This window comes from Deltaproteobacteria bacterium, from assembly GCA_016709225.1.
GTDB lineage: Bacteria > Myxococcota_A > Polyangia > Nannocystales > Nannocystaceae > Xiheibacterium > Xiheibacterium phototrophicum.
Genome location: JADJEE010000002.1, coordinates 2,131,123 through 2,188,793, shown reverse-complemented (window position 1 = coordinate 2,188,793; position 57,671 = coordinate 2,131,123). Strand labels below are relative to the sequence as shown.

Below are 57,671 nucleotides of genomic sequence, written 5' to 3'. Positions count from 1 at the left end.
CGGCACGCCACCGGATGGCGGTGCCGACGTGGCGATCGAACCAAAGATCGTCGAGCGCGAAGCACCGCAGGACCCCACCGAGCTGGTGCCGATCGAGCCGCCGCCGCCGCCGCCCGGGCCCTCGCCCGAGGCGCTGAAGGCCGCGAACGACGTGATCGATCGCGCCGGTGCGATGGCGTTGCACTCGCGGTTCGTCGTCGGCGTGACCGACCCGCGGCCCTTGGTCGATCACCTGCGCACGAAGCTGCCGGCCGAGGCCACGCGCGAGTGGTCGGGTGAGTGCGCGACACTGGGCGCGACCCTCTGCATCGGTGATCGCGACGCGCTCGTGGTGGTCCGCGGCACGCAGGACGCGGTGACCTTCGACGTGTTCCTCTTCCTGCTGCGGCTGCCGCCGGGGACCGCACCGCAGCGCGCGGCGATCCGCGAGGCGCTTGCAGTGGCGCCGATCACCGAGGGGCCCGCTTTCGATCTGCGCGGCGCGGCGTCGGCGTATCTCGACGCCGGCGGCTTGGTCGACTTCGTCGAGGTCGACGCCATGCGTCGCGCGTTGTCGTCGTACACCTGGGGCGACGGGCCCGATGGTGCCCGCGAGGCCTTCGAGCGCGGCGATCCGCTGCTGCAGATGGCCTCGGTACCGCTGCTCTTCCGCGGTGCGCGGCTCGATCTCGACGTGCTCGAGGGCGATGGTCTGCACGCGCAGGTGCGGTGGATCGCAGACCCGAGCTCGGGCGACGACGTCGCGGCCCTGTTGGCGGGTCCGACACCGAAGTGGCAGGTGCCGACCCATGCAGCGCTGTGCGACGGGGCGCTGGCGTGTTTCCGTACCGCGGGCGCGCCGCTGCCGTCGCGGCTAGCCGATCGCTTCGCGAAGGGGCCGTGGGATCTGAGCCCCGACGAGCTCGAGCGCAAAGTCGGTTCGCGCTACGAGGAAGCCGCGGCGCTGCACGTGCTTGCGGCCAGCTGGCCCAACCTGCTCGGCACCGTGGCGCACTGGCCGGAGCGCGAGGCCGGCAAGGGACCCGAGGCGACGATGGCTCGCAACTTCGCCGAGGTGTTCGGGCGCATCGAGGGCGCGGGCGGTAGCCTGCGCAGCCTCGCGGTGGCGCGCCGATCGGCGAAGGCCGACTTCGCGGTGTACCTGCGCACCAACGCGACCGACGCGGCGATGCCCCGCGGTGCGCTCATGCTCGCGGATCAGTCGATGAGTGAGGCGACGCTGGGCGAGCGCCTCGGGAGTGCGTGGACCTGGAAGGCGCCGACCGACGAGTTCTCGCTCATGCTCGTGTCCCGCACCGACCCCACCACCGACGCGTCGCCGAGCCAGAGTGGATGGGTCGCCATGGTCGATGGCCTCGAGCGCATGGCGTGGCTGCTCGAGCTGCCCGCCGAAGATGCCCACGGACCGTCGGCGTACCTCGAGATTCCCGACCTCGGTCGACTGCTGTCGTCCTTCGGTGAGATCGATCGCGAGCTCGAGGTCTTCCGCGGCTACACGATGGGCCGTGGGCTGCGGATGATGCTGGACTTCGACGGCGCCGAGCCGGTTCTCACCGCGAGCTTCGCCCGCGTACAATGAGCCGTCATGGGTCCGCGCGAGCCACCGGAGCCCTCGCAGGACCTCGTCAGCGGTGGTGAGACCACCTTCGTCGAGGGCCTCGGCGAAGGCGACGCGGATGCGCCGGTCGCGGGCCGCACGATCGGGCGCTACGTCGTGCTGTCGACGCTCGGCGCTGGTGCGATGGGCGTGGTGGTGTCGGCGTACGACCGCGATCTGGATCGACGCGTCGCCATCAAGCTGATGCGGCGCACCGGCGCCGACGGTCGCGAGGCCGGTGCCCAGCGACTGCTGCGCGAGGCCCAGGCGCTCGCGCGTCTCTCCCACCCCAACGTGGTGCCGGTGTTCGATGCCGGGCGGGCCGACGACGGCCGCGTCTACCTCGCGATGGAGCTGGTCGCGGGCGGGACCCTGCGCGAGTGGGTCGCCGCATCCGCTCGGCCGTGGCAAGCGATCGTCGACGTGCTCATCGGTGTTGCCGAGGGCCTCGCGGCGGCCCATCGCGCGCGTATCGTGCATCGCGACTTCAAGCCCGACAACGTCATCGTCGACGCCCGTGGGCGCGGCAAGGTGCTCGACTTCGGGCTCTCGCGCGGCGCCGCCGAGCAGGACGCGCCGCCATCGACGGCGCTGGATTCCTCCGACAGCCTGAGCGATCGACTCACGCGGACGGGCGCGGTCATGGGCACGCCGGGCTACATGGCGCCGGAGCAGCACTTCGGCGGCGCCGTCGATGCGCGGGCCGATCAGTATGCGTTCTTCGTGACGCTGTTCGAGATGCTCTACGGCGCGCGCCCGTTCGAAGGGCGGACCGTCGAAGCCATCGCCCACGCGAAGTGGCGCGGCGAGCTGCACGAGCGACCGTGGCGAGGTCCGGGCGCGGCACCGCCACCTCGCCTGCTGGCGTTGGTGCGGCGCGGGCTCGCGCGTGCGCCCGACGAGCGCTTCGCCTCGCTCGACGAGGTCGCGGAGCTGCTGCGAGCGCTGCGCGCCCGATCGCGCCCGCGGTGGCCGCTCGCCCTCGCCGCCGTGGCGCTGGTCGGCACCGGTGCGTTCGTGTTGCAGCCGCGCGCGGATCGGTGCATCGACGAGGTCGATCCACTGGATGCAGTCTGGGACGGCCCGCGCCGCAGCGCGTTGGTCGAGAGCTTCGCTGCGGCGCGTACCCGTGCGAGCGAGGGTGTCACCGCTGCCGTCACGCAGGCACTCGACGAGTACGCCGAGGCGTGGCGCGAGCTGCATGCGCGCACCTGCCGGGCGGGTGAGCTGGACTCCACTCGGGTCGACGTCATCACGTCGTGTCTACGACGCAATCGCGCGGGTCTGCTGGCGGCCGTCGATGCGTTGTCCGTGGGTGGCCGCGACGTCGTGCATCGATCGCTGGACGTGGTCGAGACGCTCGAACCAATTGCCGCCTGCGAGTCGCCGGACCCGGCCTCGGTGAGCTCGGTGCGCTCGAGGACGCCAGCGCAGCGCGAGCAGCTCGAGGCCGCGCTGGGGCAGATCGAGGGCGCACGGGTCTACGCCGACGCCGGCCAGTACGAGCACGCGCGCATGCTCGCCACCGAGGCGCTCGCGCAGGCGCAGCGCACCGGCGACGCACGGGCGATCGCCAACGCCTACCTCGTGCTGGGTCTCGTCGACACCCGCAGGGGTCGCCTGGACGCGGGCGATGCCGACTACCGCGATGCCTTCGTCACCGCCACCGCCGCGGGTGACGACCCATTGGCGATGCAGGCCGGCTTTCGTTTGACGTTTCTCCACGCCGGCGAGCGCTCCGACCTCGCATCGGCGAGCGAGTGGCTGCGTGCCTCCGAAGCGGTGATGCAGCGGCTGCCCGAGCTGCCGCCGCTGGAGCTCGCGCGATGGCACGAGGTCGCCGCGCAGGTCCGCGAGCTCGAAGGCGCCGACGGCGAGGCGGTGCTGCACCTGCAGCAGGCGCTGGCCGTGCGCATGGCCAACGAGGCCCCGGATTCGCGTGCGATCCTCCACCTGCGCAACAACCTCGGCAGCGATCTGGTGCGCCTGGGGCGGTTGAGCGAGGGCATCGAGATGCACGAGCTGACGCTCGCGAAGCGACGTGAGCGACTCGGCGAGGGGCATCCGGACGTCGCGATGTCGCTGCTCAACCTGGCGCACGCGCACCTGTATGCCGGGCAGACCCGCATGGCGCTGTCGGATCTCGCCGCCGCCGAACCCATCATCGCGGGCGCGCTCGGTCATGCCCATCCTTGGATGGTGAACCTCCGCATCACGCGGGCCAGCGCGCGGGCCTCGCTGGGCTACTTCGACCTCGCCCATCTCGACGTGCAGTTCGCCGTGGCGATGAATGGCCTGCGTTTCGGTGCGCGCGATGCCTCGGTCGGCATTGCGCTGAACGTCATGGGCGGCATCTACTTCGATGCGGGGCTCGACGAGGCCGCGCGCGAGGCCTTCGGTCGTGCGATCGAGCTCGGGGATGCGGCCGGCTCGCGCGGTGAGGTCGGTGGTGCCTACGCCCGGGCCAACCTCGCCAACATCGAGATCCGCGCGCATCACCTCGAGGTCGCCCAAGCACTGCTCGAGCGGGCCCGCGCGACCTTGATCGAGCGCTTCGGAGCCGAGCACGCCGATCTCACACTGGTGACGATCCAGCTCGCCACGGTGCGCAACGAGCTTGGACAACCACGGGAGGCGATGTCGCTGCTCGACGAGGCGGCGCGCAGGCAGGCGGCGGCGCAGGCCGGCGGCGGCGAGCCACGCCCGCAGCTGGCGTTCGAGCGGGGGCGGGCGCTGTGGCAGCTCGGCGAGCTGGCGGCCGCGCGCGAGCAGGTCGAGCACGCGCGTGCGGTCGTGGCGGACAGCGTGGAGCTGCCGGTACCCGTACTGACGCGCTACGAGACATGGTTGCGTGAGCATCCGTTGCCGGGGAGCTGAGGGATCCACATGGTGAAGCGCGCCACGATCGCACTGGCCGCGGCCATGCTGGGCTGCCCGGCCACCCCGCACACGCCGGTGCCCACGATCACGCAGCCGCAGCTCCGCGGCGTCGTGCTGGCCGATCTCACCTGGCAGCAGGCCGAGCAGGCCCTTCGACCCGAGACGGTGGTGGTGTTCGCGTTGGGGGCTGCGAGCAAGGAGCACGGCCCGCACCTGCGACTCGACAACGATCGCACGCTCGCGGCGTACTTCGAGGCGCGGCTGCTCGCGGCCGCAGACGTCGTGGTGGCGCCGATGCTCACGTATCACCACTATCCAGCGTTCGTGCAGTACCCCGGCTCGATCACGCTGCGGCCCGAGGTCGCGCGTGACCTCGTCGTCGATGCTTGCCGATCCCTGGCGCGGTTCGGACCACGCCGGTTCTACATCGCAAACACCGGCATCTCGACGCTCGGGCCGCTGCGCGAGGCCGCCGACGTCTTGGCCGACGAGGGCGTGCTGCTGCACTTCACGGACCTCGCGCGGGCGCTGGGCGAGGTCGAGGCCGCAGTCGCCGAGCAACCCCGCGGCTCCCATGCCGACGAGATCGAGACCTCGATGATCCTCTACATCGCGCCCGATCGCGTCGACATGTCCAAGGCCGTGCGGGAGGTGCCGCTGAAGCAGGGCCGCGGCTTCGACCGCGAACCCGGGGGGGCCGGCACACTGTCGCGCTCGGGCGTGTGGGGCGACGCGACCCTGGCGCGCGTCGACAAGGGACGCGTCGTGGTCGAGGCGCTCGTGGCCGCGATGCTCGACGATCTCGAGCGACTGCGCGCCAGCACGCCGCCGTCGTAGTCGGCACTGGCGATTGTCGAGCACACCGACCGGAAATGTGGGCGCGAGCGGGTGTCCATAGCTCGAACCACCGCGACCGCGATGCGCAACGGGCCTGGCTGCGCCCCTGCGCGAGTGTCTGTCGCGATCGAGGGGGAGTGCCATGGGACGAGCGACCACGCTCGGCCTCGTGTTGTGCGCGGGATGTTCGTCATCGCCGTCGGCCCACGATGCCGGAGACAACGACACGGGGGGGATCACGCTCGGCACGGGCGGCAGCGAGTCCGACGGCGGCGTCGCGCAGGACAGTGGCGGCGACCCGACGCTGGCGGTCGATCTCGGCGCCGCCGATGACGGCCTGGGCCCCAGCAGCTGCGCAGAGCAACAGCCGCCGCCGCTGCAGGTCGCGATCGATCCGAGCTGCGCCGCGGCGCCGGTGATCGGGACCTTCGATCCGATCGTGAAGTGGTCGGTGTCGTCGTGGGCGGTCGGGCCGGGATCGTCCGAGAGCGCCATGACGCCGCTGGTGCTGCAGCTCACCGACGACGACGGCGATGGCTTCATCGATCATCGCGACACTCCCGACGTACTCGCGCTCACCTATGGCGGCGGCTATCTGCGGGGCCTCTCCGGCGACGACGGCACCCCGGTGCTCGATGCGGTCGCGCAGGGCTTCGGGCGCGCCGATGGGCTGGCGGCCGCCGACATCGACAACGACGGCATCGTCGAGATCGTCGGCATCAACGGTGGCACCAGCAACGGCACCCCGATTGCGTTCGAGCACGACGGCACCGTCAAGTGGATGGGGCCGTCGCTGGCGGGTCATGTGTCGCCGAACGACTCGACGCCGGCGTTCGGTGACATGAACGGCGATGGCTGGACCGAGATCGTGATGGGTCGAGCGATCCTCGATGCCAACGGGACCCTGCTGGCCACCGGCGCGTACGGCTGGGGCTCGCACAACGGTGACGCGAGTCTGTCGTTCCCCGCCGATGTCGACGGCGACGGCATGCAGGAGGTCGTGGTCGGCAACGCGCTCTATCGCATGGATGGCACCGATGTCTGGCACATCGGCGATGGTGACGGCTACCCGGCCATCGCCGACTTCGATCTCGACGGCGTGCCGGAGATCGTGGTCGTGCGTGCGGGCCACGTCGCCATCCACGAGTCACTGGACGGCGCGTTGCGTTGGAACACCGCGCTGCCGACCTCCGCCGGCGGCCCGCCGACGGTCGCGGACTTCGACGGCGACGGACGGCCGGAGGTCGGCGTGGCCTCGTCGAGCGCCTACTCGGTGTTCGACGACGACGGGAGCCTGCTGTGGACCCGCACCACGCAAGACCTCTCGTCGGGCGTGACCGGTTCGTCGGTCTTCGACTTCGAGGGCGACGGCATCTCGGAGATCGTCTACGCCGACGAGCGGCGGCTGTGGGTGTTCTCCGGCAACGATGGCACCGTGAAGCTCGAGTTCGATGGCCACTCGAGCGGCACGCGCCTCGAGTACCCGGTGGTTGCCGACCTCGACAACGATGGACACGCCGAGATCGTCGTGGTCCACGAGCACTACCAAGCCAACTACGCCGGCGTCACCGTCGTCGCCGACGCCAACAACTCGTGGCGGCCCGCGCGGGGCCTGTGGAACCAGCACGCCTATCACATCTCGCACATCGACGACGACGGTGGCGTACCGCTGGCACCGACGGCGAGCTGGCTCGATCACAACTCGTTCCGCGCCGGCGACCTCTATCCCAACGACGGGTTGGCCCAACCCGACGTCGTGCTCGACGCCGCGACGTGCTCGAGCTGTGTCGGGACCGAGCGAACGGTATGGATCCAGCTCGGCAACGCCGGCGCAGCGGCGCTGCAGCAGGGCGCCGATCTCGAGGTGCGTGGCGTCGACGGGCAGGGCGGCGCGCTGCTCGACACGGTGCCGTTCACCGACGTGTTGGCAGCGGGCGCGACCTCGGATCTCCTCGAGGTCGTGGTCGATACGGCGGACTACGACACCATCGAGGTGCGCGTGGTGCTGCACGAGGACGAGTGCGAGGCGACCGAGCCCGTGGTGATCGCGCTCGAGGCCTGTGATCCACCGGCGGGTTGATCGCGGCACGAGCGGAGGTCTGCACGCCGCACCCGCGGCCTGCGGCCCCCAGCTGCGATGGCGTGAGCCATTTCTGCGGCGCGGTGCGACTGCTGTCGATGCCCGAGGGCATCCGCATGCAGCGATCTCGAACGACCTCGAAGGAATGGCTGCTCGCGGCGGCCCTGCTGCCGCTTTCGGCCTGTGGCAGCTGCGATGGTTCGCGTGCCCACGCCGATGGCACCGCGAGCGCCGACGGTGACAGCGGTGCCAGCGGAGACAGCTCCGCGGGTCCGTGCGCCGAGACCGGCGACGCGCCGGACGACTCCACCGGAGGCGTCGAACCGCTCGACGACGTGCTGCCAGCGCCGCGCTTGTTGCGACGGGCGAGCCTCGCGTTGCTCGGGGTGCCACCCACCGATGCACAGCTCGAGGCGATCGTCGCGCTGGACGACGAGGCCGCGCAGCTCGCCGCGGTGGATGCCTTCGTCGCCGACGCGCTCGAGGACGAGCGGTTCTACGAGATCACCTTCGAGATGGCGAAGGCGTGGCTCAACGTCCGCTTCATCGATCGCACGGCCGATGCGCCGGAGTACGGGCCGAAGCAGCAGCGGGTGCTGGCGCCCTGTGAAGACGGCACCGCACACGCGGGCGCGCTGCACTACTGGCGCAACGACTACAACCTCGACGAGGGCGCGTGCGATGCCGGTTCACCGTCACTCACGATCGAGGCGTGGTGGGCCCCCGGCGCGATGGTGACCCTCGTCGGCAACGCCGCGAACACCTCGGACACCGGCACCGGCTACTCCAACGGCAACCCCATCGAGATCGTGTGCAGCGATGGCAACCAGGCCGCGGGCAGCTGCGGGTGCGGGCCCCATGCGAGCTCGTGCTGGCTCGATCCCGGCACCTACCCCGGCTACGGTGCCTATCTCGAGGGCAACCCCGACGGACAACGCCGCCTGCTCGCAGAGGAGCCGGCGCGACTGTTCGCGCATCTGGTGTGGCACGACCGGCCTGCGACCGACCTCGTGCTCGGCACCTACTCGGTGGGCCCCACCGAGGTGCAGGTCGCGTACGTCGTGCAGGGGATCGCCGGTGGTCGCAACGAGCTCGCCGACGACACCCGCTGGTGGCGGCCCGCCGACTACGCCGGCGAGCCGGTCGACCCGCTGCACGAGGCGGGCGATCCCAAGGCGTGGCGCGAGTACCAGGTGCCGGACCGCAACCCGTTCTTCTTGGCCGATCGCAGCTATCACTACGATCCGCGAGACGACGCGGGGCCGTCGCAGGGCATCCCCGCGGCGGGCATGTTGACCTCGATCGGCTTCCTCGCCACCTATCCACGCGAACGGCTTCGGGCCGCGCGGGCGCTCGAGGTGCTTGCGTGCGAGCAGCTGTTGCCGCCCGCCGCCGGCGTCGAGTTCAACCCCTACGTCAGCGATCCGGGTCGCGAGGGCCCGTGTCAGAACTGCCATCGACGCATCGACCCGGCCGCGCTGCACTTCAAGCGCTACGCCAAGGCCGGCGCCGCGTTCGAGGGATTCGGCGCGCACTACTACATGCCTGGCGTCGGTGAACGCTGGCAGTTCGACCCGGTGTGGCGCACCGGCGACTACCCGTATCACGCCGAACCGTTCGCGCAGTGGAACAAGTGGTACGCGCCCGACACGTTGATGACGCCGGTGAGCGCGGCCGAGGCCGAGGCCGACCCCAACGTGTTGTTCCTCGACTACCTGCCGCCCGACGAGACCCTGCTCGGGCAGACCAGTGATGGCACCGTGGGCCCGCTCGGCTTCGCGAAGATGATCGTCGCGGCGGGCGCGTTCGATCGCTGCGTCGTGCGACGCCTGCACGAGCGTGTGATCGGCCGCGACATCGATCCCGCCCTCGAGTCGGGCTACCTCGAGGCGCTCACACAGGAGTTCGTCGCCGGCGATCGCGTGGTGCGAACGTTCATCCAGTCGCTGACCAAGAGCGACTCGTTCCGGAGGGGCCGCTGATGTCACGCCACACGACACTGCTGGCGATCTCGTGGATCGTGCTGGCGTCGCCCGCCATCGGCTGCGATCACGCCGGCGCGGTGCCCTCGCAGGCCCGCTGCGCAGACGGCCCCTCGCCCGACGAGCGCGAGCAGAACCTCATCATCTTCGAGGGCCTCAAGCCCGCGTGCGAGGGCTGCCATATCACTGGCGCGCGCGGGTACTTCGCGTCGATCGAGTCCTTCGAGGCGCTGGTGGCCTACGACCCCGCGGTCGTCACCGCTGGCGATCCCGACGGCAGCCCGCTGGTGAAGCTGCTCGAGGGCAAGGGTGACGGCGCGTTCACGCAGATGCCCCCGGGCGGGCCGACCTACGCCGATCTCGTGGACGCGGGGCTCTACGAGCTCGACATGGCCGACATCCGCGCGTGGGTGACCGAGCTCGGGGACCACGCGAAGGACCCGAATCCGCTGGCGAGCGCGCCACGCATCACGCGGATGTCGGCCCCCGAGATCCAACGCTCGCTCTACCAGCAGCTCGGCCTGGGCGAAGACGACTTCTTCTCGCCTGCGAGCAACTACTCGGTGCCCCACAAGACCGCGCAGGGCGACGAGAAGTATCCGATGAGCTCGGCGGAGGCGATCCCGGCGCCCTTCGAGTCGCTGCCGGTCGAGCGCTTCGCCTCGCTGGGCGGTGGCTCGGCGATGTACCAGCGCAAGGCCGACCCCACGCTGTCGCCGAGCTTCGCCGGCACGCTCGCGCAGGTCTCCCAGCGGTGGTGCGCGATGGCCATCGACAAAGCCGACAACACCGCGCTCTTCGATGGCGGCGCCACCAGCTCGACCGGAAGCGCCGACGCGGCCGCGGTGAAGGCCGTGATCACGCGGTGGTTCCTGCACTTCCATGCCGCGCCGGCCGAGCCCGCGGAGGTCGATCGCGTGTTCGACGAGCTGTTCGTGCCGCTCGAGACCGGAGCCGACAGCCGTACCGCGTGGATCGGCACGTGCTCGTACTTCATCCGTCACCCCGACTGGGTCTTCTACTGACGCCTTGCGCCGCGCGACGACACGGTTCCGCACTACCGCACCATGGAGCACCCGATGAAGACCACCCGCAGAAACCTCCTCCTGGGCTCGCTCGGCGCGCTGCAGCTGGCGTTGCTGCAGCGTTTCGGCATCCGCTCGGCCAAGGCCGGGCCGAGCCCGAACGGCCCCACCAAGCTGCTGTGCATCTGGCTGGACGGTGGCTGCAACTGGGAGCACATCTTCGCGCCGTTCAGCGGTGCGGGCATCGACAAGCTGATCCGCCCGCCCGAGGGTGGCATCCACCCCTTCGGCTACTCGAAGCAGATGGTGCGCTGCTTCGACGGCAGCCAGCCCGATCTGGGATCGACCTCGACGGTGCGGAAGATCTGCGGCCCGGTGTTCTGGAACGACGCGGACCCGGCCGACACCACCGGCAGCAACCCACTGTCCGGTGGCACGCAGACCTTTCGACCATGGGGCTACTCGTGGGTCGATCCCAAGTACCGCCTGTACGAGCGAGCGTGCGTGCTGGTCGGCGCCGATCAGGGCACCGCGTCCCATGCCAGCGGCATCGTTGCGAGCATGTGCGGGGTCGCGGGCTCGACCTTCCGCGCGCCGTCGGTGCAGGCGGTGGTGGCCAATTACATGTCGACGTACTTCCCCGACCGGCCGGTACCCAATGCGTTCCTCGGCGGCACGCCGCCGTTGTCGGGCGAGCTGCCATCGACCGCGTCGCCGTACGGGTTGTCGAGTCTTGCGATGGTCGAGTCGACCATCTCCGATCGCCGCGACGGTGCGTGGGCGGGCCTGCGCGAGCGCACCAACGTGCCCGCGCTCGACTGCAACGGGCAGCCCGCCGACGGCACCCTGCCGCTGACGCGCACCGATGACCTGGTGCTGTCGGCGATCCGCGCTCGCAAGGGCGCCTCGAGCAGCGGCAGCGATGCGCTGTACGCCCAGCTGTACGACATGAACGTCGGCGTCAGCAAGACGATCGCGCGCGACGTCCTGACCGCGCTCGACAACACCGTGGGGTTCGAGCATCTCGCCGACGACGCGCTCTACTCCGGCGGCGCGATGGCGACGGCGTGCATCGGCTCGGCGGATTCATGCGGCCCCATCCGCTCCTGCGCCGATTTCGACTTCGCGCTGCGCTTGCTCAAGTCGGACCTCGTCACCAGCCTGACCGTGCGCGCCACCAGCATCACCAACTTCAGCTTCGACGTGCACTTCTCGGGTGGCGCACGCGCGCAGACCAGCCACCTTCGCATCGCGTTCGAGGCCATCGGACAGATGTTGAACGAGATGCAGCTGACACCCGCGAGCTCCGGCAACGGCAGCCTCCTGGACGAGACGCTCGTCTACATCTACAGCGACTTCGGTCGGACATTCGCCCGCAGCGGCGAGGACGGCACCGATCACCATCCCGCCACCTGCGGCATCCTCGTGGGCGGCAGCGTGCGCGGCAATCAGATGCTCGGTGGTTACGACGAGGCTGCGGTCGGCTCGCCGTTGGGCGCGCCGGTGGGCCTCATCGAGGAGTCTGGCGAGACCAGCGTGCGACCGCCGACCTCGCAGGACATCGCGGCGACGGTCATCCGCGCGTTCGGGCTCGAGCCCGGCGCGGACTTCTTCATCCCGGGTGGCTACGGGGTCTTCGACGGCGCGCTGGATCTGTAGGCGCGAGCGTCGTCAGGTGTCGAACAGCCCCGGGATCGGCCCCGTGGAGGGCTCGACGAGATCGTCGAGCGCGATGCCCATCACCGGGGCGATCGAGCGCCAGACATCGTTGCTGTTGCGACCGCCACCGTCGAACACGATGCCGCGGTTGGTGAGGCCGACGCCGTCACCCCCGAAGAGCACGAACGGCATGTTGGTGTGGCGGTGATCGACACCCTGGGCGATCTCGCTGACGTACCACACGAGCGTGTTGTCGAGCAGCGCGCCACCGACCACGGGATCGTCGGCGTCGCGGAGGGCGGCGATGAGCTTGGCGGTCTGCTCGGAGTACCAGCGGTCGATGGTCGTCAGGCCGGCGCGGTCGTTCTGGTGCGAGAGATCGTGGTGGTTCGAGCCGTTGACCGGTGACAGATGGTTGTCCGCCGCGTTGCCGGCCCACATGAAGGTCACCGTGCGGGTGAGATCGCAGCGGAACGCGGCGACGATGATCGCGAACATCGCCTCACCAATCGCCGCGAGCGCATCGGCCGAGCCGGCGGCGTCGCCGAAGCCGTCGGGGAGCATCGGCGGTGAGCAGCTCGGCAACACGCCGTCGAGCTGCATCTCGAGCTCGCGAATCGCATCCTCGTGGGCGTCGAGATCCGGCCGTCGCTCGGCCGGTACCTGGGCGCGCACCCGCGTGAGATCGCCGCGCACGAAGTCGAGCACGCTCCGACGCCCACGCACGCGCGCGCTCGGTTGGCCGTTCGCGTCGGGGTCGAGGTCGGCGAACAGCCGATCGAAGGCGGCGGTGGGATTCGTCTCGGGGTAAAGCGGGCTCGCGGCGCCCAGGAACGACAGCGCGCGCGAGGGCTCGTCGCCGGCGGGCCCGGCATTCCAACCGCCGAGCTGCAGTGAGCCAATCGGTCGTCCCGACAGCGCGGGCGCATCCCGTGACAGTCGCTGATCGAGGGACTCCTGCGTGTTCCAGTAGCTGTCGTTGCCCGGCAGCATCGCGCCACCGCGCGGCGCACCGGTCATGAGGGTGATCGAGCCGAGACCGTGGGGGTCGCCGTCGGTCTGCACGGTCGCCTCGACGTTCACGTTGCGCAGCGCGACCGCGCGATCCCACACGCCGTCGAACGGCTGCAGGATCGTCCCGCGGGTGTCACCGACGAGCCAGTTCTCGTCGATCGATCCGTTGGGGCGCGACACCACCACCAGCCGCTTCGGGCCCGCCGGGATCTCGGCGCGGCCGATCGATTCGGCGAGCCAGTACGCGAGCACGCTCGAGCCACCGGCGACCTTCAAGAACCACCGGCGATCGCGGCGGAAGCTGCGGAGCGCGTCGAGAATCACGGTCATGGCTCACCTCCGGTGCGCTGGCGCAGGCCCGGCCACAGTGCGATGGCGCGGAGCAAGCCCGCGAGGTCTCCGCCCGAGGCATCGAACTCGGCCGCGAGCGGCTCGATGACGCAGCGGTCGGCCTGCTCGAGGCTGCGTCCGAGCGCGTAGCCGACGAACCTCTCGGTCACGCACGCGTGCACCGTCTCGCTGGCCGCGAGCTCGGCAGACAGCTGCAGCGCGTCGTCGACGTGGGCCTGCACGTCGGCCAGGTCGAGGTCCCACGCGCTGTCGATCGCCACCGGCCCCATCGAGGTCTCGATCTCGTCGCGGTAGCGGCCCACGCGATCGTAGTGCTCGAACGCGACCCCCAACGGATCGAACAGGCGGTGGCAACCGGCGCACGGACTCGTGCTCGCGCGCACCAACATGCGCTCGCGTTCGGTCTCGTACATGCCGTTGATCTCCTGGCCCTGCGCGACGTTGTCGGCGGTGGGCGGCGGTGGCGAGACGCACAGGAGATTGCGCGTGACGAGCAGGCCGCGGTGGATCACCGACGACTCGTCGGCGCTGGACTCGAGCGCCATCAGGCCCGCGCGCGTCAGCAGACCGGCGCGCTCGGTCGCCGGCAGCTCGACGGTCTGGCCCGCCGGTGTGACGGCGACGCCGTAGAGCTCGGCGAGCGCGGCGTCCTCGACGGTGGCTTCGCGCGACATCAACAGGTCGGTCAACGATCCACCCGGGCGCGACAGCACCGTGTCGACCAGCGCCTCGGATTCGACCCGCATGGCCGCGAACAGGGCCGAGTCGACGTCGTGCTTGGTCAGCTCGGAGATGCGGTGCAGGTCGAAGAAGCGGCCGTACGCGACGCGGAGCTGCTGCGCGCCGGCCGGCGTCGCCAGCAGGCGATCGACCTGACTCGCGATCTGCTCGTCGGACTCGAGCTCGCCATCACGGGCGGCTCGCCACAGCTCGTGGTCGGCAACGGTGTCGGTCAGGAACAGCGCGAGGCGTCCGGCGAATTGCTCGGCGTCGAGATCATAGCGATCGCCTTGCGTGGCCGGTGCCTCGATCTCGTAGAGGAACGACGGCGACTGCAAGATGGCCTCGATTGCCAGCCGCATGCCCGAGGCATGGTCGCCGCCGATGCTCACGCCCTCGTCGTAGACCGCGTGCAGACCCTCGAGCTCCGCGGTCGTGGCCGCGCGACGGAACGCGCGCGAAGCCAGCTCGTCGAGATTGGCGTCGGCACAGGCCGAGAGCTCGCCCTCGCAGGCGGTCCACGGCGCACCCGCGACTGTGGCCTCCGCGGCAGCGGCCTCGGCCATGACCTGGAACTTGCTCGCGACCGCACCGGTCACCGCGGACGGCTGGTCGGGCACGAAGCGTTCCGCGTCGCCGGGGATCGTCGCGAGTTCCGGACGCGCGACACCCAGGAGACTCGCGACGGCGTTGGCCACGTGGCGGTCGGGCACGCGGGCGGCAAAGCGAGGAACGGCGGCCTCGCAGCCCGGCTCTCCACCGGTGGCGCTGTCGTCGGTGCCCGCGTCGGCGCCGGCGTCGTCGGCAGTTCCCGCGGCATCGCCCGCCCCGGCCGGGTTCGCGATGCCGGCGTAGCACCCGACGCTCGCGATGGAGGTGATCGCGAGCGCGATCGCGGCTGCGCTCGGACGTGCTGTTCGTGCCATCGCGGATCCCCTGCTCCGGTATCGCACGATGCGGCGGATGCCCGCCAAAGGTTTGTTCGTCGCCGACAACACCAACCGCGCATCCTCGTGCGTGATTTGCTTCGTCAGGGCTCCCGGAATGCGAGCAGGCGATGCCGCGGCGGTGCCGTACGTTGCATCGCGTGCGTGGCCCCTCGCGCGCGTCGGTCATTCGACCGACGGCGTCGGGCGAGCCACGCCGCGCCGGCCACCGGCGTCACTCGGCGAACGCGAGCGCCTTGCGTAGACGCTCCAGCTCCTTGCGAGCGTCCGTCCACGCGCGCTTGTCGGTGAAGCCATGGCGCTTGCCGTCGTGGATGATGGTCCAGTGGTGACCGGAGAGCGTGCACCACACGAGCTCGTAGACGTTCTTCACGTGATCGTCGTGGACGTAGAAGCCACCTTCGACGGATCGATCGCGCTCGACGGTGATCATGCCGCGGTCGAACATGGTGGTGTTCACCATCCAGCGGCCGTCGACCAGTGCCTTGCTGGCGATGTCGGGCAGGTCCTGCCACAGGAAATCGGGCCAGCCCAGCTGCGCGTTGGCCCGCCGTACCGGGCACCACGCCGCGGGCTCGCCGTCGTCGCCGCGCCGCATGAGGTACTCGAGCTGGGCCTGACCGAACCGAGCGTCGATCGTGATCCGCCACTGCTCGACGCCGGCAGCGTCGTTGATGGCGACCCGCTCGACCTCGAGGCGCGTGACCATGCCGTTCCACACCGGCGCGCGTTCGTCGGTGTCGGCGCAGATCGGCTGGCCCTTGCGCAGCGCATGATCGAGCAGCGTCTGGTACATGCCGGGATCGTCGTAGCGGGCCTCTCGCGTCAGCGTCACGTTGCGCTTGGCCGCCAGCGCCACGCGGTGCTCGTCGGCGGAGATCCGCACGCGCACGCGACGGCCGCTGTGCTCGGCCCACTCGTCGCGCTTGACGATGCTACGGTCGCGCGGGTCGTAGAACACCTTCGTGATGCGCCGCTCGCCGGCGTCGGCGACCTGCGACCCCAGCAGGAACATGCCGTCTTCGGGGCCCTTCGCGCCGGCCCGCAGGTCGAGGGTGATGCGCTTGCGGACCCGCTCGATCTCACCGGTCCGATCGAGCTGGTAGAGATCGATCTCGGCCTGGATGACGCCGTCGGTGACGTCGATCTCGTTGGCATCGCCGTCGCGCGTGCGCACGAAGCGGGGATTGTCGGCGAAGTCGACCTTGGCGAGGTCGGGCAGGAAGCGACCGAACGCGCCGTCCAGGTCGCGCACCTTGGTGCCGTCGAGCTGCAGGCCGACGACCTCGAACGCGTCGCCGCGGCTGCGCGGTGGCCACGTGAAGGCGCGTCCGGTCTTGGTCGCGAACGCGAGCTGATCGCTGCGACTGTCGTTGCGTGCGCCGCCGAACCAACTCTCGCCGGTCTGCCCCTCGTCGGTGCCGTCGAGTGATCGGTAGTCGGAGCCGAGCTCGATCACGCTGGCGACCATCTCCAGCAGGAGACTGCGGTCGTAGGTCTCGGTGGCGCCGGTGTCGGCGCGGTACTCGCTGAGCGTGGGCTGCTCGCGCAGCGCGAGGCCGAGCGCTTCCATCACGCCCTTGACGTCGCAGTGGCCGGCCCACGACACCCACTCGATGGGCTCGGTGGAGACGATGCCGTCGCCGTCCCAGTCGAGCGCGACGTCCCGCCGCAAACGCTTGTCCTTCGGTGCGCGCATGAAGGTCAGCTGCTCCGCATCACGCTTGGCGCTGCGGACGAGGTCGTCGTCGACGCTGACCTTGGTCCCGTCCTGCAGGCGCAGGGTGTCGCCATCGCGGTAGATCCAGGCGCCGGCGTGGCGATGGCGCGAGGCCGGGTCGACGCGCAGCACCTCGTACTCCGGCACCAGAGGATCGCCAGCGGGCACCACCGACGCGATCATCCGGGTCTCTCGGTCGATGAGCAGCGCACCGACTCCCTGCTCGACGTCGCGCTCATCGAGCGCAGGCTCGAAGACGTACTTCGAGCGCATGATCGCGTCGAGGTGGGCGGTCGCCTGCGCTCGTTGGCGGCGCACCGACTCCTGTGACGCCGGCGACAGCACCGCCATCGCGGGCGTGCCGTCGAGCGGAAGCCCCGCGAGCATCTGCTCGAGGTAGTGCACGAAGGCCGCATCGTGGTTGTACGAGTGGTAGGTATCGGTGTCCTCGTCGTCGAACTCGATCACGCCCACGAAGCTGGCGTCCTCGAGCTCGCGGATCGCACGCAGACCGGCGCCTTGTTGGTTGCGGGGGAACTTGCGCGCCTTCACCCACGCCGCCAGCGCACTGCGGGCGTTGGCGAAGAACTGCAGGCGTCGCTGCGCGATGATGCTGTTGCGTGCGTAGCGGCGGCCCTCCTCCGGCAGGCCCCGCAGCGCTTCGGGGTCGAGCGCCTTGCGGTGCTTGCCGAGCACCTGCGTGAGCGCAGCGCGGAGCTCGTCGACGTTCGTCGGGATCGTCGGCGGATCGAACTCCAGCGCGGGGGGATTCGCGTCGGTCGCGGGCGGCATCGCGGTCAGCATGCGCGGGTGGCCGCGATCGCCTTCGCCGACGAACATGCGGATGGTGGTGCGCCCGCCGACGACGACGGGTTGCTCGCGGACATCCTTGATGCGCACCGCCTCGGTGCGCTCGAGGCCAGAGATGTACGCACGGTACGCCGCGTCCTGCTTCACTTTCATCGCAGTGCTACTCCGCCGGCGTTGTCGTCTCGCGCGGCGGCAGCGAGTGTACGACGGCGGATCGCTCCTTCGCAGGGCCCCGAGCCGGTCCTTCGCGGGGAACCGCCCCGATGGCCGTTCGATCAGTGGCTGCGGCGCGGGGCTGCGCTCGCATGGGCCGACAGCCATGCGTCGATCTCGGCCACGCGGTCGTGGACCTCGAGCGCGGCGTAGGCTTCGCGTGCTTGCTCGGCGAGCTGGCGCGCCCGGGCGGGGTCGCCGACGAGCTTGGCCAGCTGGAAGCGAACCAACCCGACCACGCGCGGGCTGACGCCACCGGCGACCCCGCTGGCGACGGCCTGCTCGAGGTCATCGATCGCACCCTTGGTGTCGCCCTGCTCGATGCGCGCGTCGGCGCGTGCCGACAACGTCGACACCACCATGACGTGGTTCGGCCCGAGGATCTTTCGCCGCAACGTCAGCGCCCGCTCGAACGCCGGCATGGCGCAGACCCAGTTCCGCTCGGCGGCGCACAGCTCGGCCTCACTGAGGGCGCTCGCGGCCCGGTCGGGATGATCCGGCGGTAGCACCTCTTCTCGGATCGCCTTGGCCCGCTCGTGTGTCGAACGGGACTCCGCGAGTTCGCCCTTGCGTCGCAGCGCGATCGAGAGGTTGTCGAGGGTCTGCGCGACGGCGGCGGAGCGGGAGCCCTGCACGTGCTCACGGATGGCCAGCACGCGGCGGTGCAGCGCGATGGCCTCGTCGGGCCGGCCTGCCTGGCGCAGCGCGTTCGCGAGGTTGTTGAGGGTGTTGGCGAACTCGGGGTGCTCGGGCCCGAGGATGCGCTCTTGACGATCGGCGACGTCCTGCAGGCGCGCGAGTGATTCGGGCACGTGGCCCTCGAAGAGATCGACGGCGCCGAGGTTGGCTTCGATGCGCAACAGGTCGGGGTGATCGCTGCCGAAACGGTCACGGTACAGCCCGAGCGCCTCGTCGAGATAGCGACGCGCGGCCGGGTACTGACCGCGCGTGGCCATGAGTGCGCCGGCATTGCCGACCAACACCGCGAGCTTGGGGTCGTCGGGCGCGCCGGCACGCAGCCGGCCGAGGATGTCGTCGAACAGGCGCTGCGAGCGTTCGAAGTCGCCGTCGATGGCACACACGATCGCCTCGGCGTTGTCGAGGGCGATGCTCATGCGCTCGTCGCCCCCGAGCGCTTCGACCAGCGACTGACCGAGTCGGTACCACTCGCGCGATGGCGCGGTGTGTTGGAGGTCGTAGCCCTCGATGAACTGCAGCGACAGCACGACCTCGGCGGCCGTGCGGGTCGCGTGTCCGGCGAGCGCGGCGGCGAGCGCCGCGATGGCCTCCTCGCGGCCGCGCTCGAGCTGGCCATCGTCGCCGAGCGCATCCGACCACGCTTCGAGCGTGCGCGCTTCGAGCGGGCGGTGAGCGAGCGCGCGAGCGCGCGGGACCAGCGGCTCCAACACCTCGACCGCCGCGTGGGCCTTGCCAGCCGCACCGAGGGCGCGGGCGCGGGCGATGCCCGCCTCGATCTCCGCGATCTCGGCGCGCGAGGCCTCGTCGGAGGGGGCCGGCGCGAGCGACAACAACTCCGCGCTGGCGTTGCACTCGTCGATCTCCCGCAGGCCGTGGGCGGCGCGCACGGCCTTCTCGACCGTCGCGGGATCGGCCTGGGCGAACACATCCACCAGCGCCTGGAGGTCGCCGCGGAGGCGGTCGTAGCAAGCGACGCGGAGGTCGAGCAGCGCAGCCGACTGCTCGCCGTGGATCTTCGTGGCCGCACACGCGGCGTCGTGCGCCTCGACCCAGGCGTGGCCATAGCGATCGAGCTGCTGCTCGACGCGGTCGACCGTGTCGGTGGCGTACGAGACCCCGGTGCCCTCGAAGGCGCCGCGGATCTCCTCGCGGCGCGCGGCGTCCCAGACGCCCGCGAGCTTGCGCTGCGCGTCCTGGCACGGGCGCTCGCGCGCCAGCATGAGCGCGACACCGGTGGTACCCACGACCGCCGCACCGCCGACCGCCAGCAACAACCACGGCCGCCTTCGCCCGCCGCCGTGGATGGTGGGCGCGAGCGCCTCGAGCAACGCGTCCATGCTCGGGAAGCGGTCGTCGGGATCGCCCGCCATGCCTCGCCGCAGCAGCTTGCCGACCGCTGCAGGTACGTCGCCATCGTCGGTGCCGATCTCGATCTCGCCGGTGTGCTTGCGCAGTGCGAGGTCGGGCAGGTTGTCGCCGCCGAACGCCCGCACGCGATAGAGCGCCTCGTACAAAGCCACGCAGAAGCTGAACTGATCGGCCCGCGCGTCCATCGGCTTGGCGTAGTGCTGCTCGGGCGCCATGTAGCGCGGCGTGCCGACCACGCTGCCCGCGGCCGTGAGCTGAGTGGCGTGTTCGCCGACGAACCCGGGCGTTGGTTCGTCGATGCCGCCATCGGTGTCGGCCGCATCGACGCGTGCGAGCCCGAAGTCCATCACCCGTGGGCGGCCGTCGGCGCCGACGAGGACGTTCTGTGGCTTGAAGTCGCGATGGATCAGACCGACCGCATGGGCCGCCGCGAGCCCCCGGCCTGCCTGCACGAACATCGCGACGATCTCCGCCGGGGTTCGTCGCTGGGCCTCCAACCAATCGCCGAGCGTGTCGGCGGCGAGGAACTCCATCGCGATCCACACGTGCCCGTCGTAGGTGCCGACGTCGTAGACCGGCAGCACGTTCGGATGGGAGATTCGCGCCATCGCCTGGGCCTCGCGGCGCAGGCGGGCCTCGGCGGCGCCGTGACGACGGCTGGGACCCCGGAGCAGCTTGAGCGCGATCTCGCGTTGCAGCTCGGGGTCATAGCCGCGGTAGACCACGCCCATGCCGCCGTGGCCGGCGACGCCCACGACGATGTAGCGACCGATCGCGGTGCCGCGGGGCACGAGGTCATCCGAGACGGCGCGCCGCTCACTGAGCTCGGCGTTCTCGGTGACCATCGAGTCGTGCTCGAGGGCGGTATGTTGCTCGGTCACCATCCAGAGGTGTGCTTGGAGCGATGCTACGGCCTCGGTGATCATATGCCACCGTGGGAGGCGCGGACCCGCGCCATGGCGTGGTTCATCTGAGAGTTACGGCGGCATGCCCGCCAGTGCCCTTGAGACCTCGTTCGTGGGGCTTTCTTCGCCGTGGCCAGGTTTCGATTGCCGGTTTTCGGGGCCCCCTCTAGTGTGGCCGCCGTGAAGACGCGTGGGCTTGCACTCGGGACCGTGATGATTGTCGTCGCTCTCGCGGGCCCTGCTCGGGCGCAGGTCTCGGTGCAGCGGACGCGCTTTGCGTTGCCGAGCAGCAACGGCCACGCCGCGATCGTCGTGGATCTCGCCAATGGTGCGCGCAGGGTGCAGCAGTTCCGCGAGCACCTCTACGCGACCGAGGAGTTCGAGCTGGACGGCGACGGCATGGAGATCTGGAACGGCGCCGGCTTCCAGGCCGTGCACACGCGCGACCTCCTGTTCGACACCTACTTCGGATTGCGTGGACCCGACGGCTCGACCTGGTTGCCCGACGCTGCGATCGATCTCGACGCCAGCGGCTATCTCGGCGTCGTCGACGACGAGGTGGGCGGCACCGGGGTCGTCACGCTGGCACAGAGCTTCGGCGCGCTGTCGGCGACGACCTACGCGTTCACGCCGATGGATCTGCCCCACGCCGGCTTCGTGATGCTGCTGCGCGTGCGCAACGACGGCGACATCGATGCGCCGGCGGTGCAGGCGTTCTCGCTGCACAACTTCCACCTCGGCTTTGGTCGTCCCGGATCGCCCTGGGAGGTCGGCGAGGATCTCGCGGCCAACGGCGAGACCCTCACCCACGACGTCGCCGGTGGTGTCGCCAGCTTCCGCGAGCGCGGCTTCGCCGGCGCGGTGGTCGTGCGCGCGCTCGCACCCGCGGCGCACTTCGGCACTGCGCCAGCACAGAACCCCTACGCGCAGGTCATCGCTGGTGGCGATCTCGGCGACAACGCGCCGTCGCCCGGCGCGGTCGACGATGCGGTGGGCGCGTGGCAGTTCGGCCTCGGTACGCTCTCGCCCGGCGAAGAGGCGTGGGTCGGCGTCGCGGTCGGGCACAGCGGCGATCCGTTCGCGGGCGACGCGGTCGAGACCTGGCTGGACGCGTGGATCGCCGATCGCGATCCGGCGTCGATCCTCGCGGACGAGCGCGCGCAGTGGGCTGCGCTGCACGACACCATCGTGTGGCCGTCGGCCGATGCGTACCAGACCGAGGCGCTGCGGCAGTCGATCGCCATGCTGCGCATGGGCCAGGTGGCCGAGCACGAGGCGTACCTGCGGGAGTGGCTCGACCAGGACGGCGTGCCCCGTCGTACCCGCTTGCCGAGCATCGAGGCGCCGGCGCAGCTGCCCGCGGTGGTGGAGCATCACGGCCACGGTGCGGTGCTGGCGAGCCTGCCGCCCGGCAACTGGACCTACGCCTGGATCCGCGACGGCGCCTACGCGATCTCGGCGATGGCGAGCCTCGGGATGTCGGCGCAGGCGCGCGCGGGCCTCGAATTCTACCTCGGTGCCGAGTCGGGTCGCTTCGCGCAGTGGCAGGAGCTGTCGCGCTACGACATGCCGCCGTACCTCGTCTCGCTGGTGCGCTACCTCGGCTTCGGCGTCGAGGAAACCGACTTCAACGACTTCGGGCCCAACCTCGAGTTCGACGGCTTCGGCCTGTTCCTGTGGGCGCTGGCGAACTACGTCGACGCCACCGGTGACGTCGCGCTCGCCGAGGATCACTGGGACGATGTCAGCACCCGCGTGGCCGATGTCATCCTCGCGTTGGTCGAGCCCGACACCGGCCTGCTGCGGCCCGACTCGTCGATCTGGGAGACGCACTGGAACGGTCGCCAGCGTCACTGGACGTACACCAACCTCACGGCCGCCCGCGGGCTGTGCGATGCGGCGCGGCTGGCCGAGCTGGTCGGCGATGACGCGCGTGCGCAGAGCTACCGCGAGGCCGGCATCGCGCTGCGGGCCGCGATCGCAACGCGGCTGGTCGATGCCGACGGCGCGCTGGTGTCGAACGCGGAGGAGCTCGCCAGCGGCAGCGGCTACTACGACGCCGCGGTCATCGAGGGCATCGCGATGGGTCTGTTCGATCCCCATGGTGCGATCGCCACTGCGACGCTCGCCGGCCTCGACGGCGCGCTGCTGACCGAGGCCAGCGAGATCGGCTGGTCGCGCAACGACGATCGCGTCGACCACGGTGGCGGCGAGGATCTGAGCCCGTGGGGAAGCGACTACGATGCCGCCGAGTGGGTCGTCACCGATCTGCGGGGCGCGATCGCGTTCGGAGCCGCCGGTGACGACGCCCGCGCCGAAGCGATGATGCAGTGGGTCACCGCGCAGACCCTCGCCAACTACGGCATGGTCGCCGAGACCTACGATCCGAACGACGGCACCTATCAGTTCAACACGCCGATGCTGGGCTTCGGCGCCGGCGCCTACGCACTGGCGCTCGCGCACGCGGGTGGGCTCGGCATCGAGCCCGCCTGTGGCGCGTACTACGAGGACGACGGCGGCGAGACCGGTGGCACCGCGGCCGACGACAGCGGCGGCACGGGCGACGGCGGCACCGCCAGCGGCAGCGCCGAGGGTGACAGCGCCGAGGGTGGCAGCTCGGGTGGCAACGGCTCCGCCGCGACCAACGGCGAGGGCGGCAGCGACGGCGACACGACGGGGGATGCGATGCAGGATGAAGGTGGAGGCGGCTGCGGCTGCACGAGTGGATCGGACGCTGGTGTCGGCGCCGGATGGTTGCTGTTCGGCCTCGCCGCGCTGCGTCGGCGCCGGCGCGCCTGGTTGATCGGCGCCGCGATGCTCGGCGGCTGCAACGATCCGCAGGCGCGTGGCGATGGCGACAGCGGCGACAGCGGCGACGTGATGACGACGGTGACCGCGAGCGCCAGCTCGACGATGGGCACCGCCGACTCGTCCGGCGGGCCGACCACGGATGCGAGCAGCGACGGCAGCGGCGATGCCAGCACCGGCGATCCGACCGGTGGCATGGAGGTCGACGTGTGCCCGACCGCGTTCAGCTTCGCGGGCACCGGCGGGGTCACGAACGTACGGATTGCCGGCGAGTGGCAGGGCTTCGACCTCCCGACCGCGGTCGCGATGCGCCAGCAAGGGTCGACGTGGCGCGGCAGCGTCGATCTGCCGCCCGGCCTACACGCCTACAAGCTGGTGGTCGACGACGGCGTTGGCACCTCGTGGATCCTCGATCCCGCGCAGGGGCGTCGCAAGTACGTCGACGACGTCGAGAACTCCGCGGTGCTGGTGCCCGATTGCAACCTGCCGACCCTCTCGGTCGAGTCCCACGCGACCTCCCGACCCGCGCCGGGGCAGGGGCAGATCGAGGTGTCGCTGGCGTACCACGATGGGGCGCCCGGTGACGGCGCCGACGCGAGCCTGTTGCGTGCGGTGCTGCGCCACGACTTCGACGAGCAGGAACTCGGCGGCGACGTCGTCGAGGTCGACGAGCAGACCGGCGCCGTGAACATCACGCTCGCGGGCTTGGACGACGGCAAGTACACCCTCGTGGTCGAGGCCGCCGATCGCGGCGGTCGACGCTCGCTGCCGCTGCGCTTGCCGCTGTGGATCGAGCCCGAGGCGTTCGACTGGCGCGACGCGCTGGTCTACATGGTGATGGCCGATCGATTCCGCAACGGGAGCGCCGGCAACGATCCCGGCCCGACGCCCGGCGCCGATACCCGCGGTGACTTCTTCGGCGGCGATCTCCAGGGCCTGCGCCAGGCCATCGACGACGGCACGCTCGACGAGCTCGGCGTTCGCGCGATCTGGGTGTCGCCGTTCCACCAGAACCCCGAGGGGGCCTACTTGGCCAGCGACGGGGTCCACCTGGTCACCGGGTACCACGGCTACTGGCCGGTGCGCGGCCGCGAGGTCGACGATCGCATCGGCGGCGCCGAGGCACTGCGGGCAATGATCGCCAGTGCGCACGCCCACGGCATCCGCGTGCTGCAGGACTTCGTGATCAACCACGTGCACGAGGATCACGAGTACGTCGCGGAGCACCCCGATTGGTTCCGCACCGGCTGCGTGTGTGGCACCAACGGCTGCGACTGGACCGCCAACGCGCTCGAGTGCAACTTCACATCGTACCTGCCCGACGTCGACCACCGGGTGCCGGAGGCCAACGCCGCGTTCGTCGACGACGCCGTGTGGTGGCTCGATGCCTTCGATCTCGACGGCCTGCGTGTCGACGCGGTGAAGCACGTCGAGGAGGCCGCGACCCGCAACCTCGCGGCCGCGGTCCGCGAGGGCTTCGAGCAGGCCGGCACGCGCTACTTCCTCATGGGCGAGACCGCGATGGGCTGGAACGACTGCCCGGACCCATGCAACGACGAGAACTACGGCACCATCTCGCGCTACGTCGGGCCCTTCGGCCTCGATGGACAGTTCGACTTCGTGCTGTACCACGGGGTCTCGTACCGAGTGTTCGGCTACGGCGACAACGGCATGCTGCACGCGGACTACTGGCTGCAGCACGGCCTCGACAAGTGGCCCGAGGGCGCGATCATGACGCCGTACATCGGCAGCCACGACACCGCGCGCTTCGCCAGCATCGCCGACTATCGCGGCCAGGACGGCGGCCACAATCGCGGCGTGCCGTTCAACCAGTGGACCGACACCGCGGTCGGCCCCGGCGATCTCGAGCCCTATCGACGCGTGCGCGTGGCGATGGCGTGGCTGCTGGGTCTGCCCGGCGCGCCGCTGCTCTACTACGGCGATGAGTACGGGCAGTGGGGCGGCGTCGATCCCAACAATCGCGCGATGTGGCGCGACGAGGGCCAGCTCGGCCCGTGGGAGTCGGACACGCTGGCGTTCACGCGCCTGCTCGGCCAGGCTCGCCGCGAGCTGCCGGCGCTGCGGCGCGGCGACTACGTGTCGCTGTTCGCGAACGAGGACACGCTGGTGTTCGCGCGATCGCTGTCGCCCGGCGATGCCGCCATCGTCGCGCTCACCCGCGCCGATGGACCCCAGCAGATCGACGTCGACGTCGTGCAGCTCGGCCTGCAGCCGGGCGTCGTGCTCGACGACATGCTCGGCGGCAACGGGGCCGTGGTCGACGGCGGCGGTGGGCTCTCGCTCACGATCCCCGGCGACGGCGCGCTCGTGCTCGCGCCCTGATCGCGGACTCGATCGCGGACTCGACGGCCGGCGTCATGGGTCGACCAGGCGACCCATGAAGAGGATCGCGCCGGATTCGTCGTCGCGGATGAAGAACAGGAACGGGTGGTCGGCGACGAACGCCACCGGTGGTTCGCTCGGCGGCGCGGCGCCGGCCGCCATCGCCACCGCGGTCGCGGCGGCGGCCTCGGTGCCGGCTTCGTTCACGTCGACGAAGGCCTTGTGATACGCGTCGGAGATCATCAGCTGCGCCGAGGCCGGCGCCATGCCGGTGAAGTCGGCCTTGCTGGCGTCGAAGGCGGTGTGCAGGCCGAGGCCCTCGAGCACCGGGCGCAGCGAGAGCGAGCCCGCGGGCTCGATGCGAAACTTCGGTAGCGCGAGCTCGACGCGCTCCGCCTTGGCCGCACCGATCCAGGCCGTCAGCAGCTCCGGCGTCAACGCCGACTCGACCGCTGCGAGCCCGTCCTTGGCGTCGGGCAGCACCACCACCATCGAGTAGCTGCCGAAGTAGCCCATCACGAGCACGCGGGCCTTGGCTTCGGACGCGGCGCCGAGGCGGAAGTGATCCACCTGCTTCATCATCTTGACCTGCGCGTCGCCCTTGCCGCCGTGGAAGGTGCCGTCGGTGGTCGCGAACTCCTCGAAGGGCTGGTCCCAGCGGCCTTTGAAGTAGACCGCGTTGACCAACACCATGCGGGTCGAGCTGGCGACACCGCCCTCGGGCAGCAGATCCTTGATCTTGTCGTGGGTGCGCGTGGCGACCCAGCCGTTGATGTCCTGCCGTGCAGCCTCGGCCGCGCCGATGAAATCGACCGACTCGAGCGGCGCGTGGAAGGCCTTGCCGGTGACATCGAGGAACGCCGGCTCGAACGCCACCGTCTTGTCGCCGTAGAGGCGGTTGGCGACCTCGAGCTCGGGTCCGTCGGTGCTCGCGGCGTCCCAGTGGGCCAACATCGCGCCCATGCCGGCATGCAGATCGGCGCCGGCGCCGAAGTGGAACACCTTTGCGAGCTCGGCGGCGGTGTCGCCCTTGGCACCGGCGTGGGTCATCGCGAACGCGATCGCGATGCTGGCCGGCGAGACGAACAGGTTGCCAGGCTTGCTCGCCAGCGCGTGGTGCAGATCGACGGCGAAGGCGTTGATGCTCGCTGCGACGGCGTTGCGGGTGGCGGGGTCGATCACGGCGGGCGTTGCGGGCTCGGTGTCCACGGGCTTGCGCTCGGCGTTCGGATCGGTGTCGGTCTTCGCATCCGCCCTTGGGTCGGGCTTTGCGTCCGCCTTCCGATCGACCTTGGGATCGGCCTTCGCGTTGGCCTTGTCGTCGGTACGCGGCGCCGCCTTGTCGTCGGGCTTGGAGTCCGCGGGGCAGGCGGTCAGCGCGAGCGCGAGGCTCAAGGGGTACAGCGGCGAGGCGATGCGTTGCACGGTGGCCAAGGTCTTAGCAGCCCGTGGTCGGCGTGGGCAACCGCCTGCGCGCCGCCCCATGCGAGCCGGGCTTCCCTAGCGCCCACGCGTCAGCCGTTGCGCTCGAAGTACACGAAGTCGATGAGTAGCGTCGCGGCCAGGCACAACGGACGCAGCTGCGGCGCGGTCCCTGGCGCCAGATCGATGGTGAAGTTGTCGGCGGTCGAGAACATCTCCTTGCCCAGACCGCTCCACTTCTTGCGGATCGCTCCGATCTCGTGGCCACCCACGACCACGCGAAAGGTCCACGGACGGAAGAACGGCCCGTGCAACGACGCGAGTTCCTGCCCGTGGGCGTCGAGGATGCTGAACACGCGGGCGAACCACGCCCAGCGCTGCTGGATGCTGCCGATGAGCGTGCCGGTGGCGTCGGAGAGCAGCGCGCGCGAGAAGAAGAACGTGAACGGTCGATACATCGTCAGCACGAGCTGACCGCTCGCGTCGCGGATCTCGATCGTGAACGGCCGCCCCGACTTGAGGAACATCCGCGAGAAGAAGCCGCCCGCGCCGCCCGCGAGCTCGCCGGCGTAGAGCGCCATGCCGGTGTTGGGATCGCTGACGTCGTAGCGATTTCGGGTCTGCCACCCGGTGAGGATCTCGCCCCACTCCTTGCGTTGCTGGACGACGAGCGCGGTGCTCTGGGCGAGGACGGGCAGCATGGGTGCCATCGTACCAGCGTCCGCGCGCCAGGATTCCACAGGCGTCCCGCTCGGGTTTACAGTTGGCCTCGATTCCGCGAGCCAGCTCGCGAGCACCCACCATGTCGCAGTCCATCGTCGTGCAGAAGTATGGCGGCTCGTCGGTCGCCGACGTCGAACGCATCCGCAAGGTCGCCCAGCGGGTGGTCGAGACCAAGGCAAAGGGCTACCGCGTGGTCGTGGTGGTGTCGGCGATGGGCAAGACCACCGACCAGCTCATGGCCCGCGCGCGGGAGATCTCGGCCTCGCCGTCGCGACGCGAGCTCGACATGCTGCTGTCGTGTGGCGAACGAACCAGCATGGCGCTGCTGTCGATGGCGATCCAAGAGCTGGGCCACGAAGCGATCTCGCTCACCGGGTCGCAGTCGGGGATCATGACCAACGATCGTCACTCGGGCGCCCGCATCCTCGAGGTGCGGCCGTACCGCGTGGAGGACGAGCTCGAGCGTGGTCGCGTCGTGATCGTCGCCGGCTTCCAGGGCGTGTCCTACAAGCGCGAGGTGACCACGCTCGGTCGCGGTGGCTCCGACACCACCGCGGTCGCCCTCGCCGGGGCGCTCGCGGCCGAGTACTGCGAGATCTGTTCGGATGTCGATGGCGTCTACACCGGCGACCCGCGGGTGGTCGAGGCCGCCGAGCTGATCGAGGCCATCTCCCACGACGCGATGCTCGAGTTGACCTCGCACGGCGCGAAGGTGCTGCACGCAGAGTCGGTCGAGTTCGCGCGGCGCAGCGGTGTGGCGCTCTATGCCCGCGCCAGCTTCAGCGAGGGCAGCGGCACGCGAATCGATCGCGCCGAGAACATCACGACCGATCGCGCGCTGTCGGGCGTGACCGGCCAGCGCAACCTCGTGCGACTGCGGGCCTTCGGCGCGCAGTCGATGGATCGCATGCTCGCCGCGGCCGCGGCGGCGGCCCTGCCGGTGCTGCACCTCGACGCCGATCACGAGATCGCCGACCTGTGGTTCGGCCTGGCCGACGTGCCCGACTGGCCGACGGTGCGCACGCAGCTGATGGGTCAGGTCGAGATCGAGGAGAGCTGCGGCGCGGTGTCCGTGGTCGGCGATTTCTTCGGTCGCAATGCCGCCGCGCTGGCGAAGACGCGGTCGATCGCCGCGGGCATCAACGTGCCGATCAAGGCCATGGCAACGTCACCGCTGCGCGCGACGTTGTTCTGCGCCGACGAGGACGTCGATCGGCTGACGCTGGCGATGCACCGCGCGTTCTTGCAGTGATGCGTCGCGCCGCCGCTACATGCGGCCGCCGATGGCCACGCCGCCACCGCCGCGCAGCGTCAGCGGCCGCAGGCCCCACGTCGCACGGGCGCCTGCAGGTGTCGGCGCCAGCACGCCGCTTTGGTACTGCACCTGCGCCTTCATCATCGGCGTGGGCTGCGTCAGGATCATGATCTCGCCCACGGTCGCGCCGATGGCCCCGATGCGCGCGCCGGGGACCTGCCGACCGAAGCCGACCCCGAGCGCCACCCCGACGCCCGCGTTGACGGCGATGCTGAGCAGGTGCTGCCACAGCGCCTTGCCGCGACGCTCCCACGCCGCGCCGCGCACCAACGCGTGCTCGGCCTCGGCGAGCTGCGCACAGACATCGCCGAGACGCCCGCGCTTACGAGCGCGACGGCGCTCGAGCAACACGTGCGGGATGAAGATCGCCCGCGACGCGGCACCGATGCCCGACGCGAGCGCGCCCATCCAGTAGTCGGGCGCCTCCTCGGGTTCGACCAGCGGTGCGATCGCCAGCTGCGCGACGGTGAGCAAGCCGAGCCCGACGCCCCAGCCCAACGCCCACTGCCGCGAGGGCTTGGCGGCCGCCTCGATGCGACCGTGCACGAACCCGAGTCGTGCGCCCGGCGAAGCTTCGGCGAGCGCAGCCGTGGCGTCCCCGAGCTCGCGCGTGGTCGGGCACGGCGCGGCTTGGACCGCAGGCGCGGCACGCCACACGTGCGCCGCCACGACGAAGGCCGGCCACCACGACGCACGGGCGACGCGCTCCGGCGGGCACAGTGCGCTGCGCGAACGCACGTCGGACTAGCCGCCGTCCTGCGACACGCTGAGATCGTACTCGACGCAGTCGTGGGGCGCCCCATCGACCACCAGGTAGACCTTGCCGCTGCCATCGCCGCCGCACGCGAAGGACACCGCCGCGTCGTTCTGACCGCAGCATCCCGGGGCACCTTCGCCGTCGACACCCGATAGCCCGACATCGCAAACGAGTGTCGTGGGCGCCTGCCCGTCCGCGCAGCGCACGTAGGTGCACACGTGCAACGATGCGCCGTCGATGGTCGCGTGCACCGAACCGGGCGCACCCGCGGGGATGTAGACGTGGAAGCGGTCGACCGCGTCCATGGTCTCGAGCACCACGTTCACGGTGCCGACGGTGAGCGGTGGCGGATCGTCGTCGGGCTCGAAGCCGTCGGGCGTGCAGACCGGCGCGCCCGAGCTGCTGCCGTCGCCGCTGGCATCGGCGCTGGCAGCAGCGGTCGCCGACATCATGCCGCTCGCAGTGGAACTCGCGGTCGTCCCGGTGCTGGTGCCGGGCTGGTCGAAGTCTGGGTTGGCTTGCAGACACCCGACAAGCCACGCCACGGCGCCCAGCCAAGCAGCCCTGTCCACGGTCGCCCCCATCCGTTCGAGCATACGTCTGGCGGTGGCCGTGCGACAGGGCGGCGCGACACGTGTCGTGCCCTGGTGGATGCCGAGGATCTCCGCTCGAACGTTCCTGCTCGCGGTTTGCACACTCGTCGCCGGTTGTGCCGCCCCAGCCACCGGCGGTGCCGACTCGGCGTCTTCGACGTCGAGTCCGATGGGCGAAAGCGAGACGGATGGCAGCGGACGAGGGAGCAGTGGTGCCGACTCCGTGACCTCCGCTGGCGACGGCCCACACTCGAGCACCAGCGCCGACGACGGCGGCGACGCGACGACCGAGGGCGGCGAGCCGTCGCCGGGGTGCGGCGCACCGGCCATGTTCGACGACGGCATCGTGCCGACCGCGGAGATCCACGTTGCACCCGACGGAGTCGATGCCGCGAGCTGCGGTGCCGCCGACGAGCCGTGTGCGACGCTCGCCGCCGCGGTGGCCGCTGCGCAACCCGGCACGGCGATTCGCATCCACGCTGGCACCTATGCCGGCGATGCCTACGTCTCGGGCCTGGCGGGAACGCCGGAAGCACCGATCTGGATCGGCGGCGCAGCCGGTGAGGCGCGCCCGGTGTTCGAAGGCGGGGGCGTGGCGATGCAGCTGAGCGCCGTGCGGTGGCTGGTCGTCCACGACCTCGAGATCCGCAACATGACCGACAACGGCCTCAACATCGACGACGGCGGTGCGACCTCGGATCCAGAGGCCACCCGCGGTGTGATCGTGCGCGGGCTCTCCATCCACGACATCGGCACCGGCGGCAACAACGACTGCCTGAAGCTCTCCGGCGTCTACGACTTCGCCGTGCGGGACAGCGAGTTCCAGCGCTGTGGCGGTAGCTCGGCGGGGAGTGCGATCGACCAGGTCGGCTGTCATCACGGGCTCATCTCCGGCAACCACTTCCACGATCTACAGGCGTCGGGGAACTCGGTGCAGACCAAGGGCGGCAGCGAAGACGTCGAGATCTACGCGAATGTCTTCGAGCAGGGCGGCGAGCGGGCGGTCAACATGGGCGGCTCGACCGGCTTCGAGTTCTTCCGCCCGCCGCTCGACCCCACGGCGCCCAATGCAGAGGCCCGAGACATCCGCGTGATCGCCAACGTCTTCGTCGGCAGCATGTCGCCGGTGGCGCTGGTGGGCTGTACCGGTTGTCTGGTGGCCAACAACACGATGATCGATCCCGAACACTGGGTGCTGCGCGTGCTGCAGGAGACCGCGTCGACCGACGTCTACGAGTTCAGCCCGAGCGGCGATAGCCGAGTGATCGGCAATCTGGTGGTGTACGAGCGGGCGTTGGTCGGCACCGTCGTGAACGTCGGACCGGGCACCGCACCCGAGACGTTCGAGTTCTCGCACAACCTCTGGTACGCCGCCGATGCGCCAGAGCAGTCGGACCCCGCGCTGCCGGTGGCGGAGGTCGGCGGCGTGGTCGGTGTCGATCCCGAGCTGGCCGTCGACCACACGATCACCGCGCAGAGTCCGGCCGCCGCAGCGGGGCTCGCAATTGCGGAGCTTCGTGGGGATCACCGCGGCGCGTGCTGGGGCTCACCGCCGAGCATCGGTGCCTTCGAGGTGCCGTCGCGAGCGGGTCGGTGACCCGACGTGCGCTAGCGTGGAGGTACTAGAACGCGAGCGCACCGCCCTGCAGCCGCGCGCCGGCGGAGCGGGCATGGGGGCGTCGCGCGCGGACGAGCAGTGCGATGCCACCGGCGATCGCAGCGACGCCCAACGCGACCGCGATGGCGCCGCCGGTGCGCGTGTCGTAGCGGAAGCGGCAGTCACCGTCGTCGTCGACATCGCCGCCGGAGCAGCGGCCGCGGTAGGGCCGACCGTGCAACGCCAGCAGTGGTGCCCCGACGGCGAGCGCCACGACGCCGGCGCTCAGCGTGACCGCGCCGGCGATCGACCGGCGGCGGTTCGGTCGCGGCGCGGGCGAGAGCTCGAGCGAGACGGTGTCGTGCGTACCCGCGATCGCGTCGAACTGGACCTCGATCGGGACGTAGCCGCGCAGCTCGGCACGAACGCGGTGCCGACCGTCGGCGACCGAGCGCTCCAGTGGTGCGGCGCCCAGCGGCGCGCCGTCGAGCTGCAGCGCCGCCGCGGCCGGTCGGCTCTCGAATCGCACCACCGCCGGTGCACGCGCGAGCGCGTCGAGCTTGCGGTCGAGCACGCCCGCACGATCGGCCAACATGTCGCCGACCTCTTCGACCGCACAGACCTCGCAGGTGCCGGCGCTGCGCGTGACGATCGCACCCGAGCTCGCATCGACCAGCTCGAGCGCGACATCGAAGTCACGGCCGCGCACCTGCACACGCGCGCGGACCATCCAGCGCGCGCCAGTCTCCCCGGCGAGCTCGGCCATGCAGGTCGCATCGCACTGCGCCTCGTCGAGCTCGACCACCGTCCGGCTGCCACGTGCCAGGCCCTCGTGCAGGCGCTGCACGAGACGGGTCCGCCAGCTCGGTGCGAGCTCACCATCGATGACGAGCGGGAGTGCTCCCACGGACTCCCTCGCCGGTGGCGAGGCTGCGCGTGCGGGCGGCGACCACAGCGACAAGGCGACTCCGACGGTCCCGGCGATGGCACCCCGGAGATGTCGATGCCTTCGCATGGGTCGAGAGCGAGGGGACGAGGCCGAGCGCACACGCGATGCCCAGCGCTGCGGCCTCAGGCTACCATGTCGATGGGGTGTCGATGATCTGCCCCGACGCCGACGAGATCGTTGCCTACGCGCAGGGGCACGCGGGTGCAGCGATGCGCCAACGGATCGCCGCGCACGTCGACGGCTGCGAGGTGTGCGTGGGCCTGGTGGCAGAGGCTGCGCGACTCGAGGCCACAGGGATGTCGGGGCGTGCGACTGCGGGCGACGCCGCGGTGGCGCGGGGGTCGACGCTCGGCCGCCATCTCGTGCTGGAGCTGGTCGGCGAGGGGGGGCTGGGCCGGGTCTACGCGGCCTACGATCCCGAGCTCGATCGCCGCATCGCGATCAAGCTGATCACTCATGGCGCCGCCGCGGGCGACGAGCTGCGCTCGCGCTTGGTCCGCGAGGCGCAGGCGCTGGCCAAGCTCCGCCACCCGAACGTGGTCGCGGTCTACGACGTCGGGGTGGTCGGCTCGCAGGTGTTCATCGCGATGGAGCTGGTCGAGGGCAGCACGTTGCGCGAGTGGCTGCTGGCCGAGCCGCGTAGCTGGTCGCAGGTGCGTGACATCTTCCTCGCGGCCGCGCGGGGTCTCGCGGCCGTGCACGACGCAGGGCTGGTGCACCGCGACGTCAAGCCCAGCAACATCCTGATCGGCCACGACGAGCGGGTGCAGATCGCCGACTTCGGGCTCGCGCGGGCGTTCGGCTCCCATGATGATGGCGCAGGCGATCGCGGGGCGCCGCCGCTGCATGCGTCGACGCTCGAGGCCTCGCTCACGCGTTCGGGCATCGCGATCGGCACGCCCGCGTACATGTCTCCGGAGCAGCATCGCGGTGCCCGCGTCGACGCGCGAGCCGATCAGTTCGGCTTCGGCGTGGCGTTGTTCGAGGCGCTGCATGGCGTGCGGCCGTTTGCTGGCGACACCAGCGAGCAGCTGCATGCCGCGGCCGCGAGCGGGACCATCACCGCCACCGTCGTCGGTCGGACACCCGCGTGGCTACGGCGGGTGGCCTTGCGCGCGATCGCGGCCGACCCCGCGCAGCGCTTCGAGTCGATGCACGCGATCATCGACGCCCTGCAGCACGATCGACGCGCGCGACGGTGGCGAGCCGTGGCCGCCTCGGTGGCGCTGGTGGTCGGTGGCGCAGCGGTGTGGGGCTTGGTGCTCGCACCCGCGTTGGCGCCGCCACCCGACCAGCTCGCGGCCGTCGATGCGATCGTCCACGAGGCCCGTGCGGCCGCGGCCCAGACCCACTTCGTGTATCCCGCGGTCGAGGCACCTGCGCAGCCGACCGCCTACACCAAGGTGCTCGAGCTCGAGGCCCAGCAAGGCGCCGTCGGTGCGATCGCCGACGAGCGTGCCGCGGTGCTTCGCGACGAGTTCGCCGACACCTTGGTGCGGTTGGGCGATCGGTTCTGGGAGATCGATGGCGGCCGCCCGTTCGCCGCGGAGTACTATGCGGCCGCGTTGGTGTTCGCCGATGACCACCCGCGCGCGTTGGCCCGCGCCGGGGTCTCGATCGCGGCGGTGGTGGCCCTGCGCGAGCGCGCGGCGGGCCCCTCGTTCGAGGCGCCCGAGCTGCGCGCGGTGGCGCCGGTGCTCGCACTCGCCGATGACGACGCGGAGGCTCGCGACCAGCGCATCGAGCTCGCGTACGCCGGTGATCCCGAACCGCCGGCGGCGATCACCTCGGCGCTCGAGCGCGTGCTCGGTGACCCCGGGCGCGCTGCGGTCGCACGCGGCCGCGGTCGACGGACGCAGCTCGCCGACGCGTCGGTGCCACCGGTGCGGCCGACCCTCGCGCAGGTCGACGCCGAGGCCCATCGCGCGCCGCCCTCCGATGCGTCGTCGATCGCGGCGCCCGTCCGACCGGCGGCGCCCGAGCCGGTCCGCCCGAGCCCGCGCAGTGCCGGCGGCGACAACGTTCGCGTGGGGCGCGACGCGCTTCGCCGCGGCGATCTCGAGCAGGCAGCGGCGGCGTTCCACCGCGCGCTGGCGGTGGATCGCGACGACGTGCGGGCGCTGACCGGGCTCGCGGAGGTCTCGTTCCAACGTCGGGCCTACGAGTCGGCGGCGGAGCTGCTCGAGCGCGCCAGCGCCGTGGCGCCGCGCGACGCTGCGATCCATCTCGATCTCGGCGATGTGTACTTCAAGGTGCTGCGCTACGACGACGCACGCGCGCAGTACGAGCGCGCCCGTGAGCTCGGCCACGCCGACGCCGCACGCCGGCTGGTGCGTCTCGACCAACGACTCGGAGCCGACCGATGACCGCGCTGCTCGAGGCCTTCGTGGCGGCGCTGCCCGACACGGCCGTGCTGGACGCGGCCGAGCGGCTCCAGCTCGCGAGCATGCTGCCGACCATCGTCGCGCATGCCCGCGCGCGCTGGCCCGAGCTGGTCCTCTCCGATGCGGCATTCGTGGCGCATCTCGCCGCGCGCATGGCCGACGAACCCTCGGTCGTCGAGCAGGTCGGCCACGTCGTGGCCGCGGACCTGTGGCTGGCCTGCGCGTGCGACCGTGGCGACAGCCGGGCAATTGCGGCGTTCGAGGCGGCCTATGCGGCCGAGCTCCGCGCAGCGCTGCGTCGGTTGCGGGACCACGCGTTGCTCCCCGACGACTTCATGCAGGCGCTGCGTCATCGCTTGTTCGTGGGCGACGGCGAGACCGGACCGGCGATCGCTCGCTACTCCGGCCACGGCAACCTCGGCGCGTGGGTTCGCGTGACCGCGATGCGCATGGCGCTGAACGCCACCCGCAACAAGCCGCGTCCGGATCGCCCGGCCGCCGACGCCGACATCTTCGAGCTCGAGCCGAGCCCCGACGATCCCGAGCTCGATCACCTCAAGCACACCTACCGCGACGCATTTCGGCAGGCATTCCTCGAGACCGTCGCGCAACTCGAGGCCGCCGACCGCACGCTGCTGCGACAATCGGTGGTCCACGGCCTGACGGTGCGCGAGCTGGCGCGGATGCATGGTGTCCATCACGCGACCATCGCCCGTCGGATCGCTGCGGCACGCGATGAACTGGTGGCGGGCACGCGGCGCGTGCTCGGCGAGCGCCTCGCCGTCAGCCCCCGCGAGCTCGACAGCATCATGATGCTCATTCGCAGCCGGCTCGACGTGAGCCTCGCGCGGGCGTTGGCGCCGGACGAATGAACGCGAGGCTCGCGAGCGACGGTCGCGCGCGCGTCATTCCGCGAAGCCCGGCGGCGGGCCGATGTGGGCGACGTCGACCACGAGGTCATCGATCGTGTAGTAGTTGTCGGGGTCCGATGTCGCCTGCGCAAAGTAGCCGCCGACGATGTCGATCGCGGTGAAGACCCCGCCGGGGCCCGAGGCTTCGTCGCGGAAGCTGGCGCTGAGGTATGGCGTGTCGTGGAAGCGACCGTCCTGGGTGGTGACGAAGAGCTGCATCTCGTCGTTGGCGAGATCGAAGTCGAACTCGAGGCACGACCAGCCGTCGTCGGACAGCAACCAGGTATCGCTGCCATCGGGCCAGAAGTCACCGCCGACGTAGGTGCATACGGTGCCGTCGCACAGGCCGTAGGCGATGCCGCGGCCCTCGGGATCGGGCCGGCTGATGACCATCGGGCGCGACCCCACGGCATCGTCGTGGCCCTCGACGTCGCTTCCGGGTGCCGCGCGCCACAGGATGATCGGCTTGGCGCCCGAGCTCAGCTCCGCGAAGCTCGCGCCCGCGCTGATGCAGTAGCGGATCGCCAAGGTCGAGCTCTCCATCACCTCGCGCAGATCCAGGATCTGACCGATCCCCGACATGTTCTCGTAGATCGACGGCGGCCAGAAGCGAGCCGCGCCGCAGCCGTCCCAGCCACCATCGGGCAGGTGCTCGTGCTGTGCTCCGGCGTCGGGGCTCGCCCACACCACGCGCTGCGAGGTCGCGTAGAGGTCGTCGTCGAAGGTGAAGCGGATCGGAAAGGACTCCGCGTGGTTGTACTCGCCGTCGTTGGTGACGCCAACGATGCTGGGCCCCGCGTTGCATCCGGCCGGTGGGTCCGCGGTCGTGCCCCCCGATGCCGCGTCGTCGTTGCCGTCGTCGCCGGTGGTGGCCGACGTGCCCGACCCCGGCGTCGTGGTGGTGTCGACGTTGCCGGAGCCCGCAGCGGTCTCTTCGCCCGCCGCGGTCGCGTCGCCATCGCCGTCATCGTCCGATCCTCCTTCGGCAAAGCTCGCTGCGGTCAGCCCTGCGTCGCCACTGGCGGGCCCCCGCGGGGCGCAGCCACACAGCAGGATCACGGTGACGGAAGCCGGGATGCGGGCGGGACGCGCTTGCGCTGGACGGTTCACGAACGGGATCGACACGTCCCGCCCGGGCTTGTCGCGTCGATGGACGAACCATCGGCGAACCCGCGTCGATCACGGCCGATCGTAGGACCGCAGCGCCCGCTCGAGCGCGGGCCCGAAGCCCGGCAGCGCCGACCAGTGCGCGGCCTCGAGCCGTACGAAACCATCCTCGCGCACCTGGCAGGCCGCGAGCACGTCGAGCTGGCCCTCGTGGTCATGCGTCACGAAGGTCGGCCAGCGCGGCGCATCGGGGCCGTCGAGCAGCTGCAGGTGCTGCTCCGGCACCCCCAGCGCATCGCTGGCGATGGTCCGCGGATCGACATCCGCGTCGGGCGCACGCGGAGGTGCATCGCCGATCACCACGTGCAGCTCGAACGCGTCGACCCGCAGATCGCCGAGCTCGTAGCTGCGCAGGGTCGTGCCGTCCTGCGCGCGCAGGCCCGCGAGGGTCGGCGGGACCTCGATGGTCCCGTCGCGCTCCGACAGCGCGATCAGCTGCCGAGGCTCGAGGTCATCGAGTGCCCAGGGGCGCTCGCGCGACCACGCGATCGGCAACGACGCGAGCAACAGCGCCACGGCCGCTGCCGCTGCGGCCGCGAGCCGACGGCCGCCACTTCGCTGTCCATCACCGACGCCGCGGGTCAGCAGCCCGCTCCACACCAGCGCGCCACCGACGATGCCACCACCGACGTGCGCGAGCAGATCGATCTCGGGCTTCATCGACAGCAGCAGGTTGATCGCGATGTTCATGAAGGCGTTGCGGCGCAGCTGGGGTAGCACCGCGTCGGGCACGAGCCCGGCAGGACGCCACGCCAGCGCCGCGGAGGCGCCGAGGATGCCCCAGATGGCGCCCGAGGCACCGACGCTGAGCTGTGCCTGCGCACCGATCGCGCTCGCGAGGCTGCCGCCGAGCGCGGCCGCGACGTAGAGCAGCACCAGCCGCGGCCAGCCGAGCAAGCGCTCGATGAGGCCACCCAGCAGCAGCAACGCGATGCCGTTGACGAGCACGTGCACCGGCCCCGCGTGCAACCACGCCGAGGACAGCAAGCGCCACGGCTCGGCGGTCCATCGCGCCGACAGGTTGGCGCCCATGCGCACGAGCGTCGGCGTCAGTTCGGTGCCACCCCACAGCCACTCGAGCGCGAACACGCCGGCGATGCCCGCGAGCAAGCTCCACACCGCCCACGGGCGTCCGGCGCGGGTTTTGTGCACGAACGACAACACCTCGCGCGCGTGCGCGACTTGCTCGGCATCGGGGGGACGCTGGCGCTCGGCGACCGTGGCGAGATCGATCGCAATCGGCGGCCGGCGTGCGACCTCGACCAGCGTCCGCCCGGTCGGGGAGTCGAGCCGCGAGCGCGCGCCGACCCAGGTCTGTCCGTCCTGCTCGAGCGCGAACACCTGCACGATGCGGCCCATCATCACGCGCGGCTGCAGGCTCGACAGCAGCGTGCGGTGTCGCGGCGCGGCGCCGACCAGCACCACCTTCACGCCGAGGTGGTCGTTGCCGCGGACGAATCGCGTCATCGCTGCGGCGAGCTCGTCGTCGCCGATCGCCTCGGCATCGAAGACCGCGCAGAGGCTGCCGTCGGACATCGCCAACGTGGCCGCCTGCGCCCGAATCCACAGCAGACGCGCCTCGATCGGAGGATCGATGAGCGTCTGCACGACCTCGAGGTAGCGACTCCCAGACACGCGAAGGGCGGAGCATAGCACCCCGCCCCCGCGGACCCGACCGTGTCCCGACCCGACCGATCAACCCGACGGCACGCCGCCGCCGCCCGCCGTGCTGAGGGCGAAGCCGGTCATGTCGCTGTACGTGTACGCGCCCGTGAGGCCGTTGTAGGTGTCGACGATGCCGGTCATCGGGTCGGCGCGGTAGGCATTGTTGTTGGCGAAGCCGACGCCCCAAACGTAGCCGTAGAAGTCGACGCTGACGCCGTGCACGTACTCGGGCAGCTGGACCATCTCGTCGACGTCGAGGGTCTCGATGTTGAAGCCGAGCAGCATGCCATTGCTGTTGCTGTGCCAGATGAGCTGGTCGCCGTCGGTCATGCAGCCACCGATGCCGCCGAAGCCACCCGCGCTCGAGGTCCAGGTCGAGTCGTCGAGGTTGAAGCGCGCCACCGCACCGCCACCGCAGACCCACGGACGGCCCTGCGAGTCGACGGTGATGCCGTAGCCATCGTTGGGCGGCAGCGCATACGACAGCACCGAGTAGTCCTCGTGATCGACGCGGAAGAGGCGACCTCCGCCGGTATCCAGGCCCCAGAAGTTGCCGTCGGCATCCGCGGCGCCGCCGTAGACGAACGGGAAACCGCCATCGAGCGCGATGGTCTCCTCGATCTCACCGCTGTCGCCGTTGATGAGCAGCACGTTGGAGTCGCAGACCGTCCACAGCTTGGCATCGACCCAGCTGCAGGTCTGCTCGTCGAACACGCCGCGGGTCCACGCGACCGGGCGGTTCGAGCCGCACACCAGCGGCAGGTACCAGGCCAGGCACTCCTCGGTGCCCCACGGCAGGATGTCGCCGGAGCCGGTCGAGGTCTGCAGCCCACCCATGCCGTTGCTCTCTTCGCAGCTCTCGGGGTCGGCCCAGAACTTCGCGACGCCGCCGTTGCGATTGGCGACTGCGACGTCGCCGTTCAAGTTCACCGAGGTGCGCGACGGATCGCCACCGGACTGCTTCGCGTAGTAGCGCGCTTCCTCGACGATCGACTGCGTGTCGATCTTCGAGACCGTGCCCTGCGACGAGTTGGAGATCCAGATGTACGAGAGGTCCGGGATGTCGACGTTGCCGTCGCCGTTGCCATCGCACACCACCGGCGGCAGATCGGGCAGCACGCCGACGTCGAACACGACCGGCGGATCGCCGCTGTCGGCCGCGGTCGGATCGGTGCCCGTGCCTTCGGTGGTCATCGTGCCCTGCGTCGCGCTGGCGCTCGCCGACGCACCACCCGAGCTCGAGGTGCCACCGCTCGCAGAGTCGGTGATCGAGACACCGCCGCTCTCGGAGGCCGAGCCGTCACCCTGGGGTGTCCCGTCGCCGCCGCAGCCCGCCAAGCTCAACACCACAGCCGCACATGGAAGAGAGGTCTTCATCGCCGTTGGATCCCCGCAGCGTGCATGTTGGCATGGGGTGCATCCCTTCGCTCGGCCGCGAGAAAACCTGTACGCGCTTCCCCGGCGGTACCCTCTGTGAGTTCACGAACGGGGGTTCTCCCGCGATCGGGTGGTCGGAGGGGGCGGACACCCGCCGAAGCGGCCGCGATCGCGTCGATTCTGCGTCGCATGGCGCGGCAGCGACGCCCGCGCCATGCTGGACCGGCCCGCGCCATGCTGGACGGGCCCCCGAGGGGACCGATGGCTCGCACCGAGATCGAACCTGGCGTCGTGCCAGCACAGTGGTGGACGCCCGCGGGCGACGGGCGCCTGCGCTGCGATCTGTGCCCGCGTGGGTGCACCTTGCAGGATGGCCAGCGCGGATTCTGCTTCGTCCGCGAGCGCCGCGACGATCAGCTGGTGCTGACCAGCTACGGTCGCGCGTCGGGCTTCTGCGTCGACCCGATCGAGAAGAAGCCGCTCAACCACTTCTTGCCCGGCACCAGCGTGCTGTCGTTCGGCACCGCGGGTTGCAACCTCGGCTGCCGCTTCTGTCAGAACTGGGACATTTCGAAGGCCCGTCAGGATCATCGGCTCACCGATCGCGCGCTGCCCGAGGCCATCGCGGCCGCGGCGATCCGCTGCGAGGCGCGCTCGGTCGCGTTCACCTACAACGATCCGGTGATCTTCGCCGAGTTCGCGATCGACACCGCGAAGGCCTGTCGCGAGCACGGCATCGCGACCGTGGCCGTGACCGCCGGCTACATCGGCGAGGGCGCACGCGCGCCGTTCTTCGAGCACGTCGACGCCGCCAACGTCGACCTCAAGGCCTTCAGCGAGCGGTTCTATCGCAAGCTGTGTTTCGCGGAGCTCGAGCCGGTCAAGCAGACGTTGGCATGGCTCAAGCGCGAGACCCAGGTGTGGCTCGAGGTCACCACGCTGCTCATCCCCGGTGAGAACGACTCCGAGTCCGAGATCGACGCGCTGTGCGGGTGGTTCGTCGAGACGCTCGGCCCCGACACGCCGCTGCACTTCACCGCGTTCCATCCCGACTTCAAGCTGATGGAGCGCGGGCGCACGCCCGTCGACACCGTGCAGCGCGCGCGTCGGCAGGCGCTGCGCCACGGCCTGCGCCACGTCTACACCGGCAACGTGCACGATCCCGAGGGCCAGTCGACCTACTGTGGTGGCTGCGGCGAGCTCGTGATCGAACGCGACTGGTACGCGATCGGTGCGTGGCGTCTCGATCGCGACGGGAGCTGCGGCCGCTGTGGGCAGCGACTCGCGGGGCACTTCGACGGTCCGCCGGGCACGTGGGGGCGCCAGCGCCTGCGGGTGACGATGTAGAGGATGGGCGTGCAACCGAGCGACCGGTTGCGCGTCGACTGCCCCGAGGATGCCCATGTCGAGCCGATGGTCGCGATGCTTGGGTGGGCTGGGTGGCTCGGGTGCGCTGGCGTTGGCGGCGGCGTGCACGGTCGACGGCGGCGATGGCTTCACGGGAGTCAGCGGTGGCTCGGCGGCGACGCTCTCGACCACCGTCGCCAGCACCGATGGCGGCGCCAGCGGTAGCGACGACACCGCCGGCGGCAGCGGCGGCTCGACCGACGCGACCAGCGGTGGCTCGAGCACGGGCTCGGGGGACTCCACCGGTGTGGCCGACAGCGGCAGCGGCAGTGGCGGGGTCGTCGACACCGGCTCGACCGGCGGCGGGGGTACGCCGCTCGATCCGATGCTCGACATCCCCGACGACGGTGCAATGTGCTCGTACCCCGGCGATCTCGAGGAGTGCGACGGCATCGCGGTGTGCCGCTTCGCGACCGTGGAGTACGGCCTGTGCGAGAGCTGCGACGCGTGCGGCAACCTGAACGCGCCCTGCGTCGAGGGCACCGACTGCGACATCCTGTTCGAGTGCTACGCGGGGCGCTGCACCAACTTCTGCACGCTCGGCACGTTCGAGTGCGGGCCGGTCGAGGACTGCCTCGACATCGGCCACCCGACCCGCGGCGTGTGCGATCCGTTCGCGTGAAGGTCGGGCGCCGGGATTCGCCGCCCTTCGTTCACGGACACACGGTGACGCAGCCGCCGTTGAGGCAGCTGCCGTCGATGAAGCAGGACACGTCGCAGGCCGAGCCGTTGGGGTCGTTGGTGCTGCAGTTGTTCAGGGTCTCGTTGCAGGTCTCGCTGCAGTCGGTGTCGCCGTCGGGGCCGGGGCAGGGATTGGACCCGCCGACACACGTGCCGCCCTGACAGGCGTCGCCCGAGGTGCAGAACAAGCCGTCGGCGCAGGACGAACCGTTGGGGTCCGCGGCCGAGCAGTTGTTCAAGGTCTCGTTGCACGACTCGCTGCAGTTGTTGTCGCCATCGGCTCCGCTGCAGGGGTTGCCGGTGCCACCGCAGACGCCGCCCGTGCAGGTGTCGGTCACGGTGCAGAAGAGGCCGTCGTTGCAGTGCGAGCCGTTGGGGTCATTGCTCGTGCAGTTGTTGGTGACTTCGTTGCAGCTCTCCGAGCAGTCGGTGTCGTTGTCGCCGACGTTGACGGTGCAGGGGTTGCCGGCGCCGCCGCAGACGCCGCCCGTGCAGGTGTCGGTCACGGTGCAGAAGAGGCCGTCGTTGCAGCTCGAGCCGTTGGGATCGTTGCTCGTGCAGGCGTTGGTGACTTCGTTGCAGCTCTCCGAGCAGTCGGAGTCGTTGTCACCCACGTTGGCGGTGCAGGGGTTGCCGGTGCCGCCGCAGACGCCGTTGGTGCAGGTGTCGGTCACCGTGCAGAACAGGCTGTCGTTGCACGACGAGCCGTTGGGGTCGTTGGCCGTGCAGCTGTCGGTGCCTTCGTTGCAGCTCTCGGAGCAGTCGGTGTCGTTGTCGCCGACGAACGCGGCGCAGGGGTTGCCACCGCCCTGGCAGGTGCCGTTGCCGTCGCAGACATCGCCGGTGGTGCAGAACAGCCCGTCGCTGCACGCTGCACCGGAGGGATCGTTGCCCAGGCAGTTGTTGGCGTTCTCGTCGCAGCTCTCGGAGCAGTTGCTGTCGCCGTCCGGTCCGTTGCACGGGGTCCCGCTGCCGACGCACACGCCGGCCACGTTGCAGGTGTCGGTGGCGGTGCAGAAGAGACCATCGTTGCAGGCGACGTTGGCGGTCACCTCGATGCCACACACGTTGTTCTCGCAGGTGGCTGCGTGACACTGCCCCGCGGCCGGACACTGCGAGGCGTCGTTGCAGCCGACGCAGCTGCCCGCGCCATCGCAGAAGGTGCCGCCGTTGCTGTTGCAGTCGGTGTCGATGGGCAGATCGGCGTGATCGGGCAGGGTGCCGTTGCAGACCTCTTCGGTGCAGTCGTTGCCGTCGTCGAGCGGGATGTCGTCGGTGTCGGCGATCGCGACCGCGTTGCCGTTGCCATCACAGACCATCACCTGACAGTCGTTGTCGGCCTGGTCGATGGCGGGTAGCACGGTGCCGCTCGCGGTGTCGGCCACGGTGCACGCGCCGTCCTGGCACAGGTACGCGCGGCAGAAGCTGTCCTGGCCGTTGCAGTCGCTGGCGTCGACGCAGCCGACGCAGCCGCCGAGCCCGTCGCAGACGCCCGCGGCGCAGGGGCTACCGGGCGGCAGCGGGTCGTTGGCCGGGACGCCGTCGTCGCAGGTGTCGCTGGTGCACTCGAGTCCGTCGACCGGCAGGTCGGTGTCGTCGATGCCCGCCGTCACACCGCCCTCGCCGTCGCAGACCTGCAGATGGCAATCGCCGGGCTGCTGGATCGACAGCGGGGTGTCGAGCTCGGTGAAGACCTGGCCGCACGTGTTGGACTCGCAGGTGCGCTGCTGACACTCGTCGTCGACCGGCAGCTGATCGCAGTCGTCGGGGCTGATGCACTCGCTGCAGGCACCCATGCCGTCGCACACGCCGACGCCGTTGCAGGGCGTGCCGGCCGGCGAGTCGGGGTTCGACCCCACGCCCATGTTGCACACGTCGTCCGTGCACACGTTGCCGTCGTCGGGTAGATCGTTGTCGCTGTTGGCCGGCGTCGGCGTGCCGTTCACGCAGAACTCGACCTGGCAGTCGCCGTCGATCTGCCCAACCGGTGCGGGCTGACCGTGGATCGGCGCGTGGGTGCAGCCGGCCGCGCCACAGTGATCGTCGGTGCAATCGTTGTCGTCGTCGCAGTCGGCGTCGACGCGACACGGCTCGCCGGTGGTCGATCCTTCGCTCGAGGCCGCGCTGGTGCCGGCGCTCGAGTCGGCACCGCCGCTGCCCGAGCCGCCGCTGCCACCGGTGCTGTCGGCGACGGTGCCGCTGGTGCCGGTGGTCGAGGTGCTGCCTTCGGAGGCGCTGCCGCCGACGCTCGTCGAGGGGATGGCGTCGTCGTCGGCGCACGAGAGTCCGAGCAGGGCAGACGCGCCCGTGATCGCGGCCCATCGTACGAGCAAGGCAAGCTTCGGCATCCCATGAGGTTGTCAGGATCGCGGGGCGTTCGTCCATGGGTCCGCGCGTCGCGTGTGCGCGCGGCCCCATCGGGTCGGCTTGCGCGGGCGGGCGAGCGGCCCGCCCGCGCCGCCGGCCGGAATGCGCGAATCAGCCCTCGAAGCCGCAGCACTCGTTCATGGCCTGCTCGAGGCCGTCGATGTTGTCCTCGCTGCAGATCGTCGCACCCTGTTCGCACTCGCCGGCCGGCTCGCCGTCGATGGTGCAGCTGCAGGTACCGTCCGCGCAGCTCATCGCGTACACCGGGCCGTCGCCGCAGCTGCGCTCCCACTGGCACGACCCGAGACCACCGGCGCCACCGTCCCCACCACCTTCACCGCCCGCGCAGCTATAGGTGTCCTCGCAGGTCTGCAGCGCGTAGGCCCAGACCGAGCACTCGGTGATGTCGCAGCCCTGCACCATCGACACGCAGGCGGTCCACTCGTGCATCGCCTGGTTGCACGCGGGATCGAGGTCGGCGTACCCATCGTAGTTCTCCACGCACGACTCGAAGCACTGCGGATCGGACTCGCCGTTGCAGGTGTTCTCCCAGACGCAGAAGCCTGGGCAGACCGCTTCAGCCGTGCCATCGCCCTCGGTGTCGGCGGCCGAGGTGGCCTCGCCACTGACCCCGTCGGCGGCCGAGGTGGCCTCGCCACTGACCCCCCCGCCACCTCCACTGGCGCCGGTGGAGACGTTGCCGGTGCCGCCGCCCTCGGTGCCGCCGCCGTCGGTGTCGGATCCGCCGGTCTGGTCCGTACCGTCGTCGTCGAGATCGAGGGACTTGATGCAGCCGCCCAGTGGCAGGGCGAGGCAGAGCGAGAGGCTCGCGACGAGGCGCATGGGGTGCGAGGCGGTGGTGGTGGTGTTTCGGGTCATCTCGAAAGCAGCAGTGTCCGGTTCAAGGGGTCTCGATCGAAGCAGCTGCAGAATTCTCCGCGTCGGGACAGGCCCCGCGCACGCGGTCGACCAACGGTGAGCGCGGGTGTCGCTGCACGAACGCGTGGGCCTCGCCCCGCGCCTGCGCGGGCTTGCCTGCGGCGCACAGTGCCTCGACCCGCAGGGCCGCACGAACGTCGGCCTGTGCGCTGTCGGGGAACTCGCGCGCATGACGATCGAGGCCGGCGAGCGCGGCCGCGGCATCACCGTGACCGAGGGCTTCGATGGCGGTGCGCAGCATCGCGTTGTCGAGGACGGTGGGATCTTCACTCGAGCGTGCGCCCGCCGGGGCCGGTGCCAGTGCCGATACGGCCGCACGCGCGGGTGGCTGCGCCGCTTCGGGCAGGTCAGGTGGCGACGCGCCGCTGTCGATCGCGATCGCGGCGGGTGCCGGCGCCGGTCCTGCTGCGGCGGTGGCCGCTGCGGTGGTCGCAGGCTCGCTCGGCGCGGCCGCGTGGGGCGGCTCGGCCTCGCGCAGCCACGATGCGGCCACCGCCGAGGGCACGGCGATCGCCGTCGTGATCGCGAGCACCTTCGCGAGCGCGCCACCGGTGGCGATCGAGGTCACCGCCGCGGCCTTGGTCGGCAACATCGGCACGAGCGCGAGCCAGGCCCCCATCGATCGCTGGGACAGTTCCGTGCGCGCGCGCGACCACGACACGTGGGCATCGTCGATCGCCGCTGCGCCCACGCGCGCCCGTAGCAGGCGCAGCCGGGCGTAGATCCGCGGTAGCTCGACGCCGAGCATCGCCGCCAGCTCTGCGCCGCGCAGGCCCTCGAGCTCCGAGAGCACGAAGAGCTCGCGGTCGCCGTCGTCGAGCGTCTCGAGGAATCGCTCGAGTGCGCCGAGGGCCTCGGTGGCGGTGACGCAGACCGCCGCGGCGCCGCTGTGCGCGAGTGCGCTGTGCTTGCGATGGGCCCGCGCTGCGCCGCGCCGATGGTTGCTCGCCATGCGCCGCGCCGCGCCGTACAGCCAAGCCCGCGGGGTCTCGAGCCGGTCGGCGTCGCGGCGATAGGCCGCCAGGAAGGTCTCCTGCACGACGTCGCCGCGCTCGGGATCTCCCACGCCGAAGCGCCCGACGGCGTGCCACACGAAGCCGAAGTGCTCGCGGTAGAACCGCCCGAACGCCTGGTTCGAGGCGCTGCGGCGGAGGGCGTGCGGGGACGGGGGCTGCACCTCGCTATCTCATGTCCACGCTGGCAGGTTTTTTTCGCGCCGCGGTCGATTTTCGACCGGGCCCAGCGCCGAGGCGGACCTCGGCGCCGAGCACGGCCCGCGCCGAGACCACCAGCTGCTCGAAGGCCACCGCCCCGTCGAGCTGCCAGCGCGCCCCCAACACACGCACGAGTGTCTCGAGCCCGAACGACAGTCGGAAGCGACCCCACGTGCCGGCGACACCGACGGCGACCAGCGGTCCGCCGGTCAGCGCGTGCAGTCGCCGCGGTCGGATCCCGCGAGTGTCGACGCGGACATCGCCGAGCTCGAAGCCGCCGCACAGCGGCAGCTCGAGTCGACCCACGCGCGGGAGCGCACAGCCGCGCAGATTGACGACGCCGGCGTCGAAGCGGCCGCCGCGACCCGCGGGGTCGCGACGGACCCGTGGCGCGAGGTACATGCCGGTGAGCTCGAGGCTCGCGCGCCGCCATGCAGCACCGACACCGACCGCGACGCCGCCGGTGGCCTGCCCGAGGATGCCGAGCTCCCCGACCAACGCCCCACGCAGCGAAGCCGCCGGTCGGAGCGCGCGCGCGCGCGGTGGCGGGGCAATCGCGGCGGTCGCATCGTCCTCGCCGGCGACATCGAGCTCGTCGGGCGGTATCGGAGCGGGCCCCCGCGCAGTCGTCGGTGCCGGCTCGGGCGTCGGCGTCGGAGGCTCGTCGACGAGCGTCGCCATCGCGGCGACGACCCCGAGGTCGAGCGCGGTCGCCACCACGATTGCGGTGCTCTCGACCAGGGCGTCACAGGCCTTTGCAGTGACGCGACGGCGATCGTGGCGGCCTGCGAAGTCGGTCGCGAGCACGAGCACGTAGTGCCCGCCGTCGGTGGTTGCGCGGCGCTCGACCTCGCCGATGATGCGCACCGCGCCCGCACCACCGGGCGCGGCGTGGCGCAGCGCTGCGATGCGGCTGTGCACCTCGACGGCCGAGGGGCACAGCGGCGGTGCGCGCCACTCGAGGGTGTAGTCGGCCGGGCGGTCGGCGGCCTCGTCGTCGCTGCTCGGCGCGGGCATGGCCGGGGCCGCCAGCAGGAGCGAGATCAGGGCGTGGGAGACCATCGAGTGCGAACCGAGGGGTGGCTCGCGTCCGCGAGCGCGCGCGGACCAGGAACGGCCCCGCGTCGCCGGATGCTAGCAGCCCGCGACGCGCCTTCGCGAGGCGATGACACCATTGCTCGGTCCCCGGCCACGGTGTGCAACCACCCGGGCGTGGGCGGGATATCGTGTTGGACGGATGCACCACGCAGCTCGACTCGGTCTCTTGCGTATGCTGGCGATCCTCGGCTGCGTCGACGCCGGGCGCGGTGCGGCCAGTGAGCCGCGCTCGGCGACCTGCGTGACGGCCGACGAGGCGGCCGCGATTCCCGGGGTCGTGCTGCTCGACGTGCGGTCGCCGTCGCAGTTCGAGGCCGAGCGGCCGGATGGTGCACTGCTGCTCGATCCCGGCGCGTTGATGCGCGAGGTCGATGGTTTGACCAACGAGGCCGTCGAGCCGGCCGTGGGCGCGGCCGTGCTCGCCGCGGCGGGCCTGCCCCGAGACGCGCCGGTGGTCGTGGTCGGCGATGACACCGGGCTGACGCCCGCACGCGTGGCGTGGACACTGTCGCTGTTCGGCCACGAGGCGTTCGCGCTGGTCGACGGCGGCATGCAGGCGTGGCGCACGGCCGGCCTACCGACCGCGTCCGGACCGTCGGTCGCGGTGCCCACCGACTATGCGATCGACGACGTCCGCGACGAGCTCCGCGTCGACGCCGACTGGGTGCTCGAGCACCTCGACGATCCCGACGTCGTGTTGATCGACGCGCGCTCACCGGCGGAGTACGCCGCGGGGCACATCCCCGGTGCGGTGTCGGTCGACTGGCAGTCCACCGTCCGGGAGGGCACCTTCCTGGACGACGACGCGCTCGCGGCGCTGTACCGCGACGTTCCACCGGGGGCCACCGTCGTGACCTACTGCCAGTCGGGCATGCGGGCGTCGGTCGCGTGGGTCGCTCTGGTGAGCCTCGGCCACGCGGACGTGCGGCTGTACGACGGGTCGTGGGCCGAGTGGGGCAGCCGCGACGAACTACCCAAGGAGACCGGCGCATGACATCGACCCGCAGATTGTTCGCAACAGCCCGGCGGCCCGGCGGTCGACAGACCTTGCGGGAAAGGCTGGAGCCGCATGACCTTCTTCGCGTGGGACCCCAAACTTCTGCTGGGCGTCGACGACATGGACGCCGAGCACCGCGGGCTGATCGCAGCCATGAACGACATCCACGATCGTGCCGAGCAGGGTGCGAGCAAGGCGGTGCTGGGCGGCCTGGTCAAGAGCTTGGTGGATCTGACGCGCAAGCACTTCTCGCACGAGGAGGCGCGGATGAAGGCCGCGGGCTACGACGGCTTCGAGAACCACACGTGGGTCCACAAGGACCTGCTGGCGAAGCTCGATCAACACGTCAGCGACTTCCAAGCCGGACCGGGCAAGCTGGCGCCGGCGTTCTTCTCGTTCCTGCGCTTGTGGCTGACGGCCCACATCATGGGCATCGATCGCAAGTACGCACCGACGCTCGCGGGCAAGCGCGTGGCTTGACGGGCCGACCAACGCCGGCCGCGACCGTCTCGCGACTGGTTCGGATCGGCCTGTGGCTGGCCTGCTGTAGCGCCGTGTTCGCCTTCGCTGCGGTCGCGCAGGCGCACTCGCGCTGGGTCGATCCGCCCGCGCGGTCGCTGGCCGACGGGCTCACGGACGGCCCCTGTGGCGGGGTCGCGCCGACCGCCACGATCACGGAGCTGCCCGCCGGCGGCACCGTCGAGCTGGCGTGGATCATCACGCAGCCGCACGGCGGGTCGTTCCGGGTCGCGCTGGGATCGAGTGATGATCTCGGCTTCGACGACGCCGTGCTGTTCGAGCGACCCGAAGAAGGTCTCCCGCAGGACGTCACGCAGGCGGTCGAGCTGCCCGCGTGCACCTGCGACGCCTGCACGTTGCAGCTGTTGCAGCTCACCGCGTCGGGCAACGGTGGCTACTACAGCTGCGCCGACGTTCGCTTGGTCGCGGATCCCGGCGATGGGTATCCGCCCTGCGAGACCGCCGTCGGCACGAGCGGGGGCGGTGACACCACGGTTGGCGGCGACGACTCGAGCGGCGGGACGGCGTCCGTCACCACGGGTGATGTCGGCGGTGACGCCGGTACGACCGGCAGCGACACCACGACCGCCGACGGCGAGGCGGGGACGGCCGCGGGTAGCGAGAGCGGACCTCTCGTGGATCAAGCCGACGCCGGCGCCGGTGGCTGCGCGTGCACGGCGGACGACTCGCGTCGGCCCTGGGGCGGCGCCTGGTTGCTGCCGCCATTGCTCGGTGCGTTGCGCCGGCGCGCCGCGGTCAGTGCGACTGCACGAGCACGGCGTCGTCCGACGCGGCCGCGCTGAGCCACGCCTGCGCACTGGCATCACCCACCACGTGGGCGCCGAAGAACGCCGCGGCCCAGTCGCTGGCGCGCGCCCGCGTGGACTCGATGTCGACGTACGTGAACGGATCGTGCGGCGCGGCCATGCGCATGCCTTCGCCGCAACCCGGCACGAGCTCGGTGGTGAGCGCACAGATGTCCGAGAACGACCAGTGCCCGGCATCGACGAACTCGACCAGCCACGCCGGTGAGGCGGAGGCGTCGTAGTTGTTGCGGATGAGGTTGTTGCCGATCTCGAGGATGCTGTTGTCCTCCTGCGCGAGCAGGAACAGCACCGGTACGTCGATCGACGCCACCATCACTCCCGGCAGCACCGGGTTCTCGAACGGTGCCGCGATGCCCATCACCGCATCGACCCGGTCGTCGGACTGCGCGACCCAGCCCGCGGTCACCGAGCCGAACGAGTGGCCCATGATGCCGACGTGCTCGAGATCCGCGTGGCCACGCACCACCGCCGGCAACCCGGCGTCGTCGGCCGCGAGCGCGTCGAGAATCGCGACGATGTCGGCACCCCGCACCGGCAGGAAGTCGGCGTTCACGCCGACGCTCTCGCCGGCGAGCCAGTCGTACACCGTGTTGCCCTCGTGGTCGGGCGCGGCGACCAAGAAGCCCCAGCTGGCCAGCCGCTCGGCCAGCGCAACGCCATCGAGCCGCGAGCAGTTGGAGCAGTGCGAGAACACCACCGTCGGCCACGCGCCGCCGGTGTCCGCCGCCATCGCCTCGCGGATCGAGTCGGTCACGCGCCGCGTGCACGGCTCGGGCGCCGCGTCGACCAACATCGCGAGCGCGTCGTGGCGCTCGCCGGCGGGCTCGAAGTCGACCAGCGCGTCGCTGGGCATCATGGTCGGCGCCGCGGGGTACCAGAACTCGACGCGACCCTCGCGGTCGGTGCCGAAGGTGAGCACCGCGCTGGCATGGCCGGCAGCGTAGGGCCCGGCACCGATTCCGAACGGCGGGGTCTCGCCGCTGTCGCTGCCGCCTGCGCTCGAGTCGGCGAGGGTCCCCTGCGAGGACGCCTCGCTGCCGGTCGCCGCAGCGGTGGTGGTGTCGCCGCTGCCACTGCCACCATCGCTGCCACTGGGGCCACCGCACGCGGCCAGCAGCAGCGCTGACGTCATGGCCAACGTCCGTGCCGTGCTCATCAGACGCAGACCTCCAGTGCGCCCGGGAGCACGTCGATCGCCTTGGGCACCACGCGCTCGGCTTCGCCGTCGATCATGACGTCGATCTCGTCGCTGACGTCGAACGTGATCACACGGTGCTTGGTCTCGCGTACTGCGGGGTTCTCGAGGTGCCGGCCGGAGAAGATCTTCGGGAACGTCGCCAGCAGCGCGAGCCGCCCCAGCGGTCCCACGCGGATGAAGTCGACCAGACCGTCCGCGGTGTCGGCGTGGGGCGCCATCATCATCTTGCCGCCGGTGAAGCGGCTGTTGTTGAACGACGCGAACACCATCGCGCCCTCGTCGCGCTCGCCGTCGTCGGCGACCAGCGGGTACGGCCGGCTGCGCAGGCCTGCGACTGCCGTCACCACCGCCGCGACGTAGCCGAACTCGCCCCAGCGCTTGAACCGGCGCGCGCGCAGGCCGTTGACGTCGGCGACGAAGCCGATCGACAAGATGTTGATCCAGTGCATGGTGCCGGCGCGGTGGTGCAGCCGCGCGACGTCGCAGCTGCGGGTGCGATCGTCGATCAGTGCGCGGATGGTGTGCTCGGCGCCCTGCTCGGTGAAGTCGCGCAAGAACGAGTTGCCGGTGCCCATCGGCAGGAAGCCCAGTCGCGGCTTCACGGTGGCGTCGGTCGCCGCGGGGAACAAGCCGTTGACGATCTCGAAGCCGGTGCCGTCGCCGCCCACCGCGATGAAGCGGCGGCGACCGTCGTGCCACGCACTGCGGGCCAGCGCGGTGGCCTCGCCGGCGGCCTGGGTCTCGACCACGTCGACCACCAGTCCGGCCTCGCGCAGCCGCTGACACGCGGCGGGGAACTGCCTGCCGCAGCGACCGCCGCCGGCGGCAGGATTCACGATCGCGAGCCAGGCGTCATCGGACATCGTGGGTCACTCCGACAGCGTGTGAATCGCGGTCGCGCGGTCGCGGTCGCGCAGCAGCTGGGCCAGCAGCGGGCGCTTGATCTTGAGCGACGCGGTCGCCGGGAACTCCTGCGTGCACACGACATAGCCCGCCAGACGCTTGAAGTCCGCGAGCCTGCGGTTGCGGCGGCGCAGCTCCTCGACCAACGCCTCGCTGGCGTGGTCACCGTGCTCGGGTCGCACGACGATCACCAGCTGCTCGCCGGTCATCGAGCCGGTGGGCCAGATGAAGTTGGCCGCGAACACGCAGAACTCCTCGCAGTCCGGCAGGTCCTCGAAGTTGCTCTCGATGTCCTCGGGGTAGATGTTCTTGCCGCCCTCGGTGACGATCATGTTCTTGGCGCGGCCGAGCAGCTTGAGGTGCCCCGCGGCGTCGATGACCCCGAGGTCGCCGGTGCGCAGCCAGCCGTCGACCAGTGCCTCGGCGGTGAGCTCGGGCGCGTCGAGGTAGCCCTTCATCACGGTGCGGGCCTTGATCCACACCTCGCCGACGCCGACGTCGTTGGCGTCGCGGACCTCGATCTCGACCCCTGGTAGCGGCTTGCCGACGGTGTCGGGGCGGAACGGCTCGAGGTCGTTGATGGTCGCGACCGTGCAGGCCTCGGTGAGGCCGTAGCCGATCACGACCGGAAAGCCGAGGTCGTAGAAGAAGCGCGACACGCTCGAGTCGATGAACGCGCCGCCGGCGAAGATGAGCCGCAGCTTGCCGCCGAAGCCGTCGTGCAGGGGCTTGAGCAGCAGCCGCGAGAGCGATGGGTTGGGCCGGGCCGCGGTCATCCACTCGTTGACCTTGGTCAGCCCGTCGATGGCGCGGCGCTGCCACTCGCTCAGCTCGTCGAGGCGCTCGCGGACCTTCTCCTCGAGGTTCTTGAGGATGGTCGGCACCAACGCGATGTGCGTGATGCCGTACTTCTTCATGGTCGTGCGCAGGTACTGCGGTCGCAGCGTGCGCTGGTGGACCACCGCGGCGCCGAACAACATCGGGCCGATGAACCCGCTCATGAAGTCGATCGCGTGGTTGGTCGGCAGCACCGAGAAGAAGCGGTCGTCCTCCTCCATCGGGTATTGGCGCCCCAGGATCTGCGCCTGCTCGAGGTAGTTGTCGTGGGTGAGCATGACGCCCTTGGGCGTGCCCGACGTGCCCGACGAGTAGACGATGCACGCGACGTCGTCGCGACGACGGGGCACCATCCGGAACGGCTGCGAGGTGCTCTGCTCCCAGCGTTGTGCGCGGCCCAGCGAGGCGTTCTCGGGCGCCTCGGTCACCAGCACCAGCAGGCGCTCGAGCACTGCGTGGTCGGCCTCGCGCAGCAGGTCCTGGTAGCGCGACCACTCCGTCACCAACACGCGCGGCTTGCCGTGCGCGAGCAGGGCTAGCTGCTCCTTGGCGGTGAGCTTGTAGTCGAGCGGCATCAGCACCGCGCCGGCCCAGAACCCGCCGAGCGCGGTGATCAGCCACCGCGACTGGTTCTGCATGAGGATGGCGACGCGACCGTCGGGGCCGACGTCACGCTCGTGCAGCAGCGAGGTCACACGCTCGGCCGCGAGCTGCAGCTCGCGGTAGGTGTAGCGCGCGTTCTCGCGGTGGCGGTCGGCCTCGATGAGCGCGACGTTGTGCTTGTGCGTGACGATCGAGTCCCGAATCGCCTCGCCGACGGATCCAATGCGGCCGAGCTCGAGCATCTAGCGCCTCTTGTCGATCGTGGCGGCGAGCTGGCCGAACGTGCGCACGCCCTGCAGCTCGTAATCGGGGATCTCGACGTCGAACTCGAGCTCGAGCTCGCTCATCAGCTCGACGGCCTGGAAGCTGTCGATGCCGAGCTTCTCGAACACGTCGTCCTCGGCGCGCAGCGACGCCAGCTCGACCTGGTATCGCTTGGCAGCCACTTGCATCAATCGATCGAGGCTTGCGGACATGGTGGGGTCTTCTCGTGACGGGGCTCGAACGGGCCTAGGGAAGGTACGGGCGCAGGTCGTCGCTCTGCACGAAGCGCTTCAGCGCCTCGCGCAGCGGCGGTCGCTGGGCCAGACGCAGGAAGTGTTCCTTCTCGGCGTCGAGCTCGGCGCGGGGGATCGGCTTCATGAAGCGCTTGGTGGTGACCAGCGCGTCGCGATCGAACTTGGTCGCCTGGGCCGCGACCGCGCGGGCCGCGACGATGCCCTCGCCGGTCGGCACCATCTGGCTCACGAGCCCGGCGGCGAGCGCCTTCTTGGCGTTGATGCTGCGGCCGGTCAGCAGCAGGTCGCGCACGAGCCCGTTGCCGACGTCGCGCCGCAGCCGTGGGATGCCGCCGAAGCCGGGCAGGATACCCAGGCGCAGCTCGGGGAAGCAGAACCTCGCGCTGCGCTCGGCGATGAGCACGTCGCAGGTGAGCGCGAGCTCGAAGCCGCCGCCGAAGCAGACCCCATGGACCACGCCGATGGTCGTCATCGGCAGCATGTCGAGGGTGTCCATCACGCGATGGATGCGATCGATGAAGTCGCGCATCGCGGGCTGCTGCTGCTCGGGCGGCCGCTCCACCAGGCCGTGGTACAGCTCGCGCAGATCGGCGCCGGCCGAGAAGCCGCCGCGCACGGTGCTGTGCATGACGAGCGCCGCGGTGTGCTCGACGTCGAGCTCGGCGAGGAAGCGCTCGAGATCGTCGAGCATGCCGGTGCCGATCTCGTTGCACGGCTCGCGACCGAGCGCGAGCTCGACGATGCCGTCGTGGCTGGACCAGGTGATGCTCATCGGCGAAGGCCGGAGCATAGCGATCTACGCGGCCCGATCACCCGCATCGAGGGTGGCGCGCAGCAGCTTTCGCACCGGGTTGTCTCACGCGCGGGCCTTCGCACGCGCGCGGGACCAGCCGGTCGCGCCGCCACCGCGCGCCCGTGGCCACCTCCCCGCCCGCGCGGTCGCGCTACGCACCGGTGCGTAGCCGGCGTCAGGGCATGCGCCGAATCCATGCGATCCGACGCGGCGGCGCGTCGTCCCGGCCGGTGACCATGAACCGCACCCCTGGCGTCTGGGCACTCGCATGTTCGCTCGCACTGGCCTGCTCGACCTCGCAGACCGCCGATGACGGCGGCATGGCGGGACCCGAGGACGAGGCCGAGCGGATCGACGCGTGGGTGTTCGGCCTCGGCATCACCGAGCTGCCCAGCGACGCGCTCGACAAGCAGGCCGCCGATGCGCCGACCGAGGAGGGTGACTACACCTGCGCGCACGAGAACTGGTCGGAGACCAAGCAGTTCGACCGCGTGACCGCCATGCTGGTGAACTCGCAGGCGCTCTACCCGGGCGCCCTGGTCGGCAGCGACGCGCTCGCGACCGGTGTGCTCGCGCCCAAGATCCTCCCGCGCGCGCCGCTGCGCTTCTCCGCATCGCTCGAGGGCGTGCTCGACGGCGGCATCTCGGCCGCGGTGCCCTCGCCGAGCCTGTCGGCCTTCCGCGACGCCATGCACGACATCCTCTCGGCGCAGGTCGTCGGAGAGACCCCGGCCCACGTCGACGCGCAGATCTCCGAGGTCCACTCCTCCGAGCAGCTGGGCCTGGCGATCGGTGTCGATGCCCGCTGGGGCTACGTGCTCGGCGGCGAGGTCTCGAGCAGCCTGCAGTTCGAGCGCGAGGACATCCGCAGCCGCTACGCGGTCCGCTTCACGCAGGCCTACTACACGGTCGACGTCGATCCGCCGGAGGCGCCATCGGGGCTGTTCGCGCCGACGGTCATGCTCGACGACGTCGAGCGCGAGTTCGGCGACGACGCACCGCTGTACGTCAGCAGCGTCACCTACGGTCGCAGCGTGCTGTTCACCATCACCTCGGAGTTCTCTTCGGAGGAGCTGTCGGCGGCGCTCGACTTCGCGTATCGCGGGGCCGCGAGCGTCGACGGCTCGGTCAGCGTCACCCACGAGGAGGTGCTCGCGCAGTCGGAGATCACCGCGTTCGTGACCGGTGGCAACGGCGACGCGGCGGCCAAGGCCATCTTCGGCATCGACGAGCTGCGCGACTACATCACCGAGGGCGGCAGCTACGATCGCACCTCTCCGGGCGCGCCGATCGCCTACAAGCTCGCGTGGGTCGCCGACGACTCGCCGGCCGGTTTCGCGCTGACCAGCGAGTACGAGGTCGCGCAGTGCGAGCGCGTGCGGCAGGACGTCCGCGTCGGGCTCACGGGCCTCGCGGTGGTCGACGACGGTGGTGACGGTGGTGATCAGCTCGAGCTGTACGGTGAGGTCGCCATCATCGACGGCAACGGCGACGAGCATGTGTTGTGGTCGGCGGACGCCGGACACCACGTGAGCGTCGCGAAGGGTGAGACCTGGCCGCAGGGCGGTGAGATCGGCGACGCGATCGTGCCGGTGGTGCCGCAGCCCGGCGAGCGCATCGGCATCCGCATCCGCTTGATGGACGACGACGCCAACGGCGACGACCAGCTGATCGATCTCACCAAGTGGCGTGCTTTCGAGGACGGCTGGCGCGGCGACCTCGTGATCCCCGGCGCCGCGGGGGACCAGCACGTCGAGGTGCGACTCGCGATGTCGCCGGTGCCCTGAAGCGCGGGCTGCGAGGGGGCGCACCCTCGCGGGTGCCGCGGTATGCTCGCCGCGGTGCGCGTCTACATCTCGATCGACATGGAGGGCGTCGCTGGCATCGTGCACGGCGATCAGACCCGCAGGGGTGCCGCGGAGTTCGGGCTCGCGTGCGAGCTGATGACCCAC

At 70.8% G+C, this 57,671-nt stretch carries 40 protein-coding genes (2 of these 40 only partly in view); 19 read left to right on the top strand and 21 right to left on the bottom strand.

The window, feature by feature from the left end; all coding sequences use genetic code 11:
- From IPH07_23185 to IPH07_23155, 7 genes are all read left to right on the top strand, one after another.
- Positions 1-1,579 carry the 3' portion of a hypothetical protein gene (locus IPH07_23185; protein MBK6920323.1) on the top strand. 647 nt of this gene lie to the left of the window's left edge, so only the last 1,579 of its 2,226 coding nucleotides appear in the window; its start codon lies off the left edge, out of view; its stop codon occupies positions 1,577-1,579.
- Positions 1,580-1,585: 6 nt separating this feature from the next.
- Positions 1,586-4,474, top strand: a complete 2,889-nt coding sequence (locus IPH07_23180) for a protein kinase (protein MBK6920322.1) — start codon at positions 1,586-1,588, stop codon at positions 4,472-4,474.
- A 9-nt stretch (positions 4,475-4,483) separates the two neighbouring features.
- Positions 4,484-5,314 (top strand): creatininase family protein, encoded by an 831-nt coding sequence (locus IPH07_23175; protein ID MBK6920321.1) that lies wholly within the window; start codon positions 4,484-4,486, stop codon positions 5,312-5,314.
- A gap of 142 nt (positions 5,315-5,456) precedes the next feature.
- A complete protein-coding gene (locus IPH07_23170; protein MBK6920320.1) occupies positions 5,457-7,394 on the top strand; it encodes a VCBS repeat-containing protein in 1,938 nt (645 codons plus the stop codon).
- Positions 7,395-7,456: 62 nt separating this feature from the next.
- Positions 7,457-9,376, top strand: coding sequence for a hypothetical protein (locus IPH07_23165; protein MBK6920319.1), 1,920 nt, complete (start codon positions 7,457-7,459; stop codon positions 9,374-9,376).
- Complete coding sequence (locus IPH07_23160; protein ID MBK6920318.1) at positions 9,376-10,401, top strand: hypothetical protein; 1,026 nt, start codon at positions 9,376-9,378, stop codon at positions 10,399-10,401. Before IPH07_23165 ends, IPH07_23160 begins: the two co-directional genes overlap by 1 nt.
- 54 nt (positions 10,402-10,455) lie before the next feature.
- Positions 10,456-12,060 carry a DUF1501 domain-containing protein gene (locus tag IPH07_23155; GenBank protein ID MBK6920317.1) on the top strand — a complete coding sequence of 535 codons (1,605 nt, stop codon included), beginning with the start codon at positions 10,456-10,458 and terminating at the stop codon, positions 12,058-12,060.
- Between the two features lie 12 nt (positions 12,061-12,072).
- On the opposite strand, the gene IPH07_23150 is transcribed toward IPH07_23155, so the two are convergent.
- The 4 genes from IPH07_23150 to IPH07_23135 form a co-directional block, all read right to left on the bottom strand.
- Positions 12,073-13,404, bottom strand: coding sequence for a DUF1552 domain-containing protein (locus IPH07_23150; protein MBK6920316.1), 1,332 nt, complete (start codon positions 13,402-13,404; stop codon positions 12,073-12,075).
- Positions 13,401-15,071 carry a DUF1588 domain-containing protein gene (locus IPH07_23145; GenBank protein ID MBK6920315.1) on the bottom strand — a complete coding sequence of 557 codons (1,671 nt, stop codon included), beginning with the start codon at positions 15,069-15,071 and terminating at the stop codon, positions 13,401-13,403. The genes IPH07_23150 and IPH07_23145 overlap by 4 nt, the downstream gene beginning before the upstream one ends.
- A 235-nt stretch (positions 15,072-15,306) precedes the next feature.
- Positions 15,307-17,775 carry a hypothetical protein gene (locus IPH07_23140; protein ID MBK6920314.1) on the bottom strand — a complete coding sequence of 823 codons (2,469 nt, stop codon included), beginning with the start codon at positions 17,773-17,775 and terminating at the stop codon, positions 15,307-15,309.
- Between the two features lie 122 nt (positions 17,776-17,897).
- Positions 17,898-20,786, bottom strand: a complete 2,889-nt coding sequence (locus IPH07_23135) for a tetratricopeptide repeat protein (protein MBK6920313.1) — start codon at positions 20,784-20,786, stop codon at positions 17,898-17,900.
- Between the two features lie 234 nt (positions 20,787-21,020).
- Here IPH07_23135 and IPH07_23130 point away from each other — a divergent pair, with 234 nt between their 5' ends.
- Positions 21,021-25,958: a hypothetical protein gene (locus tag IPH07_23130; protein MBK6920312.1), complete on the top strand. Its 4,938-nt coding sequence runs from the start codon at positions 21,021-21,023 to the stop codon at positions 25,956-25,958.
- A gap of 33 nt (positions 25,959-25,991) precedes the next feature.
- On the opposite strand, the gene IPH07_23125 is transcribed toward IPH07_23130, so the two are convergent.
- Together IPH07_23125 and IPH07_23120 are read right to left on the bottom strand one after the other, a co-directional pair.
- Complete coding sequence (locus IPH07_23125; protein MBK6920311.1) at positions 25,992-27,383, bottom strand: serpin family protein; 1,392 nt, start codon at positions 27,381-27,383, stop codon at positions 25,992-25,994.
- An 89-nt stretch (positions 27,384-27,472) separates the two neighbouring features.
- Positions 27,473-28,081 carry a scramblase gene (locus IPH07_23120; GenBank protein MBK6920310.1) on the bottom strand — a complete coding sequence of 203 codons (609 nt, stop codon included), beginning with the start codon at positions 28,079-28,081 and terminating at the stop codon, positions 27,473-27,475.
- Between the two features lie 101 nt (positions 28,082-28,182).
- Between IPH07_23120 and IPH07_23115 the strand changes: the two genes are divergently transcribed.
- Positions 28,183-29,355 carry an aspartate kinase gene (locus IPH07_23115; GenBank protein ID MBK6920309.1) on the top strand — a complete coding sequence of 391 codons (1,173 nt, stop codon included), beginning with the start codon at positions 28,183-28,185 and terminating at the stop codon, positions 29,353-29,355.
- Positions 29,356-29,370: 15 nt separating this feature from the next.
- On the opposite strand, the gene IPH07_23110 is transcribed toward IPH07_23115, so the two are convergent.
- Together IPH07_23110 and IPH07_23105 are read right to left on the bottom strand one after the other, a co-directional pair.
- Positions 29,371-30,156: a hypothetical protein gene (locus IPH07_23110; protein MBK6920308.1), complete on the bottom strand. Its 786-nt coding sequence runs from the start codon at positions 30,154-30,156 to the stop codon at positions 29,371-29,373.
- A 6-nt stretch (positions 30,157-30,162) separates the two neighbouring features.
- Positions 30,163-30,720: a hypothetical protein gene (locus IPH07_23105; GenBank protein ID MBK6920307.1), complete on the bottom strand. Its 558-nt coding sequence runs from the start codon at positions 30,718-30,720 to the stop codon at positions 30,163-30,165.
- Positions 30,721-30,991: 271 nt separating this feature from the next.
- On the opposite strand from IPH07_23105, the gene IPH07_23100 reads away from it, so the two are divergent.
- A complete protein-coding gene (locus IPH07_23100) occupies positions 30,992-32,365 on the top strand; it encodes a right-handed parallel beta-helix repeat-containing protein (GenBank protein ID MBK6920306.1) in 1,374 nt (457 codons plus the stop codon).
- 25 nt (positions 32,366-32,390) lie between these two features.
- Here the strand turns inward: IPH07_23100 and IPH07_23095 are convergent, their stop codons facing one another.
- Entirely contained in the window at positions 32,391-33,272 is an 882-nt protein-coding gene (locus IPH07_23095; GenBank protein ID MBK6920305.1) for a PEGA domain-containing protein, read from the bottom strand.
- Positions 33,273-33,457: 185 nt separating this feature from the next.
- Here IPH07_23095 and IPH07_23090 point away from each other — a divergent pair, with 185 nt between their 5' ends.
- Positions 33,458-35,680: a protein kinase gene (locus tag IPH07_23090; GenBank protein ID MBK6920304.1), complete on the top strand. Its 2,223-nt coding sequence runs from the start codon at positions 33,458-33,460 to the stop codon at positions 35,678-35,680.
- Positions 35,677-36,570 (top strand): sigma-70 family RNA polymerase sigma factor, encoded by an 894-nt coding sequence (locus IPH07_23085; protein MBK6920303.1) that lies wholly within the window; start codon positions 35,677-35,679, stop codon positions 36,568-36,570. Before IPH07_23090 ends, IPH07_23085 begins: the two co-directional genes overlap by 4 nt.
- A 33-nt stretch (positions 36,571-36,603) precedes the next feature.
- Here IPH07_23085 and IPH07_23080 read toward each other — a convergent pair whose 3' ends face one another.
- From IPH07_23080 to IPH07_23070, 3 genes are all read right to left on the bottom strand, one after another.
- Complete coding sequence (locus IPH07_23080) at positions 36,604-37,719, bottom strand: hypothetical protein (GenBank protein ID MBK6920302.1); 1,116 nt, start codon at positions 37,717-37,719, stop codon at positions 36,604-36,606.
- Between the two features lie 69 nt (positions 37,720-37,788).
- The gene (locus IPH07_23075; GenBank protein MBK6920301.1) at positions 37,789-39,411 is read right to left on the bottom strand and encodes a rhomboid family intramembrane serine protease; all 1,623 of its coding nucleotides are present in this window, start codon (positions 39,409-39,411) and stop codon (positions 37,789-37,791) included.
- Between the two features lie 60 nt (positions 39,412-39,471).
- Positions 39,472-40,818 (bottom strand): hypothetical protein, encoded by a 1,347-nt coding sequence (locus tag IPH07_23070; GenBank protein MBK6920300.1) that lies wholly within the window; start codon positions 40,816-40,818, stop codon positions 39,472-39,474.
- Between the two features lie 261 nt (positions 40,819-41,079).
- On the opposite strand from IPH07_23070, the gene amrS reads away from it, so the two are divergent.
- Together amrS and IPH07_23060 are read left to right on the top strand one after the other, a co-directional pair.
- A complete protein-coding gene (gene amrS, locus IPH07_23065) occupies positions 41,080-42,165 on the top strand; it encodes an AmmeMemoRadiSam system radical SAM enzyme (protein ID MBK6920299.1) in 1,086 nt (361 codons plus the stop codon).
- A gap of 55 nt (positions 42,166-42,220) precedes the next feature.
- Complete coding sequence (locus IPH07_23060; protein MBK6920298.1) at positions 42,221-42,847, top strand: hypothetical protein; 627 nt, start codon at positions 42,221-42,223, stop codon at positions 42,845-42,847.
- A gap of 31 nt (positions 42,848-42,878) precedes the next feature.
- On the opposite strand, the gene IPH07_23055 is transcribed toward IPH07_23060, so the two are convergent.
- The 4 genes from IPH07_23055 to IPH07_23040 all read right to left on the bottom strand — a co-directional run bounded on the left by IPH07_23055 (position 42,879) and on the right by IPH07_23040 (position 48,488).
- Positions 42,879-45,254, bottom strand: coding sequence for a hypothetical protein (locus IPH07_23055; GenBank protein MBK6920297.1), 2,376 nt, complete (start codon positions 45,252-45,254; stop codon positions 42,879-42,881).
- 130 nt (positions 45,255-45,384) lie between these two features.
- Positions 45,385-46,152, bottom strand: a complete 768-nt coding sequence (locus IPH07_23050; protein MBK6920296.1) for a hypothetical protein — start codon at positions 46,150-46,152, stop codon at positions 45,385-45,387.
- A gap of 22 nt (positions 46,153-46,174) precedes the next feature.
- Positions 46,175-47,389, bottom strand: coding sequence for a sigma-70 family RNA polymerase sigma factor (locus IPH07_23045; protein MBK6920295.1), 1,215 nt, complete (start codon positions 47,387-47,389; stop codon positions 46,175-46,177).
- Between the two features lie 4 nt (positions 47,390-47,393).
- Positions 47,394-48,488 (bottom strand): hypothetical protein, encoded by a 1,095-nt coding sequence (locus IPH07_23040; GenBank protein MBK6920294.1) that lies wholly within the window; start codon positions 48,486-48,488, stop codon positions 47,394-47,396.
- A 202-nt stretch (positions 48,489-48,690) separates the two neighbouring features.
- On the opposite strand from IPH07_23040, the gene IPH07_23035 reads away from it, so the two are divergent.
- From IPH07_23035 to IPH07_23025, 3 genes are all read left to right on the top strand, one after another.
- Positions 48,691-49,518, top strand: coding sequence for a sulfurtransferase (locus IPH07_23035; GenBank protein MBK6920293.1), 828 nt, complete (start codon positions 48,691-48,693; stop codon positions 49,516-49,518).
- Between the two features lie 75 nt (positions 49,519-49,593).
- The gene (locus IPH07_23030; GenBank protein ID MBK6920292.1) at positions 49,594-50,001 is read left to right on the top strand and encodes a hemerythrin family protein; all 408 of its coding nucleotides are present in this window, start codon (positions 49,594-49,596) and stop codon (positions 49,999-50,001) included.
- Positions 49,998-50,843 (top strand): lytic polysaccharide monooxygenase, encoded by an 846-nt coding sequence (locus tag IPH07_23025; GenBank protein MBK6920291.1) that lies wholly within the window; start codon positions 49,998-50,000, stop codon positions 50,841-50,843. Before IPH07_23030 ends, IPH07_23025 begins: the two co-directional genes overlap by 4 nt.
- Here the strand turns inward: IPH07_23025 and IPH07_23020 are convergent.
- From IPH07_23020 to IPH07_23000, 5 genes are read right to left on the bottom strand one after another with little or no spacing between them, the layout of a single operon-like run.
- Complete coding sequence (locus tag IPH07_23020) at positions 50,797-52,023, bottom strand: dienelactone hydrolase family protein (GenBank protein MBK6920290.1); 1,227 nt, start codon at positions 52,021-52,023, stop codon at positions 50,797-50,799. The genes IPH07_23025 and IPH07_23020 overlap by 47 nt on opposite strands.
- Complete coding sequence (locus tag IPH07_23015) at positions 52,023-52,928, bottom strand: diacylglycerol kinase family lipid kinase (GenBank protein ID MBK6920289.1); 906 nt, start codon at positions 52,926-52,928, stop codon at positions 52,023-52,025. Before IPH07_23015 ends, IPH07_23020 begins: the two co-directional genes overlap by 1 nt.
- A 6-nt stretch (positions 52,929-52,934) precedes the next feature.
- Positions 52,935-54,650 (bottom strand): AMP-binding protein, encoded by a 1,716-nt coding sequence (locus IPH07_23010; GenBank protein ID MBK6920288.1) that lies wholly within the window; start codon positions 54,648-54,650, stop codon positions 52,935-52,937.
- Positions 54,651-54,884 (bottom strand): acyl carrier protein, encoded by a 234-nt coding sequence (locus tag IPH07_23005; protein ID MBK6920287.1) that lies wholly within the window; start codon positions 54,882-54,884, stop codon positions 54,651-54,653.
- A 34-nt stretch (positions 54,885-54,918) separates the two neighbouring features.
- Positions 54,919-55,698: an enoyl-CoA hydratase/isomerase family protein gene (locus IPH07_23000; GenBank protein MBK6920286.1), complete on the bottom strand. Its 780-nt coding sequence runs from the start codon at positions 55,696-55,698 to the stop codon at positions 54,919-54,921.
- Between the two features lie 257 nt (positions 55,699-55,955).
- On the opposite strand from IPH07_23000, the gene IPH07_22995 reads away from it, so the two are divergent.
- Both IPH07_22995 and IPH07_22990 read left to right on the top strand, forming a co-directional pair.
- The gene (locus IPH07_22995; protein MBK6920285.1) at positions 55,956-57,506 is read left to right on the top strand and encodes a thiol-activated cytolysin family protein; all 1,551 of its coding nucleotides are present in this window, start codon (positions 55,956-55,958) and stop codon (positions 57,504-57,506) included.
- 54 nt (positions 57,507-57,560) lie between these two features.
- Positions 57,561-57,671 carry the start of a M55 family metallopeptidase gene (locus IPH07_22990; protein ID MBK6920284.1) on the top strand. 711 nt of this gene lie beyond the right edge of the window, so the window shows 111 of its 822 coding nt (coding positions 1-111); it begins with the start codon at positions 57,561-57,563; its stop codon lies beyond the right edge, outside the window.

Coding starts and splice junctions, on each gene's coding strand:
- IPH07_23180 (MBK6920322.1), top strand. CDS start 1,586: ATGGGTCCGCGCGAGCCACCGGAGCCCTCGCAGGACCTCGTCAGCGGT.
- IPH07_23175 (MBK6920321.1), top strand. CDS start 4,484: ATGGTGAAGCGCGCCACGATCGCACTGGCCGCGGCCATGCTGGGCTGC.
- IPH07_23170 (MBK6920320.1), top strand. CDS start 5,457: ATGGGACGAGCGACCACGCTCGGCCTCGTGTTGTGCGCGGGATGTTCG.
- IPH07_23160 (MBK6920318.1), top strand. CDS start 9,376: ATGTCACGCCACACGACACTGCTGGCGATCTCGTGGATCGTGCTGGCG.
- IPH07_23155 (MBK6920317.1), top strand. CDS start 10,456: ATGAAGACCACCCGCAGAAACCTCCTCCTGGGCTCGCTCGGCGCGCTG.
- IPH07_23150 (MBK6920316.1), bottom strand. CDS start 13,404: ATGACCGTGATTCTCGACGCGCTCCGCAGCTTCCGCCGCGATCGCCGG.
- IPH07_23145 (MBK6920315.1), bottom strand. CDS start 15,071: ATGGCACGAACAGCACGTCCGAGCGCAGCCGCGATCGCGCTCGCGATC.
- IPH07_23140 (MBK6920314.1), bottom strand. CDS start 17,775: ATGAAAGTGAAGCAGGACGCGGCGTACCGTGCGTACATCTCTGGCCTC.
- IPH07_23135 (MBK6920313.1), bottom strand. CDS start 20,786: ATGGTGACCGAGCAACATACCGCCCTCGAGCACGACTCGATGGTCACC.
- IPH07_23130 (MBK6920312.1), top strand. CDS start 21,021: ATGATTGTCGTCGCTCTCGCGGGCCCTGCTCGGGCGCAGGTCTCGGTG.
- IPH07_23120 (MBK6920310.1), bottom strand. CDS start 28,081: ATGCTGCCCGTCCTCGCCCAGAGCACCGCGCTCGTCGTCCAGCAACGC.
- IPH07_23115 (MBK6920309.1), top strand. CDS start 28,183: ATGTCGCAGTCCATCGTCGTGCAGAAGTATGGCGGCTCGTCGGTCGCC.
- IPH07_23085 (MBK6920303.1), top strand. CDS start 35,677: ATGACCGCGCTGCTCGAGGCCTTCGTGGCGGCGCTGCCCGACACGGCC.
- IPH07_23070 (MBK6920300.1), bottom strand. CDS start 40,818: ATGAAGACCTCTCTTCCATGTGCGGCTGTGGTGTTGAGCTTGGCGGGC.
- amrS (MBK6920299.1), top strand. CDS start 41,080: ATGGCTCGCACCGAGATCGAACCTGGCGTCGTGCCAGCACAGTGGTGG.
- IPH07_23060 (MBK6920298.1), top strand. CDS start 42,221: ATGTCGAGCCGATGGTCGCGATGCTTGGGTGGGCTGGGTGGCTCGGGT.
- IPH07_23055 (MBK6920297.1), bottom strand. CDS start 45,254: ATGCCGAAGCTTGCCTTGCTCGTACGATGGGCCGCGATCACGGGCGCG.
- IPH07_23050 (MBK6920296.1), bottom strand. CDS start 46,152: ATGACCCGAAACACCACCACCACCGCCTCGCACCCCATGCGCCTCGTC.
- IPH07_23040 (MBK6920294.1), bottom strand. CDS start 48,488: ATGGTCTCCCACGCCCTGATCTCGCTCCTGCTGGCGGCCCCGGCCATG.
- IPH07_23030 (MBK6920292.1), top strand. CDS start 49,594: ATGACCTTCTTCGCGTGGGACCCCAAACTTCTGCTGGGCGTCGACGAC.
- IPH07_23020 (MBK6920290.1), bottom strand. CDS start 52,023: ATGAGCACGGCACGGACGTTGGCCATGACGTCAGCGCTGCTGCTGGCC.
- IPH07_23015 (MBK6920289.1), bottom strand. CDS start 52,928: ATGTCCGATGACGCCTGGCTCGCGATCGTGAATCCTGCCGCCGGCGGC.
- IPH07_23010 (MBK6920288.1), bottom strand. CDS start 54,650: ATGCTCGAGCTCGGCCGCATTGGATCCGTCGGCGAGGCGATTCGGGAC.
- IPH07_23005 (MBK6920287.1), bottom strand. CDS start 54,884: ATGTCCGCAAGCCTCGATCGATTGATGCAAGTGGCTGCCAAGCGATAC.
- IPH07_23000 (MBK6920286.1), bottom strand. CDS start 55,698: ATGAGCATCACCTGGTCCAGCCACGACGGCATCGTCGAGCTCGCGCTC.
- IPH07_22995 (MBK6920285.1), top strand. CDS start 55,956: ATGAACCGCACCCCTGGCGTCTGGGCACTCGCATGTTCGCTCGCACTG.